The organism is Enterobacter sp. 120016 (genome assembly GCF_018383635.1).
Taxonomy (GTDB): domain Bacteria; phylum Pseudomonadota; class Gammaproteobacteria; order Enterobacterales; family Enterobacteriaceae; genus Enterobacter; species Enterobacter asburiae_D.
Window position 1 is genome coordinate 171,048 of record NZ_JAHAWC010000006.1, and the last position, 56,333, is coordinate 227,380.

Annotated in this window: 54 protein-coding genes, 1 other RNA gene and 1 other annotated feature (2 of these 56 cut by a window edge); of the genes, 22 read left to right on the forward strand and 33 right to left on the reverse strand. The window is 56.7% G+C overall.

What is annotated here, in order from left to right:
- From copA to ybaK, 3 genes are all read left to right on the forward strand, one after another.
- Positions 1 to 1,113: the 3' portion of a copper-exporting P-type ATPase CopA gene (gene copA / locus KIF87_RS11390; RefSeq protein ID WP_213328798.1), read on the forward strand. The gene continues 1,386 nt to the left of window position 1, outside the view; only the last 1,113 of its 2,499 coding nucleotides appear in the window; its start codon lies off the left edge, out of view; the stop codon is at positions 1,111 to 1,113.
- Between the two features lie 50 nt (positions 1,114 to 1,163).
- The gene (locus KIF87_RS11395; protein ID WP_213328799.1) at positions 1,164 to 1,958 is read left to right on the forward strand and encodes a TraB/GumN family protein; all 795 of its coding nucleotides are present in this window, start codon (positions 1,164 to 1,166) and stop codon (positions 1,956 to 1,958) included.
- A gap of 199 nt (positions 1,959 to 2,157) precedes the next feature.
- Positions 2,158 to 2,637, forward strand: coding sequence for a Cys-tRNA(Pro)/Cys-tRNA(Cys) deacylase YbaK (gene ybaK / locus KIF87_RS11400; RefSeq protein WP_045909742.1), 480 nt, complete (start codon positions 2,158 to 2,160; stop codon positions 2,635 to 2,637).
- A 122-nt stretch (positions 2,638 to 2,759) separates the two neighbouring features.
- Here ybaK and ushA read toward each other — a convergent pair whose 3' ends face one another.
- Positions 2,760 to 4,412 carry a bifunctional UDP-sugar hydrolase/5'-nucleotidase UshA gene (ushA, locus tag KIF87_RS11405; protein WP_213328800.1) on the reverse strand — a complete coding sequence of 551 codons (1,653 nt, stop codon included), beginning with the start codon at positions 4,410 to 4,412 and terminating at the stop codon, positions 2,760 to 2,762.
- Positions 4,413 to 4,581: 169 nt separating this feature from the next.
- On the opposite strand from ushA, the gene KIF87_RS11410 reads away from it, so the two are divergent.
- Positions 4,582 to 5,790: an MFS transporter gene (locus tag KIF87_RS11410; RefSeq protein ID WP_213328801.1), complete on the forward strand. Its 1,209-nt coding sequence runs from the start codon at positions 4,582 to 4,584 to the stop codon at positions 5,788 to 5,790.
- Between the two features lie 229 nt (positions 5,791 to 6,019).
- Complete coding sequence (ybaL, locus tag KIF87_RS11415; protein ID WP_121425566.1) at positions 6,020 to 7,696, forward strand: YbaL family putative K(+) efflux transporter; 1,677 nt, start codon at positions 6,020 to 6,022, stop codon at positions 7,694 to 7,696.
- Between the two features lie 92 nt (positions 7,697 to 7,788).
- On the opposite strand, the gene KIF87_RS11420 is transcribed toward ybaL, so the two are convergent.
- The 9 genes from KIF87_RS11420 to KIF87_RS11460 all read right to left on the reverse strand — a co-directional run bounded on the left by KIF87_RS11420 (position 7,789) and on the right by KIF87_RS11460 (position 17,154).
- On the reverse strand, positions 7,789 to 9,093 hold the full coding sequence (locus KIF87_RS11420; protein WP_213328802.1) for an inosine/guanosine kinase: 1,305 nt from the start codon (positions 9,091 to 9,093) through the stop codon (positions 7,789 to 7,791).
- A gap of 62 nt (positions 9,094 to 9,155) precedes the next feature.
- The gene (hemH, locus tag KIF87_RS11425; RefSeq protein ID WP_121425568.1) at positions 9,156 to 10,118 is read right to left on the reverse strand and encodes a ferrochelatase; all 963 of its coding nucleotides are present in this window, start codon (positions 10,116 to 10,118) and stop codon (positions 9,156 to 9,158) included.
- A gap of 124 nt (positions 10,119 to 10,242) precedes the next feature.
- Positions 10,243 to 10,887 (reverse strand): adenylate kinase, encoded by a 645-nt coding sequence (adk, locus tag KIF87_RS11430; RefSeq protein ID WP_006809841.1) that lies wholly within the window; start codon positions 10,885 to 10,887, stop codon positions 10,243 to 10,245.
- A 194-nt stretch (positions 10,888 to 11,081) separates the two neighbouring features.
- Positions 11,082 to 12,956 (reverse strand): molecular chaperone HtpG, encoded by a 1,875-nt coding sequence (htpG, locus tag KIF87_RS11435; RefSeq protein ID WP_213328803.1) that lies wholly within the window; start codon positions 12,954 to 12,956, stop codon positions 11,082 to 11,084.
- A 110-nt stretch (positions 12,957 to 13,066) separates the two neighbouring features.
- Positions 13,067 to 13,672 carry a recombination mediator RecR gene (gene recR / locus KIF87_RS11440; RefSeq protein ID WP_008499298.1) on the reverse strand — a complete coding sequence of 202 codons (606 nt, stop codon included), beginning with the start codon at positions 13,670 to 13,672 and terminating at the stop codon, positions 13,067 to 13,069.
- Positions 13,672 to 14,004, reverse strand: a complete 333-nt coding sequence (locus KIF87_RS11445) for a YbaB/EbfC family nucleoid-associated protein (protein ID WP_003858972.1) — start codon at positions 14,002 to 14,004, stop codon at positions 13,672 to 13,674. The genes recR and KIF87_RS11445 overlap by 1 nt, the downstream gene beginning before the upstream one ends.
- Positions 14,005 to 14,057: 53 nt before the next feature.
- On the reverse strand, positions 14,058 to 15,986 hold the full coding sequence (gene dnaX, locus KIF87_RS11450; RefSeq protein WP_048030118.1) for a DNA polymerase III subunit gamma/tau: 1,929 nt from the start codon (positions 15,984 to 15,986) through the stop codon (positions 14,058 to 14,060).
- Positions 14,664 to 14,728: a sequence feature (DnaX frameshifting element), on the reverse strand. (Overlaps the previous gene by 65 nt.)
- Before the next feature lie 88 nt (positions 15,987 to 16,074).
- Entirely contained in the window at positions 16,075 to 16,626 is a 552-nt protein-coding gene (apt, locus tag KIF87_RS11455; RefSeq protein WP_000127359.1) for an adenine phosphoribosyltransferase, read from the reverse strand.
- 150 nt (positions 16,627 to 16,776) lie between these two features.
- Positions 16,777 to 17,154, reverse strand: coding sequence for a DUF454 family protein (locus tag KIF87_RS11460; protein WP_024906851.1), 378 nt, complete (start codon positions 17,152 to 17,154; stop codon positions 16,777 to 16,779).
- 50 nt (positions 17,155 to 17,204) lie between these two features.
- On the opposite strand from KIF87_RS11460, the gene priC reads away from it, so the two are divergent.
- Positions 17,205 to 17,732 (forward strand): primosomal replication protein N'', encoded by a 528-nt coding sequence (priC, locus tag KIF87_RS11465; RefSeq protein ID WP_047648533.1) that lies wholly within the window; start codon positions 17,205 to 17,207, stop codon positions 17,730 to 17,732.
- Between the two features lie 14 nt (positions 17,733 to 17,746).
- Entirely contained in the window at positions 17,747 to 17,932 is a 186-nt protein-coding gene (gene rsmS, locus KIF87_RS11470; protein ID WP_058841189.1) for a pleiotropic regulatory protein RsmS, read from the forward strand.
- Between the two features lie 4 nt (positions 17,933 to 17,936).
- Here rsmS and mscK read toward each other — a convergent pair whose 3' ends face one another.
- Positions 17,937 to 21,284 carry a mechanosensitive channel MscK gene (gene mscK / locus KIF87_RS11475; RefSeq protein WP_213328804.1) on the reverse strand — a complete coding sequence of 1,116 codons (3,348 nt, stop codon included), beginning with the start codon at positions 21,282 to 21,284 and terminating at the stop codon, positions 17,937 to 17,939.
- Positions 21,285 to 21,397: 113 nt separating this feature from the next.
- Positions 21,398 to 22,051: a multidrug efflux transporter transcriptional repressor AcrR gene (gene acrR / locus KIF87_RS11480; protein WP_121425574.1), complete on the reverse strand. Its 654-nt coding sequence runs from the start codon at positions 22,049 to 22,051 to the stop codon at positions 21,398 to 21,400.
- Positions 22,052 to 22,191: 140 nt separating this feature from the next.
- Here acrR and acrA point away from each other — a divergent pair, with 140 nt between their 5' ends.
- The 6 genes from acrA (at position 22,192) to KIF87_RS11510 (ending at position 29,027) form a co-directional block, all read left to right on the forward strand.
- Positions 22,192 to 23,385, forward strand: a complete 1,194-nt coding sequence (acrA, locus tag KIF87_RS11485; RefSeq protein WP_213328805.1) for a multidrug efflux RND transporter periplasmic adaptor subunit AcrA — start codon at positions 22,192 to 22,194, stop codon at positions 23,383 to 23,385.
- A gap of 22 nt (positions 23,386 to 23,407) precedes the next feature.
- Complete coding sequence (acrB, locus tag KIF87_RS11490) at positions 23,408 to 26,554, forward strand: multidrug efflux RND transporter permease subunit AcrB (protein WP_029741964.1); 3,147 nt, start codon at positions 23,408 to 23,410, stop codon at positions 26,552 to 26,554.
- 510 nt (positions 26,555 to 27,064) lie between these two features.
- Positions 27,065 to 27,439: an Hha toxicity modulator TomB gene (gene tomB / locus KIF87_RS11495; RefSeq protein WP_008499288.1), complete on the forward strand. Its 375-nt coding sequence runs from the start codon at positions 27,065 to 27,067 to the stop codon at positions 27,437 to 27,439.
- Positions 27,440 to 27,466: 27 nt separating this feature from the next.
- Complete coding sequence (hha, locus tag KIF87_RS11500) at positions 27,467 to 27,685, forward strand: hemolysin expression-modulating protein Hha (protein WP_010428174.1); 219 nt, start codon at positions 27,467 to 27,469, stop codon at positions 27,683 to 27,685.
- Between the two features lie 205 nt (positions 27,686 to 27,890).
- Entirely contained in the window at positions 27,891 to 28,442 is a 552-nt protein-coding gene (maa, locus tag KIF87_RS11505; RefSeq protein ID WP_213328806.1) for a maltose O-acetyltransferase, read from the forward strand.
- Between the two features lie 117 nt (positions 28,443 to 28,559).
- Entirely contained in the window at positions 28,560 to 29,027 is a 468-nt protein-coding gene (locus tag KIF87_RS11510) for a YlaC family protein (protein ID WP_029741965.1), read from the forward strand.
- Here KIF87_RS11510 and pdxR read toward each other — a convergent pair.
- On the reverse strand, positions 28,999 to 30,459 hold the full coding sequence (gene pdxR / locus KIF87_RS11515) for a MocR-like pyridoxine biosynthesis transcription factor PdxR (protein WP_213328807.1): 1,461 nt from the start codon (positions 30,457 to 30,459) through the stop codon (positions 28,999 to 29,001). The genes KIF87_RS11510 and pdxR overlap by 29 nt on opposite strands.
- Before the next feature lie 101 nt (positions 30,460 to 30,560).
- Here pdxR and KIF87_RS11520 point away from each other — a divergent pair, with 101 nt between their 5' ends.
- Positions 30,561 to 31,271, forward strand: a complete 711-nt coding sequence (locus tag KIF87_RS11520; RefSeq protein WP_213328808.1) for a GNAT family N-acetyltransferase — start codon at positions 30,561 to 30,563, stop codon at positions 31,269 to 31,271.
- On the opposite strand, the gene ykgO is transcribed toward KIF87_RS11520, so the two are convergent.
- Both ykgO and KIF87_RS11530 read right to left on the reverse strand, forming a co-directional pair.
- Positions 31,268 to 31,408 carry a type B 50S ribosomal protein L36 gene (gene ykgO, locus KIF87_RS11525; protein ID WP_003859006.1) on the reverse strand — a complete coding sequence of 47 codons (141 nt, stop codon included), beginning with the start codon at positions 31,406 to 31,408 and terminating at the stop codon, positions 31,268 to 31,270. The two genes, KIF87_RS11520 and ykgO, sit on opposite strands and share 4 nt — an antisense overlap.
- A 2-nt stretch (positions 31,409 to 31,410) precedes the next feature.
- Complete coding sequence (locus KIF87_RS11530; protein WP_010428154.1) at positions 31,411 to 31,671, reverse strand: type B 50S ribosomal protein L31; 261 nt, start codon at positions 31,669 to 31,671, stop codon at positions 31,411 to 31,413.
- A gap of 219 nt (positions 31,672 to 31,890) precedes the next feature.
- Between KIF87_RS11530 and pdeB the strand changes: the two genes are divergently transcribed.
- Positions 31,891 to 33,456, forward strand: coding sequence for a cyclic di-3',5'-guanosine monophosphate phosphodiesterase PdeB (gene pdeB, locus KIF87_RS11535; protein ID WP_213328809.1), 1,566 nt, complete (start codon positions 31,891 to 31,893; stop codon positions 33,454 to 33,456).
- Here the strand turns inward: pdeB and KIF87_RS11540 are convergent.
- Positions 33,449 to 33,721, reverse strand: coding sequence for a metal-sensing transcriptional repressor (locus KIF87_RS11540; RefSeq protein ID WP_063144750.1), 273 nt, complete (start codon positions 33,719 to 33,721; stop codon positions 33,449 to 33,451). The genes pdeB and KIF87_RS11540 overlap by 8 nt on opposite strands.
- Before the next feature lie 133 nt (positions 33,722 to 33,854).
- Between KIF87_RS11540 and KIF87_RS11545 the strand changes: the two genes are divergently transcribed.
- Positions 33,855 to 34,670 carry a nickel/cobalt efflux protein RcnA gene (locus KIF87_RS11545; protein ID WP_213328810.1) on the forward strand — a complete coding sequence of 272 codons (816 nt, stop codon included), beginning with the start codon at positions 33,855 to 33,857 and terminating at the stop codon, positions 34,668 to 34,670.
- Between the two features lie 38 nt (positions 34,671 to 34,708).
- On the opposite strand, the gene KIF87_RS11550 is transcribed toward KIF87_RS11545, so the two are convergent.
- The 3 genes from KIF87_RS11550 to yczE form a co-directional block, all read right to left on the reverse strand.
- Positions 34,709 to 37,798: a beta-galactosidase gene (locus KIF87_RS11550; protein ID WP_213328811.1), complete on the reverse strand. Its 3,090-nt coding sequence runs from the start codon at positions 37,796 to 37,798 to the stop codon at positions 34,709 to 34,711.
- Positions 37,799 to 37,901: 103 nt separating this feature from the next.
- Complete coding sequence (locus KIF87_RS11555) at positions 37,902 to 38,972, reverse strand: LacI family DNA-binding transcriptional regulator (protein WP_213328812.1); 1,071 nt, start codon at positions 38,970 to 38,972, stop codon at positions 37,902 to 37,904.
- 76 nt (positions 38,973 to 39,048) lie between these two features.
- On the reverse strand, positions 39,049 to 39,660 hold the full coding sequence (gene yczE / locus KIF87_RS11560; RefSeq protein ID WP_213328813.1) for a membrane protein YczE: 612 nt from the start codon (positions 39,658 to 39,660) through the stop codon (positions 39,049 to 39,051).
- Positions 39,661 to 39,746: 86 nt separating this feature from the next.
- On the opposite strand from yczE, the gene yczR reads away from it, so the two are divergent.
- Positions 39,747 to 41,168, forward strand: coding sequence for a MocR-like transcription factor YczR (yczR, locus tag KIF87_RS11565; protein WP_213328814.1), 1,422 nt, complete (start codon positions 39,747 to 39,749; stop codon positions 41,166 to 41,168).
- A gap of 83 nt (positions 41,169 to 41,251) precedes the next feature.
- Here the strand turns inward: yczR and KIF87_RS11570 are convergent, their stop codons facing one another.
- The 3 genes from KIF87_RS11570 to ffs all read right to left on the reverse strand — a co-directional run bounded on the left by KIF87_RS11570 (position 41,252) and on the right by ffs (position 42,073).
- Positions 41,252 to 41,467, reverse strand: a complete 216-nt coding sequence (locus KIF87_RS11570) for a hypothetical protein (RefSeq protein WP_023334722.1) — start codon at positions 41,465 to 41,467, stop codon at positions 41,252 to 41,254.
- Positions 41,464 to 41,715, reverse strand: a complete 252-nt coding sequence (locus tag KIF87_RS11575) for a hypothetical protein (RefSeq protein ID WP_023310587.1) — start codon at positions 41,713 to 41,715, stop codon at positions 41,464 to 41,466. Before KIF87_RS11575 ends, KIF87_RS11570 begins: the two co-directional genes overlap by 4 nt.
- Before the next feature lie 261 nt (positions 41,716 to 41,976).
- An RNA gene (gene ffs / locus KIF87_RS11580) (signal recognition particle sRNA small type) lies at positions 41,977 to 42,073 on the reverse strand.
- A gap of 170 nt (positions 42,074 to 42,243) precedes the next feature.
- Here ffs and KIF87_RS11585 point away from each other — a divergent pair.
- Complete coding sequence (locus tag KIF87_RS11585) at positions 42,244 to 42,555, forward strand: MGMT family protein (RefSeq protein WP_213328815.1); 312 nt, start codon at positions 42,244 to 42,246, stop codon at positions 42,553 to 42,555.
- Positions 42,556 to 42,588: 33 nt separating this feature from the next.
- On the opposite strand, the gene KIF87_RS11590 is transcribed toward KIF87_RS11585, so the two are convergent.
- Complete coding sequence (locus KIF87_RS11590) at positions 42,589 to 43,116, reverse strand: YbaY family lipoprotein (RefSeq protein ID WP_029741632.1); 528 nt, start codon at positions 43,114 to 43,116, stop codon at positions 42,589 to 42,591.
- Positions 43,117 to 43,316: 200 nt separating this feature from the next.
- Here KIF87_RS11590 and tesB point away from each other — a divergent pair, with 200 nt between their 5' ends.
- Positions 43,317 to 44,177, forward strand: coding sequence for an acyl-CoA thioesterase II (gene tesB, locus KIF87_RS11595; RefSeq protein ID WP_121425586.1), 861 nt, complete (start codon positions 43,317 to 43,319; stop codon positions 44,175 to 44,177).
- A 286-nt stretch (positions 44,178 to 44,463) separates the two neighbouring features.
- Here the strand turns inward: tesB and amtB are convergent, their stop codons facing one another.
- The 5 genes from amtB to KIF87_RS11620 form a co-directional block, all read right to left on the reverse strand.
- The gene (amtB, locus tag KIF87_RS11600; protein ID WP_063144758.1) at positions 44,464 to 45,753 is read right to left on the reverse strand and encodes an ammonium transporter AmtB; all 1,290 of its coding nucleotides are present in this window, start codon (positions 45,751 to 45,753) and stop codon (positions 44,464 to 44,466) included.
- A 35-nt stretch (positions 45,754 to 45,788) separates the two neighbouring features.
- Positions 45,789 to 46,127 (reverse strand): P-II family nitrogen regulator, encoded by a 339-nt coding sequence (gene glnK, locus KIF87_RS11605; protein ID WP_008503304.1) that lies wholly within the window; start codon positions 46,125 to 46,127, stop codon positions 45,789 to 45,791.
- Positions 46,128 to 46,347: 220 nt separating this feature from the next.
- The gene (locus tag KIF87_RS11610) at positions 46,348 to 48,129 is read right to left on the reverse strand and encodes a SmdB family multidrug efflux ABC transporter permease/ATP-binding protein (protein WP_213328816.1); all 1,782 of its coding nucleotides are present in this window, start codon (positions 48,127 to 48,129) and stop codon (positions 46,348 to 46,350) included.
- The gene (locus KIF87_RS11615) at positions 48,122 to 49,894 is read right to left on the reverse strand and encodes a SmdA family multidrug ABC transporter permease/ATP-binding protein (protein WP_213328817.1); all 1,773 of its coding nucleotides are present in this window, start codon (positions 49,892 to 49,894) and stop codon (positions 48,122 to 48,124) included. Before KIF87_RS11615 ends, KIF87_RS11610 begins: the two co-directional genes overlap by 8 nt.
- Before the next feature lie 30 nt (positions 49,895 to 49,924).
- The gene (locus KIF87_RS11620; RefSeq protein ID WP_029739897.1) at positions 49,925 to 50,383 is read right to left on the reverse strand and encodes an Lrp/AsnC family transcriptional regulator; all 459 of its coding nucleotides are present in this window, start codon (positions 50,381 to 50,383) and stop codon (positions 49,925 to 49,927) included.
- A 115-nt stretch (positions 50,384 to 50,498) separates the two neighbouring features.
- Here KIF87_RS11620 and KIF87_RS11625 point away from each other — a divergent pair, with 115 nt between their 5' ends.
- Entirely contained in the window at positions 50,499 to 51,545 is a 1,047-nt protein-coding gene (locus tag KIF87_RS11625) for a PLP-dependent cysteine synthase family protein (RefSeq protein WP_213328818.1), read from the forward strand.
- A gap of 41 nt (positions 51,546 to 51,586) precedes the next feature.
- On the opposite strand, the gene cof is transcribed toward KIF87_RS11625, so the two are convergent.
- Positions 51,587 to 52,405, reverse strand: a complete 819-nt coding sequence (gene cof / locus KIF87_RS11630) for an HMP-PP phosphatase (RefSeq protein WP_063144762.1) — start codon at positions 52,403 to 52,405, stop codon at positions 51,587 to 51,589.
- 101 nt (positions 52,406 to 52,506) lie between these two features.
- Between cof and KIF87_RS11635 the strand changes: the two genes are divergently transcribed.
- Together KIF87_RS11635 and queC are read left to right on the forward strand one after the other, a co-directional pair.
- Positions 52,507 to 54,207, forward strand: a complete 1,701-nt coding sequence (locus tag KIF87_RS11635) for an SgrR family transcriptional regulator (protein ID WP_213328819.1) — start codon at positions 52,507 to 52,509, stop codon at positions 54,205 to 54,207.
- Positions 54,208 to 54,273: 66 nt separating this feature from the next.
- Complete coding sequence (gene queC / locus KIF87_RS11640; RefSeq protein WP_032646166.1) at positions 54,274 to 54,969, forward strand: 7-cyano-7-deazaguanine synthase QueC; 696 nt, start codon at positions 54,274 to 54,276, stop codon at positions 54,967 to 54,969.
- Between the two features lie 2 nt (positions 54,970 to 54,971).
- On the opposite strand, the gene KIF87_RS11645 is transcribed toward queC, so the two are convergent.
- The 4 genes from KIF87_RS11645 to KIF87_RS11660 form a co-directional block, all read right to left on the reverse strand.
- Complete coding sequence (locus KIF87_RS11645) at positions 54,972 to 55,301, reverse strand: addiction module antidote protein (RefSeq protein ID WP_050511259.1); 330 nt, start codon at positions 55,299 to 55,301, stop codon at positions 54,972 to 54,974.
- Positions 55,288 to 55,641: a type II toxin-antitoxin system RelE/ParE family toxin gene (locus KIF87_RS11650; RefSeq protein ID WP_213328820.1), complete on the reverse strand. Its 354-nt coding sequence runs from the start codon at positions 55,639 to 55,641 to the stop codon at positions 55,288 to 55,290. Before KIF87_RS11650 ends, KIF87_RS11645 begins: the two co-directional genes overlap by 14 nt.
- A gap of 48 nt (positions 55,642 to 55,689) precedes the next feature.
- Positions 55,690 to 56,088, reverse strand: a complete 399-nt coding sequence (locus KIF87_RS11655; RefSeq protein ID WP_024906822.1) for a YbgC/FadM family acyl-CoA thioesterase — start codon at positions 56,086 to 56,088, stop codon at positions 55,690 to 55,692.
- 99 nt (positions 56,089 to 56,187) lie between these two features.
- A protein-coding gene (locus KIF87_RS11660; protein ID WP_213328821.1) for a helix-hairpin-helix domain-containing protein crosses the window boundary here: on the reverse strand, positions 56,188 to 56,333 show its end. The gene runs 235 nt beyond the window's last position; the window shows 146 of its 381 coding nt (coding positions 236-381); the start codon falls outside the window, past its right edge — the gene reads right to left on this strand; its stop codon occupies positions 56,188 to 56,190.

Consider the following 56,333-nt stretch of genomic DNA (forward strand, 5'->3'; position numbering starts at 1 on the left):
ATTGTTTACACCCTGGTGATCGCCACCACGGTGCTGATCATCGCCTGTCCTTGCGCCCTTGGCCTGGCGACCCCAATGTCGATTATCTCCGGCGTAGGCCGCGCGGCCGAATTTGGCGTACTGGTACGGGATGCAGACGCGCTGCAGCGGGCCAGCACCCTCGACACGCTAGTGTTTGATAAAACCGGCACGCTGACCGAAGGCAAACCGCAGGTGGTGGCCGTCACTACCGCAGGCATTGCGCAAGAGGACGCGCTGCGTCTCGCCGCCGTGCTGGAGCAAGGTTCCAGCCATCCGCTGGCGCGCGCTATCCTCGATAAAGCAAATGCTTCTGCCCTGCCTCAGGTCAGCAATTTCCGCACCCTGCGCGGGCTCGGCGTCAGCGGTGAAGCAGAAGGCCACGCGCTGCTGCTGGGCAACCAGGCATTGCTCAATGAAAACGGTATTGATACCACCGCGCTGGAAAGCGAGCTAAAAGCGCAGGCGTCTCAGGGCGCCACGCCGGTTCTGCTGGCGGTGGATGGCAAAGCCGCCGCGCTGCTGGCCGTGCGCGATCCGCTTCGCCAGGACAGCGTGGACGCCCTGCTGCGCCTGCACCGCGCCGGCTACCGTCTGGTGATGCTGACCGGGGACAATCCGACAACGGCAAACGCCATCGCGAAAGAAGCCGGAATTGATGAGGTGATTGCAGGCGTACTGCCGGACGGTAAAGCGGACGCCATCAAGAAATTGCAAAGTCAGGGTCGCCAGGTGGCGATGGTCGGCGACGGCATCAACGATGCCCCGGCGCTGGCCCAGGCGGACGTGGGGATTGCCATGGGCGGCGGGAGCGATGTCGCCATTGAAACCGCTGCTATTACGCTGATGCGCCATAGCCTGATGGGGGTTGCCGACGCGCTGGCCATTTCAAAAGCCACGCTGCGCAACATGAAGCAGAACCTGCTGGGGGCATTTATCTATAACTCGCTCGGTATCCCGATCGCGGCCGGTATTTTGTGGCCGCTGACCGGCACGCTGCTTAATCCGGTGGTCGCGGGCGCGGCGATGGCGCTCTCCTCCATTACCGTGGTGAGCAACGCCAACCGGCTGCTGCGCTTTAAACCGAAGGATTGAACCTTGTACCCGTACGCGCTAGCATGAACTTTTCCATTCATGGAGCGCGTATGGGTCTGTTTAATCGTATAAAAGCATCGTTTCGCGCCCTCTTTCCTCGCCGTTACGCCTGGCCCGGTCTGGATATCTCTCTTCCCGGCGGGCAACACCTGCACCTGGTCGGCAGCATCCATATGGGTACGCAGGATATGTCTCCCCTGCCACCCGGCCTGATAAAACTGCTGAAACGCGCCGACGCGCTGGTCGTTGAGGCGGACATTTCGGGTCAGGAGTCACCGTTTGCCGGGCTCGAGAGCGATCTCACCCTGGCGGAACGTCTGGATGATGCCCAGCTTGCGGAACTGACGCGCGTCGCGGATGAAACCGGCGTGTCGCTCTCCATGATTGACACCCTGCCGCTCTGGCAAATTGCGATGGTGCTGCAGGCCACGCAGGCCCAGCGTCTGGGACTGCGCGGTGACTACGGCATTGATTACCAGTTGCTGAACGTGGCAAGGGCGCGCAGCCTGCCCATCATCGAGCTGGAAGGGACGGACAGCCAGATTGCGCTTCTGCGCCAGCTTCCCGACGACGGTCTGATGCTGCTGGATGATACGTTGACCCACTGGCACACCAACGCGCGCCTGCTGCAGACCATGATCGGCTGGTGGCTGGATACGCCGCCAGAGGACGGTAAGCTGGCCTTACCGTCGACGTTCAGCGAATCGCTGTACGACGTGCTGATGAACGCGCGCAACAAAGCCTGGCGGCAGACGCTGCATGCGTTACCTGCGGGGCATTACGTGGTGGCGGTTGGGGCGTTACATTTGTACGGAGAAGGGAATTTGCCGTCACTGTTAAAATAAAAAAATGGCCAATATTTCTATTGGCCCGTCAAAGAGGAATTTCATCGTTTTTATTATGCCGAAGGAGACCTTCGGTTGAGCCGATTGTCGCTCAAAGTGACCATCACTGCCAATACTATTGCGCAAGATGGTGCTATTTTTTAGACAAACGTCAGGCGTATGCTGTTGGCATGATTTGTCTGTCGTAAGAAGGATAGCTATGACTCCCGCCGTTAAATTACTCGAAAAAAACAACATTTCTTTCCGGATCCACACTTACGATCACGATCCGAATGAGACTAACTTTGGTGATGAAGTGGTGCGCAAGCTGGGGCTGAACGCGGACCAGGTTTACAAAACGCTGCTGGTTGCGGTAAACGGTGATATGAAACACCTCGCCGTCGCGGTTACCCCGGTGGCGGGACAGCTGGATCTGAAGAAAGTCGCCAAAGCGCTGGGGGCGAAGAAGGTGGATATGGCGGATCCGATGGTGGCGCAACGCACTACCGGATATCTGGTGGGCGGGATCAGTCCGCTCGGGCAGAAAAAACGCCTGCCGACGCTGATCGACGCGCCTTCACAGGAGTTTGACACCATCTTTATATCAGGCGGCAAACGCGGGCTGGATATCGAGCTGGCGGCGGGCGATCTGGCGAAAATGCTGGACGCGAAGTTTGCGGATATTGCGCGCCGGGAGTAAAAGAAAAAGCCGGGTGGCGGCTACGAGGTAAAAGCAAAACGGTAACAGGCGTTACCGTTTTTTGTGTTCGCGCCCTCTCCCGGTGGGAGAGGGTTGGGGTGAGGGCATCAGGCCGCACACCACTACTGCCAGCTCACCTCACCCTTCGGCTCATACGCATTCACGTCAATCGGCGAATTCTGCTCGATGAACTGCTTCAGCACTTCCGCATCGATAAAGCCGGTATTCACGTATCCCGGTTTGTTATCAATATGCGGATAGCCGTCGCCGCCGGTGGCGTTGAAACTTAAGGTCGCCAGACGGTACGTTTTAGCCGGATCAACCGGTTCGCCTTTGATCTTCAGATCGTTAAGCTTGCCGTCTTTCGCGACGAAGCTGACGTTAGCAAACTGCGGATAGGCCCCGGAATCCGGCTTCATCTGCGCCACGGCGGTCAGGTAGTCAATCACCTCTTTCCCGCTCATGTCCGCATAGACCACCACGTTGCCGAACGGCTGTACCTTCAGGACGTCTTTATAGGTAATGTTTCCACCTTCGATGGAATCACGAATACCGCCGCCGCTCATTACGCCAAAGTCCGCACCGGTACGCGCCATTTGCGCCGCCAGCACCAGGTGGCCCATGTTGGTCTGCACGAAGCGAACTTTACTGCGGTCCCCCTCCAGACGACCGTTCAGCGTGCCGATTTTCACGTCCAGCTGCGCCTTGCCTTTGTTCTGGAACGGCGTCAGCAGAGAGAGCATCTGCTGGTTTTCAGCGATCTCTGGCGTGTAAAGTACGCGCTCACTTTTCCCGTCCGGGTAGGTGACTTTCTTCTTCAGGTTGACCGGGATGAGCTGATAGTGAACCAGCTTCATCTCTCCGTTACGAAACTCGAAATCCGCCCGGCCCACGTATTTTCCCCACTCGTGCGCCTGCACTATCCAGATCCCGTTCTGACGGTCCGGCGCGCACGGCGTGCCCGGAACGTAGTCCACCTGCTTTTTGTTCTCCGAGGCCATGCACACCGGGTCCTGTGAGTGACCACCCACAATCATCGCCAGCGAGCCCGCGGGCAGGCTGCGCGCCATCTCCACGTCGCCGGGAGCATTGGAGCCGTGCTCGCCGTTGTCGTAGTGCCCCATGTGCGTGGTGGCGATAATCACGTCCGGCTTTTCGTTTTGCTGCAGCTCCTGAATCACCAGCTTCGCTTCGTCTGCCGGTTTGCGGAATTCGATATCGGTAAAGAACTCGGGGTTACCAATTTTCGCCGTATCGTCGGTGGTTAAGCCGATGACCGCGATCTTCAGATCCTGACGCTTAAACAGCGCCCACGGCTTAAACAGGCGTTCGCCGGTGCTTTTCTGGTAAATATTGGCGGAGAGGAAGGGGAATTTGGCCCATTTTTCCTGCTGACGCAGCACGGTCAGGGGATTATCAAACTCATGGTTACCCACGGCCATCGCGTCGTAGCCAATCAGGTTCATGCCGCGAAAATCAGGTTCCGCGTCCTGTAAATCGGATTCCGGCACGCCGGTATTGATATCGCCCCCCGACAGCAGCAGCACGCTGCCACCCTGGGCCGCCACCTCTTTGCGGATGCCGTCCACCAGCGTTTTTTGTGCCGACAGGCCATATTCGCCGTATTCACTGCGCCAGAAATGACCGTGGTGATCGTTGGTATGCAGAATGGTGATTCTATAGGTTTTATCTTTTTCATACGCCTGCGCGGGCAGGCTTACCAGGCCCCATGCGGCGATGAGCGCCAGCGCGACGCCCCGCTTCATTAACTTCATCTTCTCTCTCCCTGACCAATAGACAAAGGCAAAAATTACAGTGACTAACAAGAATAGACAAATAAGTTTTCAGAATTGCGACTTTCTTCAAATGTCCCGGGCGGGTATGTTAGTCGGATAATAATTACACCCTGCATCTCTAATAACTAAAGACGTGGTACTTCTCTCTATGGCAATCAGTGAATCAACCCAGCCCGTTCCGGGCGCACCGGCGTCGCGCACCTCCTTTAAAGTCTTAGGCGCAATCAGTCTCTCGCACCTGCTCAACGATATGATCCAGTCGTTGATTCTGGCCATTTATCCGCTGCTGCAGTCCGAGTTTTCGTTAACTTTTGTGCAGATAGGGATGATCACCCTGACCTTCCAGCTGGCTTCCTCACTGCTGCAGCCGGTGGTGGGCTACTGGACGGATAAATACCCGATGCCGTGGTCGCTGCCGATCGGCATGTGCTTTACCTTAAGCGGGCTGGTGCTGCTGGCCATGGCGGGGAGTTTTGAAGCGGTGTTGGTTGCCGCCGCGCTGGTGGGCACCGGGTCGTCCGTCTTCCATCCGGAGTCCTCGCGCGTGGCGCGTATGGCTTCAGGGGGGCGTCACGGGCTGGCGCAGTCCCTCTTCCAGGTGGGCGGCAACTTTGGTAGCTCTCTCGGCCCGCTGCTGGCCGCGGTGATTATTGCCCCTTACGGTAAAGGCAACGTGGCATGGTTTGTGCTGGCCGCGCTGCTGGCGATTATCGTGCTGGCGCAGATCAGCCGCTGGTATGCCGCTCAGCATCGCGTGAACAAAGGGAAACCTAAAGCGAAGGTTATCAATCCCCTGCCGCGAAATAAGGTTATCCTGGCCGTCTCTGTGCTGCTGGTGCTGATTTTCTCGAAATACTTCTATATGGCGAGCATCAGCAGCTATTACACCTTTTATCTGATGCAAAAATTCGGATTATCGGTACAGAATGCGCAGATCCACCTGTTTGCCTTCCTGTTCGCCGTTGCGGCCGGTACGGTCATTGGCGGGCCTGTGGGGGATAAGATTGGGCGTAAATATGTCATTTGGGGCTCTATCATCGGCGTGGCACCGTTTACCCTTATTTTGCCCTACGCGAGCCTTGAATGGACGGGGATTTTAACCGTGATTATTGGTTTTATCCTCGCTTCCGCCTTTTCCGCCATTCTGGTTTATGCCCAGGAGCTGCTGCCTGGCCGTATCGGTATGGTTTCCGGACTCTTTTTCGGTTTCGCCTTCGGCATGGGAGGGCTTGGCGCAGCGGTGTTGGGGATGGTTGCGGATCACACCAGCATCTTCCTGGTTTATAAAATCTGCGCTTTCCTGCCGCTTCTTGGGATGTTAACCATATTCCTGCCTGATAACCGTCATAAAGCCTGAATTACGGGTAGCCAAAGTTTGACTTTGGCTACCTGATACCCTGATGCCATAAGGGTTTCTTCTTCATCCCCTCGCTGAATTTATCAAAATGCGCTTTTTTACGTGCATATTGCTGTTTTATTCAAACTTCAACAATTATTCATAAACATAAGGGTAAAAATTGTCATAAACTATTACTCGGTTTTTTGGTTTTCGCCAAAAAGGAACACCCACAACGAAAGGAGACGGAATGCACCACGCCACACCGCTTATCACCACCATTGTTGGTGGACTTGTGCTCGCTTTTATCCTCGGCATGATTGCCAATAAACTGCGTATTTCTCCTCTTGTCGGCTATCTGTTAGCGGGTGTACTGGCGGGACCGTTTACGCCAGGCTTCGTGGCGGATACCAAACTGGCCCCTGAGCTGGCGGAATTGGGCGTGATTCTGCTGATGTTTGGCGTTGGCCTGCACTTCTCCCTGAAGGATTTGATGGCGGTAAAGTCGATTGCCATACCGGGAGCGATCGCCCAGATAGGGGTGGCGACGCTGCTGGGGATGGCGCTTTCGGCGGTGCTGGGCTGGTCGTTAATGACCGGTATCGTTTTTGGGCTGTGTCTCTCAACCGCCAGTACCGTGGTGCTGCTGCGCGCGCTTGAAGAGAGACAGCTAATAGACAGCCAGCGCGGACAAATCGCGATCGGCTGGCTGATTGTGGAAGATCTGGTGATGGTACTGACGCTGGTGCTGCTGCCTGCCGTCGCCGGGATGATGGAAAAAGACAACGTCGGCTTTGCCTCGCTGGCGCTGGATATGGGCATCACCATCGGTAAGGTGGTGGCGTTTATCGCCATCATGATGCTGGTGGGCCGCCGTCTGGTACCGTGGATCATGTCCCGCAGCGCGGCAACCGGCTCGCGCGAGCTGTTTACCCTCTCCGTGCTGGCGCTGGCGCTGGGTATCGCGTTTGGTGCCGTTGAGCTGTTTGATGTCTCCTTTGCCCTGGGCGCGTTCTTCGCCGGTATGGTGCTGAACGAGTCCGAGCTGAGCCACCGCGCGGCGCACGATACTCTGCCGCTGCGCGACGCCTTCGCCGTGCTGTTCTTCGTCTCCGTCGGGATGCTGTTTGATCCGATGGTTCTGATTCACCAGCCGCTGGCCGTGCTGGGCACGCTGGCGATCATCATCTTTGGCAAGTCGCTCGCCGCCTTCTTCCTGGTGCGGATGTTTGGCCACTCCCCGCGTACGGCGCTAACCATCGCCGCCAGCCTGGCGCAGATCGGTGAGTTCGCCTTTATTCTGGCCGGTCTGGGCATGGCCCTGAACCTTCTGCCGCAGGCGGGGCAAAACCTGGTGCTGGCGGGGGCGATCCTGTCGATTATGCTGAACCCGGTGCTGTTTGCCCTGCTGGAAAAATACCTCGATAAAACCGAAACGCTGGAAGAACAGACGCTCGAAGAGGCCATCGAAGAAGAGAAGCAGATCCCGGTGGATATTTGCAATCACGCCCTGCTGGTCGGCTTTGGCCGCGTGGGCAGCCTGCTCGGTGAGAAGCTGATGGCGCAGGGGATTCCGCTGGTGGTGATTGAGACCTCACGCACCCGCGTCGACGAGCTGCGCGAGCGCGGTATTCGTGCGGTGCTGGGCAATGCGGCAAACGAAGAGATCATGAATCTGGCGCATCTGGACTGCGCGCGCTGGCTGCTGCTGACCATCCCTAACGGCTATGAAGCTGGTGAGATTGTAGCTTCGGCGCGCGAGAAGTGCCCAACGATTGAGATTATCGCCCGGGCGCATTATGACGACGAGGTGGAGTACATTACCGAGCGCGGTGCGAATAAGGTGGTAATGGGCGAACGCGAGATTGCGAATACCATGCTGACGCTGCTGGAGAAACCGCCGGTTGAAGAGGCTGTGACGGGTTAATTTGGTGCGGCCTGATGCCCTCACCCTAACCCTCTCCCACAGGGAGAGGGAACAAACACTAAAAACGGCAACCACAGGTTGCCGTTTTGCTTTTACCTGTCCCAGTACGCCTCTTCGAGGCTGTCTTCCCGTTCCGGCAGCCCACGCGTTAAGCGCGGAGAGTGCTGGTTCAGCACCTGATAGCTCACGCGGTTGGCATATTTACACACCTGCGCCAGCGACGAATAGGTCAGCCAGCTGAACTTGTGCTTGCTGGAGTTCGGCACGTTGGTTTTGTGGTAGGCGTTAGCGGTGATGTCGTGCAGCAGCGCGGCCAGCGCGCCGTCGCCCGCACCGTTGGTGTTCATGATCTTCTCCGGCCCGCCCATATAAGGCGCGATGTGGGAGTAGATACGCAGCGGGTTGGTGCAGTCTTTATGGCGCATGCCGCGGCTGAACTCGTACTGGTTGAACTCGGCAATCGCACCGGGCAGCAGCGGGTGCTGGGTTTTGCGCTTGCTCTCTTCTTCCGTGAAGCCCGCCATGTACAGTCCCACCGGGCCGGCGGTGCAGAGCACCAGATCTACCCAGTCCAGCGCTTTATCGGACGCCAGCAGCGGATCGCTTTCGCCGGTCAGCGCTTCAGCCTCTTCTTCGTTCATCGCCAGAATCGAGACGTGCTCTTTCAGGAAGGCCTGCCACCACTCCGGGTTATCGGCGATAACGAATTTGGTCCCCAGCGTCAGAACGACCGGCACATCGTACTTCTTCGCGTACTCAATCGCCTTCATGGTGGCGTCCGGCATAGGCTCGCCCGGCTTACAGCGCACCAGATACGACGTCAGCACTAGCGCCGAGGCGCCCGCGATCACCTCTTCAGGAATACTCTCGGCGCGCAGCTTGTTCATGTGGCCAGGGCTGATGGCAAAGGTACGCTCGCCGGACTCACCGATCAGCGTAAAGCAGCGGCCAATCGGCCCGTCAACGCCCTGCAGGTAGTTCAGATCGGTACGGCTGGAAGTGTTGCAGAGATAGCGGTAGGCATAGCCACCGATTTCGATATTGCTGCACATCACGCCGAGCAGCACCGAGCGGTCGTCTGCCAGGACGGAGTAGTTGTGCATGGTATTGCCGATGGTGCCACCGGCAAACTGATGGGTAATCAGGTTTTCGCGCACCAGCTCCTGATACAGCGCTTCGGCAACGTCGTCTTCAATGACCAGCGAATGCCCGGCGCTCAGACCGTAACGCGCAACAAACGCATCATCCACTTTGGCTTCAATATCCACCAGCGTCTGATCGATACCCACCACCCATGCGGCACTGGTTTCATTTTCAGGCTGGATTTGCTGCAGGAGCGGATCGCGAGCGTTAACGGGGAAGTAGTGTTTTGATTTACGTTTACCGGGAAATTTCATGGTCTGAACTGTGCAAGGAATCGAAGCCGGGAATGGTAGCACAAACCCGGCCTCAAGCGCGATCAGCGGCTTTTCGTCACCAGCGAGACCATCATGTCGATATGCTCAGGGGAGTCGTTAAGCGCCGGAATGTACTCGTACTTTTCGCCGCCAGCTTCCAGGAAAAATTCCCGGTTTTGTACCGCGATCTCCTCCAGCGTTTCCAGACAGTCGGCCGAGAAGCCCGGCGACATCACCTGAATGTGCTTCACGCCCTTCTCGCCCAGCATTTTGAGGGTTTCATCGGTGTACGGCGTCAGCCACGGCTCGCGGCCGAAGCGCGACTGGAAGGTCATCATCACCTTCTCCGGCGGCAGGCCAAGAGCGGAGACCAGCTCGCGCGTGGTATCGCGGCAGCGCTGCGGGTAATCATCCCCTTCGTTGGCGAAACGCTGCGGGATCCCGTGATAGGAGAGCAGCAGCAGATCCGGCTCGCCGTGCTTTTCAAACGATGCGCGCGCGCTGTTGGCAAGCGCCTGGATGTAGAGATCGTTATCCGCGTAGTCGCGAATAAAGGTGACGCCCGGAATGCGTCGGCGGGTCGCCAGAATGCGGGCCAGCTCGTCCCAGACGGCGGCCACCGTCGAGCAGGAATACTGTGGGTAGAGCGCCAGCACAACGATGTGGTCCACGCCCTGCGCCAGCAGTGATTCCACCGCGCTTTTCAGGGACGGTTTTCCGTAGCTCATGCCGAGCGCGACGGGCATATCCGGCAGGCGGGCGGCCAGCGCTTTTTCCTGGCGACGGCTGTAAACCATCAGCGGCGAGCCCTCTTCCATCCAGACGGACTGATAGAGTTTGGCGACGCGCGGAGAACGAATCGGCAGAATGACGCCACGCAGCAGCGGCCACCACAGCAGTCTCGGGAAATCCACGACGCGCGTGTCGCTTAAAAATTGTCGCAGGTAGCGTTTTACCGCGTCTGATGTAGGTGCTTCTGGAGTGCCCAGATTGGCAAGCAGGATGCCGGTTTTCGCCTGACTCATTCACGCCTCTTAACCATTTGATAGGTTGTCAATTGTAGCGGAAATGCGTTTAAACGAAACCCATTGCTGTAATAGGTAAGATGAGAATATTTCTCACCCGGGAGCCCGGGTGAGAGGCGCGCGATTAGCCGAGGATTTTTTCCAGCTCTGCACGTACGTCAGCCACGGCTTTGGTGCCGTCAACTTTCGCGTATTTGGTGTTACCCGCCTGCGCTTCTTTGGTGTAGTAGCCGATCAGCGGCGCGGTCATCTGATGGTATTCCACCAGGCGTTTACGCACGGTCTCTTCCTGATCGTCTTTACGGGTGGTCAGCTCTTCGCCGGTCACGTCGTCTTTACCTTCAACCTTAGGTGGGTTGAATTTAATGTGGTAAACGCGGCCAGAAGCAGCGTGTACGCGACGACCAACGATACGGTCAACGATCAGCTCGTCCGGCACGTCGAACTCCAGAACGTAGTCCACGTTGATGCCCGCTTCTTTCATGGCGTCAGCCTGAGGAATGGTGCGTGGGAAGCCGTCCAGCAGGAAACCGTTACGGCAGTCTTCCTGAGCAATGCGCTCTTTGACCAGAGCAATAACCAGCTCGTCGGTCACCAGCTTGCCTGCGTCCATGATGTCTTTCGCTTGTTTACCCAGCTCGGAGCCAGATTTAACAGCGGCGCGCAGCATGTCACCGGTGGAGATTTGCGGAATACCGTATTTCTCCATGATGAACTGAGCCTGAGTTCCTTTACCCGCGCCCGGAGCGCCAAGCAGAATAATACGCATTGCGAAAATCCCCTCAAAAGTCGTTTCAATTTTTCAAAAGCGCTAAACAATACCACCAGAACGGGCATCGCTCAAGGAAGGCGGGAAGGCTGAAACGGTTAACGGGGGGAGATTATTTGGGAGGGTGCGGTCTGGTGCCCTCACCCCGGCCCTCTCCCACGGGAGAGGGAGAAGACCAGGGGAGGCGCGGTCAATTACGCCAGCAGCAGCGCATTCACACGTTTAATGAACAGGTTAGGATCTTCCAGCGTGCCGCGCTCGGCCAGCAGGGACTGATCCAGCAGCAGTTCAACCCACTCGGCAAAGCGAGCGTCGTCCTGGGTATCCGCCGCGCGTTTCACCAGCGGATGATCCGGATTAAGCTCAAAGATATATTTCACTTCCGGCATCGCCTGGCCCGCCGCCGCGAACAGTTTCGCCATCTGGGTGCCCATTTCGTCGGCATCGGTGGTGACAATAGCCGGAGTATCGGTCAGACGGTGCGTGAAGCGCACCTCTTTCACGCGCTCGCCCAGCAGGGTTTTCACGCGCTCAACGAACGGCTCCAGCGCCTTCTCGGCTTCTTTCGCGCTTTCGTCCACTTCATCCGCAAGCTTGTCGATGGACTCGTCGGCTTTGGCGACAGACTGGAAGGATTTACCGTCGAACTCGGTCAGGTAGTTCATCATCCACTCGTCGATGCGGTCAGAAAGCAGCAGCACTTCGATGCCTTTCTTACGCAGCAGCTCCAGGTGCGGGCTGCTCTTCGCCGCCGCGTAGCTGTCGGCGGTGATGTAGTAGATCTTCTCCTGCCCTTCCTTCATGCGGGAGACGTACTCTTCCAGCGACACGGTCTGCGCGGAGGAGTCGGTATGCGTAGAGGCGAAGCGCAGCAGCTTGGCGATGGTTTCGACGTTCGCGGTGTCTTCTGCCGGGCCTTCTTTCAGCACCAGGCCGAACTGTTTCCAGAAGGTCTGATATTTTTCCGCATCGTCTTTCGCCAGTTTTTCCAGCATCTGCAGCGCACGTTTGGTCAGGGCGTTGCGCAGGTTACGGGTGACGGTGCTGTCCTGCAGAATTTCACGCGAGACGTTGAGCGGCAGATCGTTGGAATCTATCAGACCGCGCACAAAGCGCAGGTAGTTCGGCATGAACTGCTCGGCGTCGTCCATGATGAACACGCGCTGCACGTACAGCTTCAGGCCGTGCTTGTGATCGCGGTTCCACATGTCCCACGGCGCCTGTGCCGGGATGTACAGCAGGCTGGTGTACTCCTGCTTCCCTTCCACACGGTTGTGGCTCCAGGTCAGCGGGTCGGTAAAGTCGTGGGCGATATGCTTGTAGAACTCGTTGTACTCGTCGTCTTTAATTTCAGACTTGTTGCGCGTCCACAGCGCCTGCGCCTTGTTGATCTTCTCCCAGGAAACCACGGTTTCGCCGTCTTTCTCTTCCTGTTTTTCAATCTCTACCGGCAGGGCGATGTGATCGGAATATTTACTGATGATGGAGCGCACGCGCCAGTCATTCAGGAAATCGTCTTCGCCTTCGCGCAGGTGCAGGGTGATTTCGGTCCCGCGATCCGCCTTGGTGATGTCACCAACGGTGTATTCGCCTTCCCCTTTGGATTCCCACAGCACGCCGTTCTCGGCGCTGTCGCCTGCCGCACGGGTACGGACGGTAACTTTGTCGGCCACGATGAACGCCGAGTAGAAACCGACGCCGAACTGGCCGATGAGCTGGCTGTCTTTCGCCTGGTCAGAGCCCATGGACTCGAGGAACGCTTTGGTGCCGGATTTGGCGATGGTGCCGAGGTGGTCGATCACCTCGTCGCGGTTCATCCCGATGCCGTTATCGGCGATGGTCAGGGTGCGGTTCTCTTTATTGAACGAGACGCGCACGCGCAGCTCGCCGTCGCCTTCGTACAGGTCCGGGTTGGACAGCGCGCGGAAGCGCAGCTTGTCCGCCGCGTCCGAGGCGTTGGAAATCAGCTCACGCAGGAAAATTTCTTTGTTGGAATACAGGGAATGGATCATCAGGTGCAGAAGCTGTTTTACTTCTGACTGGAAACCACGGGTTTCTTGTCCTTTCATCTAAGTCGACCTCAACAATGCCATTTAATGGGGTTGTAAAACGTTGAGTGAGAGATGGGGATAAGGGAGGAAATTTTCAAGCGGAGGCCGCGCGTGCAGCCTCCGTTTGGTCAGAAAATAATCTTGTGACGCCCGGCCAGAGAGTGTGACAGCGTGGTGCCATCCACCATTTCCAGCTCGCCGCCAACCGGCACGCCGTGGGCGATGCGGCTGGCGTCAACGCCGTACTGCGAGCACAGTTCGGCGATGTAGTTGGCGGTTGCCTCCCCTTCCACCGTCGGGTTGGTGGCGAGGATCACCTCTTTGATGGTTTCGGACTCAAGACGCTGTTCAAGGCGGTCAAGACCGATATCATCCGGGCCAATGCCGTCCAGCGGGGAGAGATGCCCCATCAGCACGAAGTAGCGGCCGGAAAACTGCCCGGTTTGCTCAATGGCGTAGATGTCTGCAGGACTCTCCACCACGCAAATCTGACCGTTTTCCTGACGACGCGGGTTCGTACAGATGTTACACACGTCCTGCTCGGTAAACGTGCGGCAATCCGCGCAGTGACCAATTTCTGACATGGCGCGGGTTAAAGCCTGCGCCAGGCGCATCCCGCCGCTGCGGTCGCGCTGCAATAGCGTAAACGCCATGCGCTGCGCCGACTTCGGGCCAACGCCCGGCAGGCAGCGCAGTGCTTCCATTAACTGCGTGAGCAGCGGACTGGTTTGCATCAGAATGGCATCTTGAAGCCAGGCGGCAGCTGCATACCGCTGGAAACAGAGGCCATTTTCTCTTTCTGAGTTTCGTCGATACGGCGAGCGGCATCGTTAAACGCGGCTGCAACCAGATCTTCCAGCATCTCTTTGTCGTCTTCGAGCAGGCTCGGGTCGATTTCCACGCGACGGCAGTTGTGCGCACCGTTGATGGTCACTTTGACCAGACCGGCACCGGACTCACCCGTGACTTCCAGCTGAGCGATCTCTTCCTGCATCTTCTGCATTTTTTCCTGCATCTGCTGAGCCTGCTTCATCAGGCCACCCAGACCGCCTTTTCCACCAAACATAGGCTTCTCTCTTTTTCACGTTTAAGGATTACAACCGTAAGTCAGACTCACGATCAAATGGGGCGAATACTCTCTTCATCCAGATCGGCGTCGAAGAACCGGCGCAGGGTCTGAATGTTGTTATCCGCAATAATCGCCTCGCGCGCCTGCGCGAGCTTTTCTTCATAAATGGCCTGGCGCCACTCGAGCGGCGTTTTCACTGCCGGATTATCATCTTCAATGATAGTCAATTCAACCGGCGCACCCTGTAATGCGGCGAGCGCCTCTGCCAGCGCCTTTTGCGCGCCAGGGGAATTGAGGTGCCGCTGACCCGGACGCAGGTGTAAACGCACCTGGTTGCCGTCCTGCTCTTTCCAGGCGTTCAGCGCGACCTGCTCGACCAGCTTCGGCAGCTGGAGTTTGCTGACCTCGGCGGCCCAGGCGTCGCGCGCAATGGACTCTTCGGCAAGCTTCGCGGAAAGCTCCGGCGTTTTCTCATGCTCCAGCGCCTTTTTCAGCGCTTTCGGCGTGGCGACCTCTTCCTTCACCGTTTCAGTGATGGTGGTTGCCTTCCAGCGGTAAGCCTCTTCTTTCACCGGGGCTTTCTGCTCGAGCGCGGACGGTGCCGGACGCGACTGTACGCGCTCCGTTACCGAGGCCAGTCGTTCAAGCGCGGCGTTGTTCACCGGCCGCGCTCTTCCTGGCGCTGCCGGTTCACTCTTTTTTGGTTTGGTTACTCCCTGCGCACGCTGCAGCTGGCTGCGCGCGGCAAGCACCGAACTGGTGGCATCCGACAGCGGCACGTTTTGCTGCGGCGGCGGTGTCGGCTGCGGTGGCACCTGCTGCGGCGACATCACCGCCGTAGGGGCGACCGGCGCGAAAGACTGCCGCGGCACTTCCGGCTCCGGCAATGGCATGCGCGGGTGGAACGCCAGCGCGCGCAGCAGAGTCATTTCAACGCCCATCCTGGGGTCCGGCGCGAACGGTAGCTCTTTGCGGCCAATCAGCAGCGTCTGGTAATACAGCTGCACGTCGGCAGGCGGCACGGTGCGGGCAAGTTCACGCATCCGCTGTTCGATAGCGGCCATATCCGCGCCGATGGCGGACGGAGAAAGCTGCAGCATCGCCACGCGGTGCAGCAGGCTGAGCATCTCAACCAGCAGCCCTTCCCATTCAATACCCCGGGCCGCGGCGGCATTCACCTGCGACATTACGCGTTCGCCGTTGGCGGCAATCATCGCTTCGATAAGCGACAGCGCCTGATCGTCATCCAGCGTGCCGAGCATGGTGCTGACCGCCTCGGTGGAGAGCTTGCCGTCACCGCTGGCAATCGCCTGGTCGGTCAGGCTGAGCGCATCACGCAGGCTGCCGTCCGCCGCGCGGGCCAGCAGCTGCAGGGCGCGCGGCTCGTGAACGATCTTCTCTTCATCAAGAATGTGCTCAAGCTGCGCGCGGATCTGCTCAACGTCCAGCGCCTTCAGATGGAACTGCAGGCAGCGCGACAGGATGGTGACCGGCAGCTTTTGCGGATCGGTGGTCGCCAGCAGGAACTTCACGTGCGCGGGCGGCTCTTCCAGCGTTTTCAGCAGGGCGTTGAAGCTGTGGCGCGACAGCATGTGCACTTCATCGATCAGGTAGACCTTGAAGCGGCCGCGCGCCGGGGCGTACTGCACGTTATCGAGCAGATCGCGGGTATCTTCCACTTTGGTGCGCGAGGCGGCGTCGATCTCGATCAGATCGACAAAACGCCCCTGCTCGATCTCCCGGCAGTTATCACACACGCCGCACGGCGTGGCGGTGATCCCGGTTTCGCAGTTAAGACCTTTTGCCAGCAAACGGGCAATAGAGGTCTTACCGACGCCGCGGGTGCCGGAGAAAAGATAGGCGTGATGGATGCGACCTAGCGACAAGCCGTTCGCCAGGGCCGTCAGCACATGTTCCTGACCGACAACGTCAGCAAAGGTTTGTGGTCGCCATTTACGGGCTAACACCTGATAACTCATGGGCAGGCTCTGCAACGCTGGAAGGTGAATTTATGGAGGGGAATGCTATCACAACCTCACCCATTGAGCGAGGTTGTGAAAACCGGGATTAATGACCCGGGAAAGGCACCAGGCTGTAGCTGGTAATACCCTGTTTTTCCAGGCGCTGTTCACCGCCGAGATCGAACAGGTTGATGATGAATGCCGCGTCGGTCACTTCACCACCCAGACGACGGATCAGCTTCACGGTCGCTTCAATGGTACCGCCGGTTGCCAGCAGGTCGTCGACCACCAGCACTTTGTCGCCAGGCTTGATCGCATCAACGTGGATCTCCAGCTGATCGGTGCCGTACTCCAGCTCGTAGCTCTCAGCTATGGTTTCACGCGGCAGTTTGCGCGGCTTACGCACCGGCACAAAACCCACGCCCATTGCCAGCGCAACCGGTGCGCCAAACAGGAAGCCACGGGCTTCGGTACCTACTACTTTGGTGATCCCGGCGTTTTTATAACGCTCGACCAGCAGTTCAATGCTGAGCGCGTACGCTTTCGGGTCTTCCAGCAAGCTGGTGACATCACGGAAAAGAATGCCAGGCTTTGGATAGTCCTGGATGCTTTTGATGCTGTTTTTCAGATATTCAAGCTGCTGTGCAGTTGCGGTCATCGGTTTTGCCTAAATGAAACAGTGTTACTCACAGCGCGCAACGAGTCGGTCAAGGCAACAATTGTTTAACCTTTGACCAGGCGCACCTGTGCTCGAAAACGGTCGAATTTACTGGCTGTACGCGATAATTGCAACAGCCATGATGAGGCTTCAGTGCTTTTGTTGCTTTTCATCAACCACGGGGATCCGCCACATAAAGAAAAGCAGGCAGGTCAGGATCGCCAGCAGCAGAATGCGTACCCACATCATTTTCACCAGCCATAATGAAATAGCGAAGGTGATGAGGATCACTGCGATCGCGCGCGGCTTCGCGCCGGGCGGCATGGCTCGGTGTTTTTGCCAGTGCCGCAGATAGCCGCCAAACCATGAGCGGTAGAGCAGCCAGTGGTGAAAACGCGGCGATGAGCGGGCGAAGCACCAGGCCGCCAGCAGGATAAACGGCGTGGTCGGCAGTAAGGGTAAAAACACACCCAGCGTGCCAAGCACTACCGCGAGCCAGCCAATGATGATTAAAATAGTACGCTTCATAATGCGAATCGTTATCAAACTGAACGGCTACTTTACCACTGGAGAGCGCCTTGAAAACAGCACTGCTTCTTGAGAGGCTGCAAAATCAGCTGATTGCTCTGCGGGAGCAGGCTACACCGCTAATGGGGCACGCCACGCTGAAGCCGCGCTTTGACCGACAGCTTTTTCGTACCCGCAGCACCGTCATTCAGGATTACCTGGCGGAAGCGCAGACGAACCTCGACGAGCTTCGCCATGCGGTTGAGAGTGAACAGCAGGAACAGGTGGCGTGGCTTGCGGAGCATCTCACTGAGCAGATCACCGCTCTGCATCGCGAAATCGCCGCCTGGCCGCTGCGCGCCTGGGACAGCGCCTCGCCGGGGCTCGGTAAATGGCAGCGCAAGCGGCTGGAGAACCAGGAGTTTGAGCGCCGGCTGTTTGAGATGAAGCGCGAACGCGAAGTGCGGCTGAACAACAGCGAAACGCTGGAAGAGCAGCAGCTATTGATGCGCGAGATTAGCGCGCTTGAAGGACGCATCGTCCGCTGCCGTCAGGCGCGGGACGAGATTGAGCGCGTCATTGAACGTTTGACCCGTTAACAGGAGCCACACCCATGTCACTGGAAAATGCACCCGATGAGGTCAAGCTGGCCGTCGATTTGATTATGCTGCTGGAGAATCATGAGATCCCCGCCGAAACGGTGCTTAAGGCGCTGGAGATTGTGCGGCGGGATTTTGAGGGAAAGGTGAAGGCCTGTTGCCCTCACCCTAACCCTCTCCCACAGGGAGAGGGAAAATAGCAGATTACGCCGGAGTCGGATCGTCACCCTTAATGTCGCGCTTCACTTCCGTATGCTCATCACCTTTCTCGTTACGCAGGTGAACCTCAAGCTGGTTGAAGGCGATATTAATATCGTTTTCACGACACAGACGATCGATAGACCGGTTAAGTTCATCCACCGTGTAGCTGCGGTCGCGCAGCTCGCGCACGTATAAACGCAGCTCGTGATCCAGCGTGCTCGGCCCAAAGGTGGTGAAGAAGACCGCTGGAGCCGGATCGTGCATCACTTTCGGATGTTCTGACGCCGCCTTCAGAAGCACCTCTTTCACCTTCTCCAGATCCGATCCATAGGCTACGCCCAGGCGGATCACCACGCGCGTCACCGTATCGGAAAGCGACCAGTTGATCAGACGCTCGGTCACGAACGCCTTGTTCGGGATGATCACCTCTTTGCGATCGAAGTCGGTAATGGTGGTGGCACGAATACGGATCTTGCTGACCGTCCCAGAGAAGGTGCCGATGGTGACGGTATCGCCGATTCGTACCGGGCGTTCGAACAGGATAATCAGGCCGGACACAAAGTTACCGAAGATCTCCTGCAGGCCAAAACCAAGACCGACCGAGAGGGCGGCCGCCAGCCACTGCAGTTTATCCCACGAGACGCCAAGCGAGCCAAAGACCGTCATCGCCCCAACAATAATAATTACGTAGTTGAGGATCGTGGTAATGGCGTAGGAAGCCCCCTGGCGAAGATTCAGACGTGACAGGAGCAGCACTTCCAGCAGGCCTGGCAGGTTGCGAATCAACGCCCAGGCCACCACCGACGACACCAGCGCAAACAGCAGGCTGCCCATGGTCACGCTTTTCATGACCGCAGCGCCCGCTTCGGTACCGTTGTATTGCCAGAGAGTAATACTGTCGAGATAGGCGAAAACGGTAATAAGATCGGACCAGATAGCCCAGAACATCACCGCAAACAGGGCGATCATCACCAGCATGGTAATACGCAGCGTCTGCTGGTTAACCTGCTCCAGCGCGATGGTCGGCTCTTCCTGCGGCTCCGCGCCTTCGGCCCCCTCTTTCACCTGATGCTGACGACGCGCAATGGCACGGCGATAGGCGATGCGGCGGGCCGCTACGCTCAGGCCGCGCAGCACGGTCTGATAGAGTAGGTTCCAGACGATCACCAGATAGACCGTTTCAATCCAGCGCCCTGACAGGCGCAGCGTGGTATAGAAGTAGCCCGTTGCCGTCAGCACCATCAGCGCCAGCGGAATGATCGCCAGCACCGTCACGGTGGCCAGACGAATATTGTGGGACTCTTTATCACGCCAGCTGTCGCGGCACATTGGCCACATCAGGATCGCAATCAGCAGCAGGTTCAGCAGGATGACCAGCTGGCCCAGCACGTCATCCATCAGATGCAGCGGGGAAAGCTCAGAGACAACCGACCAGAAGTGCAGCGGCAGAAGCGCCAGGCTGATGCGCACAATCTGACGACGCCAGTGGCTGGTCAGCTGCGCAGGCATGTTGAAATGACGCACCGCCACGCCGTCTTTTTCCAGCACCTTCCAGCACACGCCAAACACCAGCCAGAACAGCGCCAGTTTTTTACTGAACGCCCACAGCAGATCGCTGACGTTGAGCTGCATGGTGAGCAGAATCAGGCCCACGGCCAGAATAATCAGGCACACCGGCAGGGCGCGGATGAGATCGATCAGAATCGCTTTTGGCGTATGGAGCTGGCTATCGTTGCGCAGCTGCCCCACTTCGGACGCCAGCTTCGCCTGGTATTTTTTCAGCCAGCCCAGACGCCAGCGGATCAGGCCTGCAATCAGCAGCAGCGGTAATCCCGCCAGCAAGGCAATCGTCACCGCAGGCCAGGCTTTCTCCCAGTTTACGGTGATCTTCATGCTCTTGATCTGCGTTTTCAGCGTCTCAGGGAAGGATTTAATCCAATCCCAGTCCATCGGCTTGTTGCTGTTCACCCAGAAAATCTGCTGGGTCAGGATCTCCTGCAGACTTTTCGAAACGCTCACCAGCTGCTGCTGGTTGATTTGCAGGTTAATCGCCATCATCAGCTGATTACCCAGCTGTTTGTTGAGCTGGTCCAGCAGCTCGCGACGCATATCGACGACCTGGAGCAGCGCGTCGTGCACTTCCGGGTTCACGTCGCTGGAATGCCCCTCTTCAATTTTGGCGACAAAGGTATCGCTCTGGAAAAGGGCATCGCGCTGCTGGTTGACGTCAAACTGTTCCAGACGTAAATCCGCGATGCGGTTGGTCATGTCCTCCAGCTCATCGGCGGACGGAAGCGTCTGCTGCTGCTGGTAGAGAATACGCGACAGCAGGAGGCTGCCCTTCAGGACCGCAATCTGCTCTTTGATGTTGCGCTCAGCCTGCAGCGCGCGATCCAGCCAGTTCTTCACTTTGATATTTTGCTGAACCAGCGAGTTACCGTTTTCCGTCGCCAGTATCAGGCGCTGGCTAAGCTGGTGGTTGGCCTCGAGCTCCTGTTTCACCAGCGGATTCGCCTGAATGCGGGCGGTCTCGTCTGGGGATACGGCCTCCTGGGCGGTTTTTTCCGTCAGGGTCAGGCGCTTGCTGTTTACCGCCTCCTGCAACAGCTGAAGCTGGTGTTCCAGGCGATTAATGTTCGCGGTGACGTAATCACGCTGTTTCTGAAGCGTGTCCTGCAGCACCGTATTCCCTTCCAGGCTTTTACGCTGCTGTTCAATCTGCGCGTTGAGCAAGGTCTGCTGAACCAGCAGCAGGGTTTGCTGCGTCGGGCGCAGCGTGCCCTCACCCACCGTTGTGCCGTTCAGGCGGTTGCGGATCTGCTGCAGCTGCTGAGACGCGGAGTACATCGCGTTTTGCACGCGCTCCGGCTGAGTCTGCAGGGAGACAAGCTGGCTGTTATAGGTCGCGAGGTCGGACTGCGCGGTTTGCAGGTCGTCGAGCAGTTGCGCGACGCGCGACTCCAGCTGGCGTAAAGAGAGCGTGGAGAGCGTCTTGCGCGTTTCGGTATCGTTATCGACGTCGCTCAGGGCGTTCAGCGATTCCGTCGCTTTGCGCATATTTTCAGGGGCCTGCGCCACCTTTTGACGAAGCTGGGCGGTTTCTGCTTTGACGCGTTCAATTTTATCCAGCGTTTCCAGCGTTTCCGTCAGATCCTGCTGGATGAGCTTATCCTGAGGAGAGAGCTCTTTTTGTTTGTTCAGCGCGTCGAGCTGCGACTGAACATCGCCGCGCGAGGGAATATCGTTGCTGTTATCGGCGCGGGCCCAGGTCAGCGGCGCCGTGGCGAAGAAAAACAGCATCGCAAAGAGCAATGCAAAAACAGGATGTTGCGAGCGATTGATGGGCAGCATAGTTGTGAATGATGTCAGAAGATGACCGAAAATAGTCCGGCGTGAAGAATATCACGCTCGCCGGAAGCAGAATAGCGCGAACGTTATCCTCTGAGAGAAATCCTGGTAAGGGATCAGGCCGTTAGCGAAGGCGCGTCGCTGCGCAGCGTGGGGCAGAGCTGTAGCATTTCCAGTAAAATCGCCACGTAGCTGCGGGCTTCCTCTTTGAGGTCAAAGGATTGCGGCGCAAAAAGCCAGTTTTCCATCAGACCGGAGATGTAGCCGCGCATCAGGATAGCCGCCCGGCGAGTTAAGAGGTTGGCCGGTAACAGCTTTGCCTGCATACACAGGTTCAGGTTCTGCTCAATACGGTCATAGCTCTCGAGGCTGAGGCTGCGTTGCGCCTGCTGCACCACCGCCATTTCGCCGACAAACTCGCATTTATGATAAATTATTTCCATCATTAATCTGCGACGTTCTTCAACTACCGTCGCTTCAAGGATATATACTAATATTTCTCTCAATACTGAGAGTGGATCGTCGGGGAATTTTGCCCGATACTCACTCTCGAGATCGCTAATGCTGGACTCTGAAAGCTCCCAGATTTCACCGAACAGATCTGACTTATCTTTAAAATGCCAGTAAATCGCTCCTCGCGTCACACCGGCAGCCTGAGCAATTTGTGCCAGCGAGGTGGATGAAACGCCCCGCTGAGAGAACAAACGTATTGCCACATCCAGTATGTGTTGTCGGGTTTCCAGCGCTTGTTGTTTAGTTTTTCGTGCCATAGGTGGGTGAATTTACAGGAGTCAGATTTACATACATTTGTGAATGTATGTACCATAGCATGACGATAATATAAACGCAGCAACGGGTTTTAGACTCAGGACCCTTGATCAATTTGAAATCGGACACTCGAGGTTTACATATGAACAAAAACAGAGGGTTAACGCCTCTGGCGGTCGTTCTGATGCTCTCAGGCAGCTTAGCGCTTACAGGATGTGACGACAAACCAGCTCAACAAGGAGCTCAGCAGGCGCCAGAAGTAGGCGTCGTGACGCTCAAATCTGAACCTCTACAAATCACCACCGAATTACCAGGCCGTACAAATGCTTACCGCATTGCGGAAGTGCGTCCTCAGGTTAGCGGCATTATCCTGAAGCGTAACTTCACCGAAGGTGGTGATGTGAAAGCCGGTGAGTCTCTGTATCAGATTGATCCAGCAACCTATCAGGCATCGTATGAAAGCGCGAAAGGCGACCTGGCAAAAGCGCAAGCCGCAGCCAAAATCGCCCAGCTGACGCTGAACCGCTACCAAAAACTGCTCGGCACTAAGTACATCAGCCAACAGGATTACGATACCGCCCTGGCAGATGCACAGCAGGCTAACGCGGCCGTGGTGGCAGCCAAAGCGGCTGTCGAAACCGCGCGCATTAACCTGGCCTATACCAAAGTGACCTCCCCTATCAGCGGTCGTATTGGTAAGTCTTCCGTCACGGAAGGGGCACTGGTGCAGAACGGTCAGACCACCGCGCTGGCGACCGTGCAGCAGCTCGATCCGATCTACGTTGACGTGACGCAGTCCAGCAACGATTTCCTGCGCCTGAAACAGGAGCTGGCTAACGGCACCCTGAAACAGGAAAACGGCAAAGCCAAAGTGGAGCTGATTACCAACGACGGTATCAAGTTCCCGCAGGAAGGTTCGCTGGAATTCTCTGACGTGACGGTCGACCAGACCACCGGTTCCATCACCTTACGTGCGATTTTCCCGAACCCTGACAAAAATCTGCTGCCAGGTATGTTCGTTCGCGCACGTCTGGAAGAAGGAACGAATCCAACCGCACTTCTGGTTCCACAGCAGGGTGTGACCCGTACGCCACGCGGCGATGCGAGCGCGCTGGTTGTTGGGGCTGATGACAAAGTCGAAACGCGCAATATCACCGCCACCCAGGCGATTGGCGATAAATGGCTGGTGACGGAAGGTCTGAAAGATGGCGATCGCGTGATTGTTACTGGTTTGCAAAAAGTTCGTCCTGGCGCGCAGGTTAAAGCACAGGAAGTGAAATCTGACGATAAACAACAAGCTTCGGCCGCTGGCCAGTCAGAACAAACCAAGTCTTAACTTAAACAGGAGCCGTTAAGACATGCCTAATTTCTTTATCGATCGCCCCATATTTGCGTGGGTGATCGCCATTATCATCATGCTGGCCGGGGGACTTGCGATCCTGAAGCTGCCTGTCGCGCAATATCCAACGATTGCGCCACCGGCGGTAACAATTTCCGCAACCTACCCGGGGGCTGATGCGAAAACGGTGCAGGACACCGTTACCCAGGTTATCGAACAGAACATGAACGGTATCGATAACCTGATGTACATGTCCTCAAACAGTGACTCCACCGGTACAGTGCAGATCACCCTGACCTTCCAGTCAGGTACGGATGCTGACATTGCGCAGGTTCAGGTGCAGAACAAACTGCAGCTGGCAATGCCATTGCTGCCGCAGGAAGTACAACAGCAGGGTGTGAGCGTCGAGAAATCGTCAAGTAGCTTCCTGATGGTTGTCGGCGTTATCAACACCAACGGCACCATGACGCAGGAGGATATTTCCGACTACGTGGGCGCCAACATGAAGGACGCCATCAGCCGTACTTCCGGTGTGGGTGACGTGCAGCTGTTCGGTTCCCAGTACGCGATGCGTATCTGGATGGATCCGAACAAGCTGAACAACTTCCAGCTGACGCCGGTTGACGTGATCAGCGCGATTAAAGCGCAGAACGCCCAGGTAGCGGCCGGTCAGCTCGGCGGTACACCGCCGGTGAAAGGCCAGCAGCTTAACGCCTCGATCATCGCGCAGACCCGTCTGACCTCTGCCGATGAGTTCAGCAAAATTCTGCTGAAAGTGAATCAGGACGGTTCGCAGGTTCGCCTGCGCGACGTGGCGAAAGTGGAGCTGGGCGGTGAGAACTACGACATCATCGCGAAGTTCAACGGTAAACCGGCTTCCGGTCTGGGTATCAAACTGGCGACAGGCGCTAACGCCCTGGACACCGCCACGGCGATCCGCGCAGAGCTGAAGAAGATGGAACCGTTCTTCCCGTCAGGTCTGAAAATCGTTTACCCGTACGACACCACGCCGTTCGTAAAAATCTCGATTCACGAAGTGGTTAAGACGCTGGTTGAGGCGATCATCCTGGTCTTCCTGGTGATGTACCTGTTCCTGCAAAACTTCCGCGCGACGCTTATCCCAACGATTGCCGTGCCGGTTGTTCTGCTCGGGACCTTTGCGATCCTGTCGATATTTGGCTATTCGATAAACACCCTGACGATGTTCGGGATGGTGCTCGCCATCGGCCTGCTGGTGGATGACGCCATCGTGGTCGTGGAGAACGTCGAGCGCGTCATGGCGGAAGAAGGACTGCCGCCGAAGGAAGCGACCCGTAAATCAATGGGTCAGATCCAGGGCGCGCTGGTCGGTATCGCGATGGTGCTGTCTGCGGTATTTATCCCGATGGCCTTCTTCGGGGGCTCTACCGGTGCGATCTACCGTCAGTTCTCTATTACCATCGTTTCCGCGATGGCGCTGTCGGTGCTGGTGGCGTTGATCCTGACCCCTGCCCTGTGTGCCACCATGCTGAAGCCCATTCAGAAAGGCGGTCACGGCGAGCATAAAGGGTTCTTCGGCTGGTTTAACCGCATGTTCGATAAGAGCACGCACCACTACACCGACAGCGTGGGTAACATCCTGCGCAGCACCGGTCGTTACCTGCTGCTCTATATCATCATCGTGGTGGGCATGGCTTTCCTGTTCGTTCGTCTGCCAAGCTCGTTCCTGCCAGATGAAGACCAGGGCGTGTTCCTGACGATGGCACAGCTTCCGGCAGGTGCCTCGCAAGAGCGTACCCAGAAAGTGCTGGATGAAGTGACGGATTACTACCTCACCAAAGAGAAAGACAACGTTGAATCCGTGTTTGCGGTTAACGGCTTTGGCTTTGCGGGTCGTGGTCAGAACACCGGTATTGCCTTCGTTTCTCTGAAAGACTGGTCTGAACGTCCGGGCGAAAAGAACAAGGTTGAAGCCATCACCGGCCGTGCAATGGGTACCTTCTCGCAGATTAAAGATGCGATGGTCTTCGCCTTTAACCTGCCAGCGATTGTTGAACTGGGTACCGCGACCGGCTTCGACTTCCAGCTGATTGACCAGGGCGGCCTGGGCCACGAAAAACTGACGCAGGCGCGTAACCAGCTGTTTGGTGAAGTCGCTAAACACCCTGACCTGCTGGTCGGCGTGCGTCCAAACGGCCTGGAAGATACGCCGCAGTACAAGATCGATATCGACCAGGAGAAAGCCCAGGCGCTGGGCGTATCCATCAGTGACATCAACACCACGCTGGGCGCAGCCTGGGGCGGTAGCTACGTTAACGACTTCATCGACCGCGGTCGCGTGAAGAAAGTGTACGTGATGTCAGAGGCGCAGTACCGTATGTTGCCGAACGATATCAACAGCTGGTTCGTACGCGGCAGCAATGGTCAGATGGTTCCGTTCTCGGCGTTCTCAACGTCACGCTGGGAATACGGTTCACCGCGTCTGGAACGCTATAACGGTCTGCCGTCTATGGAGATCCTGGGTCAGGCTGCGCCGGGCCGAAGCACCGGTGAAGCCATGAACCTGATGGAAGAGCTGGCGAGCAAACTGCCTGCGGGTATCGGCTATGACTGGACCGGTATGTCCTATCAGGAACGTCTGTCCGGTAACCAGGCTCCTGCTCTGTACGCCATTTCACTGATTGTGGTCTTCCTGTGCCTGGCGGCACTGTACGAGAGCTGGTCGATTCCGTTCTCCGTTATGCTGGTGGTTCCACTCGGGGTTATCGGTGCGCTGCTTGCGGCAACGTTCCGTGGACTGACCAACGACGTTTACTTCCAGGTAGGCCTGCTGACAACCATTGGCTTGTCGGCGAAGAACGCGATACTTATCGTTGAATTCGCCAAAGATCTGATGGAGAAAGAAGGCAAAGGCCTTATTGAGGCGACGCTTGAGGCGGTTCGTATGCGTCTGCGCCCAATCCTGATGACGTCACTGGCGTTTATCCTCGGCGTACTGCCGCTGGTTATCAGCTCCGGTGCGGGCTCCGGCGCGCAAAACGCAGTAGGTACAGGCGTGATGGGCGGTATGGTTACCGCGACCGTACTGGCTATCTTCTTCGTACCGGTGTTCTTCGTGGTGGTTCGCCGCCGCTTTAGCCGAAAGAATGAAGATGTTGAACACAGTCATTCGGTAGAACCTCACTGATACCGGTTTCACATGATAAAAAGGCCGCATTAGCGGCCTTTTTCATTTTCAGAAAAAATCATAAATTACGCTTATTGTGGTTCTATTTATTTTCTGCCATCTTAAATAGACATATCATAATTAACTGATAACTTAATCGGTGAATTCAGGATTTTTTTAATTTCATTTCTCCGCTTAAGTTATTAGGAATATTCCTAATAAGAAGTTCTTACAAAGATAAGTCTGAATCTGAACTTTTCTCATCATTTTTGCTAAACCAATGAAACGTAAGGAAGCGATAAAACACCTTTGTTAATTTGGATAAAAAAGTTGAGTCCAGGACGCCCCTTTGCGTAGATGCTCGCAGTCTGCGGTTTTATTTGTAATTTTTCGTAATAGCGCGATGAAATCCAGCAAGGAGTGGCTTATAGTTAGGTTATCAGGAACACAGCACTCATGTAGCTAAGTCAGTTGTATCCATCCCGACAATGATGTTCGGTGAGTAAGAAATCACTCAGAAGGGGATGCGCTATGGACGAGTACTCGCCAAAAAGGCATGATATCGCGCAGTTGAAATTTCTCTGCGAATCCTTGTACCATGACTGCCTTGCCAACCTTGATGAAAGCAACCATGGCTGGGTAAACGACCCAACGTCTGCCATCAATTTACAGTTGAATGAGCTGATAGAACATATCGCAACCTTCGCACTTAATTATAAAATTAAGTACAATGAAGATAATAAGCTCATTGAGCAAATTGATGAATACCTGGACGACACCTTTATGTTGTTCAGCAGTTACGGCATTAACGCCCAGGATTTGCAAAAATGGCGTAAATCGGGAAACCGGCTATTCCGCTGTTTCGTCAACGTGAGCAGAGCTAACCCGGTTAGTCTTTCCTGTTAAAATTATTACAATTACTAAGGTGAATTTATGTCTGATAAACCACTCACAAAGGTCGATTATTTGATGCGCTTACGTCGCTGTCAGTCAATTGACACCCTTGAGCGCGTCATTGAAAAGAATAAATACGAGCTTTCGGATAATGAACTGGCGGTATTTTATTCAGCCGCTGACCATCGTCTTGCCGAGCTGACGATGAATAAGCTGTATGACAAAATCCCTACTTCTGTGTGGAAATTTGTCCGTTAATCTTTGAAGGGTGTCTGTAGAGTTCTACGCCTCGTTCTCAGTATTTACCTATCCCGTTATGCTCCCTGTGCGTAAGCCAGGTCTCCGTGTAAAACGTGTTCAGCAGCAACAATGTTGTGACGACAGTCACATCGGCTTTTCGGGAACGTTCCCCTCCTGGCCTGTACCGATTACCCTGCGGTAATCACATCCAGCGAGGTTTCCAATGAGCTTAGAAAAACAGAAAATGATTGCCGGTGAACATTACCGCCCCGGCGATGAGACGTTACGGGCCGACCGACTGCGCGCCCGCCATCTGGTATATCGCTATAACCACACCACGCCTGATGATAAAACAGAACGCCAGAACATTCTGGCGGAACTTCTGGGACAAAGCGAAGGATCATATATAGAACCGAGCTTCCGCTGCGACTATGGATATAACATTTATCTGGGCAAAAACTTTTACGCTAACTTCGACTGCGTAATGCTGGATGTCTGCCCTGTTCATATTGGCGATAACTGCATGCTCGCGCCGGGTGTTCATATTTATACGGCCACCCACCCACTTGACGCAGAAGAACGGAATAGCGGCGTGGAGTTTGGAAAACCCGTCAGCATTGGCAATAACGTCTGGATTGGCGGCCGGGCGGTCATTAACCCTGGCGTCACCATTGGTGATAATGTCGTGGTGGCCTCCGGCGCCGTCGTGACGAAAGACGTCCCGGCTAACGTCGTCGTTGGCGGCAACCCGGCAAAGATCATCAAAACGCTGTGAGGTTCCGGGGAGCCAACTGTTATGGTCTTTTAGCGCCAGACTGTTACTTTTTTCAGCCTGATGGCTCCCCTAAAATTGGCAGACACCCTGTATTGTCAACTCTCATGAAGGCAAATAATGACCGAGATACAGCGCCTGCTTACCGCCACCATCGACGATCTTAACCTCCGCGAAAAGCGCGACAATCGCCCGCGCTTTAGCATTAGCTTTATTCGCAAGCATCCTGGACTGTTTGTCGCGATGTATGCCGCCTGGCTGGCGACGCTTGTTGTGATGCTGACATCTGAAACGCTGGTGGACTCCGTCTGGCTGCTGGTTGTACTGTTTGTCGTCTTTAACGCCTTTTTCTTTTTCGACGTGAATCCGCGCTACCGTTACGAAGATATCGACGTGCTCGATTTCCGGGTCTGCTACAACGGCGAATGGTACAACACGCGTTACGTGCCAGAAGAGCTGATCGAAAACATCATGCACTCTCCGGCGGTTGAAGCCGGGCAAAAAGAGAAGCTGCAGAAAATGGTCTCCACCAAAGGGCAGCTCTCTTTCTATGATGTCTTTACCCTTTCCCGCCCTGCTGCTGCGTAATTAACGCCTGCAGGCGCCGGATCCCCGGCGTAAACTGAGAAGCAGAGGTATTGCCGTAACCTAAAACCAGACCGGTTTGCCCCTGCTTCGCCTCCAGGTAGTACCCGCTCAGTGCAGCGGGTGCCAGCTGAAACGCCCTCGCCTGCTCCACCAGCCTCTGGTCGTCAATATCGTCTATCGCCAGCGTCAGATGCATTCCCCCTTCGCCTGCCAGAATGCGGTGCGGAGTATGAAGCTCTGCGCTCAGCACCTCCCGCAGCTGGCGGTAGCGTTTACGGTAGAGCCGACGCATGGCGGCAAGATGGCGGGCGTAATGACCTTCCTCAATGAACAGCGCCAGGGTACGCTGCTCCGCACGATGCCCGCCGCGCAACAGCGAACCGATGGCCGGGCGAGCCGCTTTCGCCAGCGCTGGCGGTAATACCATGAACCCCATTCTGAGCGACGGAAACAGTGTTTTACTGAACGTTCCCAGATACACAACGGGCGCATTGTTGACCATTCCCAGCATCGCCGGTACGGGCTCACCGGCATAGCGGAACTCGCTGTCGTAATCATCTTCAATGATCCACGCGTTGTGCTGCCGGGCCAGTTCCAGCAGCGCCAGCCGCCGCCGCGCGCTGAGCACGCTCCCGTAAGGGAACTGATGCGAAGGTGAGGTAAAAATCAGTGAGGGAGCAGGCGCATCCAGCCCTTCCCAGCACATTCCCTCGTCATCAACCGGTATTCCCGTCATTGCCAGGCCGGTTTTAACAAACGCACTCTTTGCCCCGCTATAGCCGGGGTTTTCCACCCAGGCGACATCGCCAGGCTCGCTTAACAGCATCGTGCAGAGATTGACGCCCTCGAGCGCGCCTTCCGTGATTACAATCTGGCTGGCGTCGCAGTCAATACCGCGGGACAGGGCGAGATGCCGGGCAATCGCCGCCCGCAGCGACGGCTCGCCGGCCGGGTCGCCGTACCCTAGCAGAGCATTTCCCTCCTCCCGCATCACGCGGTCGTACAATCGCCGCCACAGCGGCAGAGGAAAATAGTTAATGGCCGGGGTGCCTGGGGTAAATGCCAGAACCGGCGTGTCCCGGGGCACTGGCGCAGGCAGCAGCCCGACCCGTTTTGCGAGCGTGATGGCAGGGTCCGGCATTGTCCGGGTGACGGAACGGTGAGCTAACTGCGCCACCCGCGTTCCCTGGCGATTACGCTGCAAATACCCTTCGAGGGTGAGCTGGTCCAGCGCCGCATTGACGGTATTCCGGGAAAGGGAGAGCTGCTGAGCCAGCGTTCGCGAACCGGAAAGCTGGCTGCCGGATCGTAGCCTTCCGCACAGTACGGCCTCCCGCAAAGCAAGGTAGAGCGCGCGCTGGAGCGTCTCTTCCCCGCGTGTTTTCAGGGCTGCATGGAGCAAGGTATAAAATTCATCACCCGGTATATTCATCTCGCCTCCTCGTGGCACCATCAAAACATAGCGCAGTGGTTCTTTTTAAGGAACCAGCAATTCACTAGTCTGAAGCTCTTTTCAACGTCACGGAAATTAAGATGAAGACATTCAATCAGTTCGGACAGCCGGTGGGCGAAGCGCTTACCGACTGGCAACCCCGTCAGCACCCGTCCCGGGTGGTCCTTCAGGGTCACTATTGTCGGCTTGAGCCGCTGCGCGTGGAGCATGCCCACGCGCTGTTCTCTGCGTATTCCCTGGCCGAAGATACCCGCAGCTGGACGTGGCTGCTGCGTGAACCCGATGCCACCGCAGAGGAGTTTGCCGAATGGGTGGCGAGCGTAAGTGAATTATCCGATCCCATTCACTTTACCGTTATGGATAACCGGACCCGGTCCCCCGTCGGGACGCTGTCCCTGATGCGGATCGATCCTAAAAACGGGGTCGTGGAAGTGGGGCACGTTCACTTCTCTCCTCTTTTAAGCCGCACGCCCATGTCGACAGAAGCGCAGTATCTGCTGATGCGGTACGTGTTCGATACCCTGGGCTATCGGCGTTATGAATGGAAGTGCAATAGCCTGAACGAACCTTCCCGCAAGGCGGCACTGCGTCTGGGCTTTCAGTTTGAGGGGCGCTTTCGCCAGGCGCTGGTCATAAAAGGCCACAACCGGGATACCGACTGGTTTTCGATACTCGACAAAGAGTGGCCTGCGCTGGCGAGCGCCTTTGAAAGCTGGCTTGCCACCGACAATTTTACTGCCGATGGCAAACAGAAAAGATCCCTGGAAAGCTGGCGAGAAACACGCGTCTAGCGCCTTTTTTTACGTCCCTGAACCGCCTTAAAGCGCGGATTGGATTTGCAAATCACGTATAAGCGTCCCTTGCGTTTGACTATCTGGCAATCCGGGTGACGCTGCTTTGCACTGCGTAATGAGTTAAGAACCTGCATGGTTAGCCCCGCTTCGCATTGAGAAAGCCGCCAAAACGCTTGCGGAAGCGCGCTGCGCTGCCGTCCGTGGAGAACGTTTTCTGCTTACCGGTATAAAACGGGTGCGATTTTGAGGAAACCTCGATGGTGATGTACGGATATGTTTCACCGTCGAGTTCAATTTCGCGGTCGGTCTTAATGGTTGAGCCGACCTTGAAGTATTCGTTCGCGCTGGTGTCGTGGAATACCACGGTGCGATAGGCTGGGTGGATATCGGGTTTCATCGTAAATCCTTTATGTTTTGTTATAACATAACAAAATAATATCCAGGCCAGGTGGAAAAAACAACCCCTCTCTTCTGACGTAATTTTCTGGTTTACCTTAGATAAAATGAAAAGCATGCCACCCACGTGCTATAACTATATCATTTCGCGGTAAAATCTTTCTCTTCAGGCAGGGAACTCAGCGCCCAGGAACGGGTATACGAGGAAGGACACGACAGCATGAAAACCCGACATCTGGTCAGTCTGGTGACTGGCGTACTTATCTTTTCTGTACTGGTCCCCATTTGCCTCAGCATCTGGCTGGCACATCGCCAGGCGGAAGATAAATTTGTCGATGCGCTGGAAAACTATGCCTCACGCGTGCTGGTACGAACCGACCGGGTTGTGGATCAGGCAAAGGAAGCGCTCGATCACCTGCAGGCCTTTGAGGGCGTGCCGTGTAGCCCTTTGCAATTAAGGGAGATGCGCCGGGTTGCTTTCTCGTGGCGATATGTCCAGGAAGTGATTTATATCGATAACCTTCGCCCGCTCTGCTCCTCCCTGGAGCAAACCAGTCATTCGGCCCCTTTCCCCCCTCCGATGCGTATTACCGAAGATGGTTACAGCGCCTGGCTGACCACGCAGAACGATCTTGGGTTTAACCGCTACATGGCGGTGCTGGGTAAAGGCCACTACCTTGTGATGGTCGATCCTGCCTCGCTGGTGGACGTGATCCCTTTCGGTGAGATAGCGATTGATGCAGCCCTGGTAGGAAGCACAACGCACCGCATATTCGCCAGCAGCAATAAGCTCGATTCCCACATCCGCGACATGATTCAGGAGCGGGGTGTGACCAGCGTTCAGTACAACGGGTCAATGTACGTCATGAAGTCTGTGCCTGAACTGGGGTTTACCGTCGTCGCATGGGCAACGCTTAAACCGCTGGCTGAAACCTGGCACCGGCAGCTTCTTTTCTGGTTACCGTTCGGCATGTTGATGAGCCTGCTTGCCGCGCTCTTTGTCCTGAGGATACTGCGCCGTATCCAGTCGCCGCGCAATCGCCTGCTTGACGCCATTAACAGCCGCGATTTTGTGGTTCACTATCAGCCCATCGTGGCGCTGTGCAGCGGAAAAATCGTGGGTGCAGAAGCGCTGACGCGCTGGCCCCAGCCGGACGGAAGCAGTCTGTCGCCAGATATTTTTGTTCCTCTTGCCGAGCAAACGGGGCTCATCTCGCAGCTCACGCAGCTCGTCATCGAAAAGGTGTTTGAAGATATGGGCCACTGGCTACAGCGCCATCCGGATCAGCATATCTCCATCAACCTCGCGCCTGCCGACTTAACCTCCGGCATCCTGCCGCCTCTGCTGAGTCAGCTACTGAATAAATGGCAAATCCATCCCCGACAGATCGCCCTTGAGCTCACCGAGCGCGGTTTTGCCGATCCCAAAATTAGCGCACCGGCTATCGCCGCTTTCCGTCGTTCGGGTCACCCTGTCTATATTGATGATTTTGGCACGGGCTATTCCAGCCTGAGCTATCTGCAGGATCTGGACGTCGACACGCTAAAAATCGATAAGTCGTTCGTGGATGCGCTGGAATATAAAAACGTGACGCCACACATCATTGAAATAGCGAAGTCGCTGAAGCTGGCGATGGTGGCGGAGGGTGTCGAAACCGCAGGGCAGCTCGCCTGGCTGCACCAACACGGCGTGCAGTACGGGCAGGGGTGGTACTACAGCAAAGCGCTGCCAAAAACGGAATTTATTCTCTGGGCAGAAAATAACCTCGGCACGCACGCTACTTGAGATAGGATTTCATCACCCGCAATACCACGCCAAGATCGGCTTCACGCTGCGCTTCTTCAGGCTCTTTCACCACATGATCGGTTAAATGCCCTTCGATCACTTGCATCATCATGCCATTGACCGCTCCACGGATCGCCGCCAGCTGCTGTAACACCTCGGCGCATTCGTGATCGCTGTTGAGCATTTTTTCCAGAGCATTACTCTGCCCCTGAATTTTCTTCAGGCGAGTCAGTAACATTTTCTTGTCGCGAACGGTATGTGACATCTCTGTATCCCTTGTTTTTAGCTTTTAAAGCATATCACGCTCTACTCCCCCTGAGTATTTTTCTACTGGGGGGTAGTATTAAACTACTGGGGGGGAGTAGTATCTTCGCACGCTTTCCACTCCGGAATTTCCCATGACCGATTTTGCTTCACTCCTTCAGCAGGGCAATGCCTGGCTGTTTGTTCCCAGCGCTATCCTGCTCGGTGCGCTACATGGCCTGGAGCCGGGCCACTCAAAAACAATGATGGCCGCCTTTATCGTGGCCATCCGAGGCACGCTGAAACAGGCAGTACTGCTCGGCCTGGCGGCCACGCTCTCCCATACGGCGGTGGTCTGGCTCGTTGCCATGGCGGGATTATGGTTTGGTCGGGGCTGGGATGCGCATACGTCCGAACCCTGGTTCCAGCTGATCTCCGGGGTGTTGATCGTTGCGATCGCCCTGTGGATGGCGTGGCGAACCTGGAAAGAGAGCCAGCCGCACGATCATCATCACGACCATGATCACCACCATGACCATGACCACCATCATGATCATCATCACCACGAGCACACGCTGATTGACGAAGAGTGGCAGGATGCCCACCAGCGCGCGCACGCGCAGGATATTAACCGCTGCTTCAGCGGTCAAAACGTCACCACCGGACAGATCGTGATGTTTGGCCTGACCGGCGGGCTTATCCCCTGCCCGGCCTCCATCACCGTTCTGCTGATCTGCCTGCAGCTAAAGCATTTTGCCCTCGGCGCGACGCTGGTATTTAGCTTCAGCATCGGTCTGGCGTTAACGCTGGTCGCTTCCGGCGCGATTGCCGCCTTAAGCCTCAAACATGCGACAAAACGCTGGCCCGGGTTTAGCGAATTTTCCCGTAAAGCGCCGTGGATCTCCGCAGCGCTGATTACCGTGGTGGGAATTTACATGAGCCTGCATGGCCTGAACGGCATTCTGGGGTAGGCATGCGGCCACGCCCGGTGGCCGCATCTCCTGGGCGGTTAAGGGTTCTGCTGCCAGCTGAAGGTATAGCGAAGCTGACGTGTCTGCAGGATGAATTCCGGCGAGACGCTGGGGCTCCAGGAGTCGTCGCCGCCCACGCCCATATGGAATGCATCGAGGTTGAGCCAGCATCCCGGCTCTTCCCGCAGCAGGTGATGATGGGTTGTCTCTCGCAGCTGCTGCTGGCTATAGCGGCTCACCGAGAAATGGAAATGGCCGTTCAGCTGATGCGCACCCAGCATCAGTTTGCGGGTATTGCAGCGCAAACCATTTTCCGTCGGGAAGATATACGGCGTGTGCATGGCCTCGAGAGGTAACGTCCAGCGCCCCTGCTGCGCCGCCAGCTTTCTGTCCGGGTAGTTTTCATGCGGCCCCAGCCCCAGCCAGTGAACGTTTTCCGGCGTTTCGGCGAGATGAACGCTCAGGCCAATCCGCGCAGGCTCAGGGATATCAGACGCGATGTTGACCTGAATATCGCCATGCAGAGCGCCCCGATCGTCTACGCGCCAGACTTTACGACTCAGGAACAGCGCCTTGCCGCGATACTCAAGGACATGCTGGGTTGTGACCACCACTTCGCCTGCGTGCTGCTCAGCCTCACAGTGCAGCACGCGCGGGTTGAGATCGTACATGCCCGCCGCTTTCCAGCGTTCAACCCAGGCATTCGGATCGATCTGCGTCGCTTCGCTCACGCCAATGTCGTTGTCCAGCGGCGCGCGGCTGACGTTATCCGTCAGAGGTGAAAGCAGCGTTTCAACGCCATTTCGCCACCATTGGGTCAGGTTTCCGGATGCGCGATCGAACTGCCAGCGCTGTTGGCGATGGTTGACCTCCAGGATGCGATCGCTTTGCGTTAACACCGGCGGCTCGCCCGCCGCGGCTGGCGGAGCAATAAAGAGCGGAGCCGGAAGCGGCCACTGCTCCCACGCGCAGCGATGGCCTGCCGGTGACCACGGCGTTGCCCGCGGCTGACGTACTTCAACGTTCAGCCAGACCTCACCCGGCCCGGCGTTCAGCTCCGGCAGGGCGATCTCCAGACGCTGAGTGCCTTCAGGCGTCATCGCCAGCGTCACCTCGCCTGCAGCGAGCACGTCCCCGTCGCGGGCAACCGTCCAGTTCAGCACTTCGTTATCGGTGTGGCGGAACAGGTAGCCGCTTTGCACCTCAATCACCAGCGGCGAGGTGCCGATCCGCGTAAAGGTAAAGAACTGCTGGGCGCGCTGCGCCTCGTACAGCGCCGGGTGCGGCGTGCGATCGGGGAACACCAGCCCGTTAAGACAGAACTGCCGGTCGTTCGGCTTATCGCCAAAATCTCCGCCGTACGCCCAGAACGTATTGCCATCGTCGTCCCGTTTCGTCAGGGCCTGATCGACCCAGTCCCAGACAAACCCACCCTGCAGGCGAGGATGGCTGCGAAACGCCTGCCAGTATTTTGCAAACCCACCGAAGCTATTTCCCATCGCGTGGGCGTATTCACAGAGGATCAGCGGACGCGTTTCGTCCGGCATGCCGATCCATTTCTTGATTGACCATTTAGGCACTGCCGGGAACGGCTGATCCCGATCGACCCGGGCGTACATAGGACAAACAATATCGGTCGCCGCCGTGTTCGCGCCGCCGCCTTCATACTGCACAGGCCGCGTCGGATCGGTGGTTTTCAGCCAGCGGTACAGCGCATCGTGATTCGCGCCGTGGCCCGACTCATTGCCCAGGGACCAGATGATAATTGAGGGGTGATTACGATCGCGCTGCACCATGCGGGTCACGCGCTCGCTCATGGCGGGCAGCCAGCGCGGATCGTCAGCAAGACGGCTCATCGGTACCATGCCGTGCGTTTCGATATTGGCTTCGTCAACGACGTACAGCCCGTAGCGATCGCAAAGCCGGTACCACAGCGGATGGTTCGGGTAGTGCGAGCAGCGCACGGCGTTGAAATTGTGCTGCTTCATGATTTCGATATCGCGACGCATCGTCGCTTCGTCCATTACCTGGCCGTTTTCCGGGTGATGCTCGTGCCGGTTAACCCCGCGGATCAGCAGCGGTTTACCGTTGAGCTTCAGCAGGCCATTGCTGATGTCAACGCGGCGGAAGCCCACGTCGCACGCCTCTATCTCCAGCACCTCACCCTGCGGGTTAAGAAGCGCCATCGTCAGGCGATACAGCTCCGGCGTTTCAGCGCTCCAGAGTGCGGGCTGATCGACGGGGATCGTTGCGGTTAGCCGCTCGGCCCAGCTGCCGCGCTCGTCAACAATGGCAGAGCCTGGCCGTTGGGTGGTACTGGCACAGCGCTCACCGTTGCGCCACAGCGTTATCGCCACGTCGCACTCCGCGTAGTCAGCGCCTGCCAGCGTGACATCCACCTTCAGCACCGCGCGGTCCAGCTCCGCATTCAGATCCGTCACGACGTGATAATCGGCAATCTGCGTCTTGGGTTTATGCAGCAAGGTCACATCGCGGAAGATGCCGCTCATGCGCCACATGTCCTGATCTTCCAGATAGCTGCCGTCGCACCAGCGCAATACCATAACCGCCAGGCGGTTCTGCCCGGGGCGTAATGCCGCCGAGAGGTCAAATTCCGCGGGCAACCGGCTGTCCTGGGAATAGCCTATCCACTGCCCGTTGCACCACAGATGAAACGCCGAGTTAATGCCGTCAAAGATGATGCGGGTCTGCCCGCTCTGAAGCCAGGCGTCATTCACCTCAAATGTGAGCGAGTAACAGCCGGTCGGGTTTTCCTGCGGCACAAAAGGTGGGTTAACGGGGATGGGATAAGTGACATTGGTATAGATGGGCGTGTCGAACCCCTGCATCTGCCAGTTAGACGGCACGGGCATCGCAACGGCATCCGCGCAATCTTCGGTTACCCATGACTGAGGAACCTGCTCCGGCGCGGTAAAATAGCTAAACCGCCATAGCCCGTTGAGAGTTTGCCTGCTGGCGGATCCGGCGTCATCTCTGGCCGAAGGCTCATTGCGCCAGCTGTGCAACGGCGCGTGTGCGGCCAGACGGTTCCACTGGGTAACTACGGGGTTTTCCCAGTCCCGACGGGCCAGGAGGGCGCTGAGGGTCAGCGAGGGAGTGTCAGACATGTTAACCTCTTTGCGAAGCGCTCACAATTTTGGTTAACATGCCCTGGCACCCTGCGACGGTAAAGCACTCAATCGCAGGGTAGCGAGTCAGATCACAAAAGTCTTATTTGCGGGCAAGCTGCTCGGCCAGGAGTGCCAGGCTTCTGAGCTGCTGCGCCAGATCCTCGCGTTCGGCCTGCTGCGGCGCGCGGCGGGCGCTGGAATGACGGGTAACCAGCGTCACCGGCTGCTGAACCTGCCAGCACGCCTCGTCCCCGGAGGGCTCAAGCAGCCACTCCACGCTGCGTTCGCCCGCCTCGCGAAACGCCTGCCGAATGGTCGTCAGCGGCGGAGAAAACCAGGCGCTGTCAGCCGTATCGTCGAACCCAACCACCGATATCTGGCCCGGAACCGCTACCCCTTTTTCCGCGCAGGCGCGCATCACCCCGAGCGCCATTTGATCGTTCGCCACCAGAATCGCGTCCGGTAATGTCGCCGCAGACAACAGCAGATGTCCCTTCTCATATCCGCTGGCCGCGCTCCAGTCACCGCAGGCCACCGCAGCGGCTTCAAGCCCCGCGAATGCCAGAGCGGCTTTCCATCCCGCCAGGCGTGCCCGTGCAGAGACCGAGCTTTCCGGCCCGCTCAGCAGAGCAATGCGCTGATGTCCCAGCGACAGCAGATGCTCAACGCCCAGATGCGCCCCCTGCTCTGCGTTAAACACGAGGCTGTGTACCTGCGCTGAGGGTGATACATCGAGAAACAGCACCGGAACAGGCGACGCCAGCGCCCTGAGCTCTTCGGCGTGCGGATCGTCCAGCGGCACATTCACCAGCAGCGCCTCCACCCGCTGTGCCAGCAGCGCCTGAAGCGCGGCCTGACACTGCCGGGGTTGCTCCACCATGGAGATAAGGACGCTCGCCCCCTGTTCCGCCGCGCGCGATTTTACCGCCGACACAATTTGTGAAGGCGCGTGCAGGGCCAGGTCGGTAGTGATGAGGCCCAGCGTACGGGTGCGTTTACCCGCCAGCTGCTGTGCCCGAAGGTTTGGAACGTAGTGCAGCTCCGCCATCGCCAGCTGCACCTTTTCTCGCGTGCGGGCAGACACATGTTCCGCGTTGTTAATGACGCGGGAAACGGTTTGATAAGAAACCCCCGCAAGGAGGGCGACATCATAGAGAGTGATAGCTTTCATGCATTCTGGCATCGCGTTTATCGTGCCCCTATTCTGGCACAGCGACGCCGTTAAAACATGTGAGCGCTTCGCAAAATTAAACAACCCGCTCCGGCTGGGGTATTTCCTCAATGCGCGGCTTCTGGCGGAACCAGGGCAGACAGAGCTGAATAAGCGGGCCAATGGTCAGGGCATACAGTACGGTTCCCACCCCAAACGTGCCGCCAAGCACGCACCCAATCAGCAGGACGGAGACTTCAATTGAGGTGCGCACGCTGCGAATGGACCACCCCAGACGGGCATGAATGCCGGTCATCAGGCCGTCGCGCGGGCCGGGCCCGAAACCGGCACCGATGTACATGCTGGTCGCAATCGCGTTCATCACGATGCCCGACACCAGGAAAGCGATTCGAACGGGTAACGAATCCAGTTCCGGGATAAGCGCCATGCTGGCGTCCGCGGCCAGACCGATACAAATCACGTTACTGATCGTGCCAAGGCCCGGCATCTGACGCAGCGGGATCCACAGCAGCAGCACCGCAGCACCGACTAAAATAATTACCGTCCCGATAGTCATCCCCAGCTGCATCCCCACCCCAAGGTGAAAAACATCCCAGGGATCGACACCCAAATCGGAACGAATAAACATCGCGGTGGAAAGGCCATACAGTCCTAAACCGACATAGAGTTGTAGCAGACGACGTACCATTTTTATCTTCTCCAGTGAACCAGGCTTTCATCCTGACCTAAAATGGCACTATGATTAATGTCCAGTTTTCAAATAGTGGACTGCATATGTCATCACGTCGCTTCGGAAGCCAGTCTCTGGTACGCCTTTTAGGCCACTGGCAGCAAGCCTCATCCCGCACCCCGCTCTGGCGACAGCTGGCCGACGCGCTGCGTCTGTTAATCCTTGATGGGCGTCTGGCTTTGAATACGCGTCTCCCGGGCGAGCGTGAGCTGGCCTCCGCGCTGGACGTGAGCCGGACCACCATCAGCAGCGCCCTCGCCCACCTGCGAGAAGAGGGTTATCTTGAAAGCCGCCACGGCAGCGGGTCACGCGTGCTCCTTCCGGATACGCGCGCCGTTCCCACCCTTTCAGCGGCAAGTGCCGCACTGGATCTCTCCACTGCCGCTCTCAATGCCGGGCCGGAGATCCATCAGGCCTATGCCCATGCGCTCACGGCCATTACGCAGCATCTCTCGCTGACGGGCTACGATCAGCTAGGGCTGCCGACGCTGCGGGAGGCCATCGCTGCGCGCTATACCGCGCGGGGTCTTCCCACCCGCGCAGACGAAGTGATGGTGGTCAATGGCGCCGTCAGCGGCTTTGCGCTGGTCCTGCGGATGATGACCGGGCCGGGGGACCGCGTCGTGGTCGATCACCCCACCTATCCGCTGGCGATTGCCGCTATTCAGGGCGCGCAGTGTCGGCCCGTGGGGGTATCGCTGCCGGAAACCGGCTGGGATACGGATGGCTTCGCGGCAACGCTTGCCCAGACGGCGCCGCGCCTGGCGTATCTGATGCCTGATTTTCATAACCCCACCGGGCGCTGTATGGATATCGCCACCCGTCGGGCCATCACGGATATCGCGGCCCAAACCCGCACGGCGCTGGTGGTGGATGAAACGATGGTGGATCTCTGGTTTGATGCGCCTCCCCCGCCTCCGCTGGCCGCCTTTAACCCGCAGGCCACCGTCATCACCTTAGGCTCTGCCGGAAAAAGCTTCTGGGGAGGGCTGCGCCTCGGCTGGATCCGCGCCTCCTCGCGCACTATCGCCACGCTTGCCCAGACGCGGGATACCCTGGATTTAGGCTCGCCGCTGCTGGAACAGCTGGCGATGGAGTGGCTCATTAACAACAGCGAGACGTTTCTGCCCTCGCGCCGGAAGATGCTGGCGGAACGACGCGATCGATGCGGTGAACTGTTGCGCGAACATTTCCCGGACTGGAAATTTCATGAAGCGGAAGGCGGGCTCTCTTACTGGATAGAGCTCCCGGGCATGCTGGCGACACAGCTTGCCGCGCGGGCGGAGATTCTGGGAATCAACCTGGGGACCGGTACGCGGTTTGGTTTATCTGGCGCGTTTGACCGCTATTTACGGATGCCCTTCTCGCTCGAATCGACAGAGCTTGAGCAGGCGTTGCTGAGGATCAAACCGCTATGGCTCGCCCTGAATAAAAACGTGCCATCGTTAAAACGCAGCGTGATCTAATATTAAAATTTTTGAAGCAGATCATAAAAAATAAAAACTGCTGACTGTCACGAAGGCAGTCAGCAGTTTTCACCGGTCAGAATTTAATGCTGAGCAGGAATAGGAAAACCTTTCAGTGAAATAACGAAGCTTTCACCGTCTTTCTTTATTTTTGCGCCGGTATCACACCAGTCAGACGCAATACGAAAGAACTCATCACTTCCGACATTCCAGCCAAGACGTACATGCTTCACGTAGCCTGAACGCAACAGATCGCAGGCCTCTTTGTAGTCACTGGCAGTTGACAGTTGTTGTTTCATTTTCTCTTCTTCAGAAGTTTACGTAGAGCTTTGATTTCTTTAGGAGTAAAAGGAGAAACACTCTCTTCTTCCGTATGCTGATTATCAATATCCTCTTCCGATACTCCCGCCTCTTCTACTGCTTCGAACGCCAGCAGCAGCAGTTTCTCTGTCGTCACGCTTAAATTCTCGTTATTGACTTCCGCATAGTGGCGAAGCCTTTCTTTTAGCGCGTCATCAATCTTAACGTTTAATACCGCTGTAGCCATGTTTGTCACTTCCCTTCGGAACAAGTACTTTATTTAATACACGAAGTTAACAATGTTATCCAGATATATATTTTTTTGAGTTATGGAAGAAAATAACCGTCCAATTATAAAATGACAGTCTATTATTACAGGTTTATGACAATAATATTTCAGTACAATGAAATATATATTACACGATATAGGCACAATCTTATTGTGGAATAGCGATTCAAGTGGAGAGGTGAAGCTGGAAGATTCTATGAGGGCAGAAATGGGTGGGGGCCCTGCCAGCTACATCCCGGCACACACGTCGTCTGCCCTGGCTGCTTCCTTCCGGACCTGACCTGGTGAACAGAGTAGCGTTGCGGGAGAACCAACAGAGCCCCCATTGAGAGCGTTGATAACCAACGCGCTGGCGCATTATCCCTGTGCTAAGGCCCAATTGCAAGCGACCAGGAACCGGATGCTGGTTTCTTGCGCAAACAGGCGCAGCAATCATGAAGATCTTCGTTTACCATAGCTTTCCAGAAACTCCCCACAGGTGAAGGTATGGACGAACACGACTCCTTTCCACAGCGCGTATGGCAAATCGTGGCCTCAATCCCGGAAGGCTACGTCACCACCTATGGTGATATCGCACGTCTGGCGGGTTCCCCGCGCGCGGCGCGACAGGTTGGCGGCGTCCTGAAACGGCTTCCGGAAGGAAGTACGTTGCCCTGGCATCGGGTGGTGAATCGTCATGGCGTCATTTCGCTCACCGGGCCGGATCTCCAGCGTCAGCGTCAGGCGTTACTTTCAGAAGGGGTGCAGGTGTCAGGGTCGGGTCAGATCGATTTGCAGAAATTTCGCTGGGTATATTGACCCCTCTCCCGGAGGAGAGGGGCAATGCAAACATTACATCTGAGTCGGTGGGGTTGGCAGGGACGGCTGATTGGTCTGCGGTGCGACCGGTACTTCGGTCTGCTGCACCGGCACCAGGTTCAGGTCGACTTTAGTCCCGCCGTTGTTAATCGCTTCCTGGACCGTATCGGTGATAAAGACCAGCTTACCGTTGATGGTTACCGCTGCGCTCAGCAGGATACGGGCGTTAGGCTGCACGTCCGACGGGTTATACGGCAACACGAAGCTAAACGGCGCCTGCTTGCCTTCAGTACGAACGGCGCGCTGAGCCACGACTTTCGACGGCGCGTCGGCCAGAGAAGCATCAGACAGCGTCACGGTTAATACCGCATCCGGCGGCAGCGCAACTTTCTGTTTAATCCAGATGGTACCGGAAACGTTAGGCTGCTGAATGGATTGCTGCGAAAGGGTATTAATCCCGTTCGGGTCTGCTGCTGGCACTGGCACCTGGGCGCTCTTACCGGCACAGGCGGACAACGCCACCGCAATAGCTACACCACTTAGCATGGGCACGAGTTTCATCGAAGTCTCCTTATCAATGCACCAGCGGGATCGATCCCATCCGATGTCGTTTCAATCACATAACGTATTTAAGTGTGGCACAGATCACCGATTTATGCCTGAAAACGTGCCGATATTCAGATTATTCTACCCATCGGACCACTTTCATTTCTGCGTTATACTCTGCCTATCTTTCGCTACGGCGTTTATTGAGGACAACTATGAGTCAGGCACTGAACAATCTGCTGACATTACTGAATCTGGAAAAAATTGAGGAAGGACTCTTTCGCGGACAGAGCGAAGATCTCGGCTTACGCCAGGTCTTCGGGGGGCAAGTCGTTGGACAAGCGCTGTACGCTGCAAAGGAGACTGTCCCGGCAGACCGTCTGGTGCATTCGTTCCACAGCTATTTCTTACGCCCTGGCGATAGCGCGAAACCAATCGTGTATGACGTTGAGGTCCTGAGAGACGGCAACAGCTTCAGCGCTCGCCGCGTAGCGGCCATTCAGAACGGCAAGCCGATCTTTTACATGACCGCCTCTTTCCAGGCGCCGGAACCCGGCTACGAGCATCAAAAAGTGATGCCGCCGGCACCCGCGCCAGACGATCTCAAATCAGAGACCGACATTGCCCGTGCGCTGGCGCATCTGCTTCCGCCGCAGGTCAAAGAGAAGTTTCTCTGCGATAAACCGCTGGAGATCCGCCCGGTAGAGTTCCATAACCCGATGAAAGGTCACCCCGCCGAGCCGAAGCGCCAGGTCTGGATCCGAGCTAACGGCACCGTGGCTGAGGACTTCCGCGTTCATCAGTATCTGCTGGGCTATGCGTCAGATTTCAACTTCCTGCCGGTGGCGCTGCAGCCGCACGGCGTCGGGTTCCTTGAAAAAGGGATGCAGGTCGCGACGATCGATCACTCCATGTGGTTCCACCGTCCCTTCAACATGAATGAGTGGCTGCTCTACAGCGTGGAGAGTACGTCAGCGTCAAGCGCTCGCGGGTTTGTGCGCGGGGAGTTTTATACCCAGGACGGCGTGCTGGTGGCTTCTACGGTGCAGGAAGGGGTGATGCGTAACAGAGGTTGATGTTGTGCGGCCTGATGCCCTCACCCTGACCCTCTCCCACGGGGAGAGGGAATACACATTAAAAACGGCAACCATAGGTTGCCGTTTTGCTTTTACCTTGTGCGGCCTGATGCCCTCACCCTGACCCTCTCCCACAGGGAGAGGGAATACACATTAAAAACGGCAACCTAAGGTTGCCGTTTTGCTTTTACCTTGTGCGGCCTGATGCCCTCACCCTGACCCTCTCCCACGGGGAGAGGGAATACACACTAAAAACGGCAACCTAAGGTTGCCGTTTTGCTGTTTATTACGCGTTATACGCATTCTCGCCGTGGCTGTTGACGTCCAGACCTTCGCGTTCCTGCTCTTCAGGGACACGCAGACCGACCGTCATGTCCGCCAGTTTGTAGCCAATGAAAGCGACAACGGCAGACCATACAACGGTGAGAGCAATACTTTCCAGCTGTACCAGCAGCTGATGAACCATGGTGACGCCTTCAGCGTAACCTACACCGCCCAGCGATTTGGCAGCGAAGATACCGGTCATGATACAGCCGACGATGCCGCACACGCCGTGCACGCCAAACACATCGCATGGGTCGTCAACGCGCAGCACGCGTTTCAGTGCGGTAACGCCCCACAGACCCGCCAGACCTGACACCAGGCCGACCAGCAGCGCGCCGCCTACGCCGACATAACCACACGCCGGGGTGATGCCAACCAGACCGGCAATGGCACCCGAACAGGCCCCCAGCAGAGAAGGTTTACCGCGTACCGCCCACTCGCCAAACACCCAGGAGAGGATTGCACCCGCCGTGGCCACAACGGTGTTCACGAAGGCCAGCGCGGCGATTTCGTTTGCTGCACTCGCTGAGCCGGCGTTGAAGCCAAACCAGCCAAAGTAGAGGATAGCCGTACCGGTAAAGACCATCGGCAGGTTGTGCGGTTTAAACGCTTCTTTACCAAAGCCCACGCGTTTTCCAATCAGGTATGCGCCAACCAGACCCGCTACCGCGGCGTTGATGTGTACAACGGTACCGCCCGCGAAGTCCAGCGCACCGTGCGTTGCCAGCAGACCACCACCCCAGACCATGTGCGCAATCGGCACATAGGAGAGCGTCAGCCAGACCACCACGAAGATCAGGACGGCAGAGAAACGAATACGCTCGGCGAGCGCGCCCACAATCAGCCCGACGGTAATACAGGCGAAGGAGCCCTGGAACGCAACGTGGATATACTGATAGAAACTGCCCATCAGCGCGGTCAGCTCAATATTTTTCAGCATCACCCAGTCGAAGTTACCAAAGAACGCGTTGCCCGTGCCGAACGCCAGCGAGTAACCGTAAACCACCCACAGCACGCAGACCAGTGCGAACGTCACGGCAACCTGCGTCAGCATGGAGAGAACGTTTTTGCCACGGATCAGGCCGCCGTAGAACAGCGCAATGCCCGGAATGGACATGAACAGCACCAGCGCGGTGCTGATCATCATAAAGGCGTTATCGGCTTTGTCGACCACCGCAGGGGTAGCAGCCAGCGCCAGGCCCGGCAGCAGTGCCAGCGAACCCAGACCCGTTTTGAGTGTTGCTATCTTCATTTTCTCGATCCCTATCACTGTGTGCCAGGAGTTACTTACAGAGCCGCTTCGTCAGATTCGCCGGTACGAATGCGAATGACGCGCTGCAGTTCGGCAACGAAAATTTTGCCGTCGCCAATTTTGCCGGTATAGGCCGCTTTGCTAATGACATCAATAACTTCATCAAGCTGATCGTCAGCAATTGCGACATCAATTTTTACTTTTGGCAGGAAGTTAACGCTGTATTCCGCCCCGCGATAAAGCTCGGCATGACCCTTCTGACGACCAAAGCCTTTCACTTCGGTGACAGTCAGTCCCTGAATACCCATTGAAGACAACGCTTCACGCACGTCTTCGAGTTTGAATGGTTTGATTACAACCGTAACCAGCTTCATAGATCCCCTCCAGTCAGAATTCGGTAATGGCCGTAGCTTACGCAGAAGGTATTGCAAGGGGTGTGCCAGAAATGAAAACGAGGGGGAACAGCGGCGCGATGAGCGTTACACGGTTCTGTTAAACGCGCAGGTGAAAAAAAACGCACCATGCCGGTGCAGGGTGCGTTTCAGTTTTGCACCAACAGGAATGACTGTTAGAGCAACGCCTCATTTTAGTGCATCAGGCGCTAAGCGACTCTTCATCGCGCACGCTGGCCGCCAGCTCTTCGCCCGCCAGCTGCAGCTGGTACATCTGCCAGTAGCGCCCTTTTGCTTCCAGCAGTTCACGGTGCGTACCGCGTTCAACGGCCTGTCCGCGATGTAGCACCAGAATGGTATCGGCATCGACGATGGTGGAAAGACGGTGGGCAATCACCACCAGCGTCGTATGGTCGCGTACCGCGTCCAGCGCCTGCTGGATGGCCTGCTCGGTGCCGGAGTCAATACTGGCGGTCGCTTCATCCAGAATCAGTATCTGCGGCGTTTCAATCAGCACCCGCGCCAGCGCCAGGAGCTGCTTTTGCCCGACGGAGAGATTGTTCCCCTGCTCGCCCAGTTTGGTATTGATCCCCTCGCTAAACCCGCGCGCCAGCTCTGCCAGCTGCACTTTTTCCAGCACGTCCCAGACCTGCTCCTGGGTGTAGTCTCGCCCCAGGGTCACGTTGGCGTAGAAGGTATCGGCCAGCACGACCGGATCCTGCTGCACCATCGCAACGCCTTTGCGTAACACCGTATGGCTAAGAGACGCGAGCGGGCGTCCGTCGAGGCGGATTTCACCTTGCGTGACCGGATAATAGCCCATCAACAGGCTGGCAAGCGTGCTCTTACCGCTGCCGGTATGCCCCACCAGCGCCACGAAACCGCGTGATGGAACGTCAAGCGTGATGTCCTGCAACACCAGCCGGTCTTCGCGATAGGCAAACGAGACGTTATCAAAGGCGATAGTCCCGCTTTGCAGAGGTCGCTCGTCATTGCCGTAGGCCTGGCGCGGCCTGTCCATCAGCTCAAACACGCGTTCACCGGCAACTACCGCCTGTTGCAGCATCGATTGCTGGGTGGTGAGCTCGATCAGCGGCTCGTTAAGGCGTCCCAGATAGCTAATAAAGGCGTACAGCACGCCCACTTCAATCGTACCGTTTGAGCTCAGGCCAAAGAGCATCAGCAGCCCGCAAAGCACCAGCGCAGAGAAAAGGCTCAGCAGCGGACGCAGCAGGAAACCGTCGAGGCGCAGCGTCTGCATACGCGCCATATAGTGCGAACGGCTGGCTTCGCCCATACGCTCGCCAAAGCGCGCCTGCTGGCGGAACTGCTGAATGACGCTCATGCCGTTGATCACTTCGTTGAAGCCATCGTTGATGTCGGCCAGGTAAGCGCGCACCCGACGCACAATCGGCGTGCTGTAGCGCTGATAGATCACCATCACGATCAGCACCGCCGGGAAGATAGCGATCGCCACCAGCGCCATCCGCCAGTTGAGGCTGAACATCGCGACCAGCATCGCGCCAATCAGCGCTGCGCTGCGCAGTACGGTTGCCACCACGGTGACGTACAGATCGCGGATCACCTCGGTATCGTTGGTCACGCGCGAAATCACCTGCCCGACCGGCTGGATATCAAACTCGCTGAGCGGCTGGCGAAGCGCCGCGTCCATCACATCCGTACGCAGCTGCTGAACAACGCCCACGGCTGCACGGTTAAACAGCAGCGACTGAGCATAGTGCAACCCTGCTGCCGTCAGCTGTAAGCCAACGTAGGCCACGCCTAAGCCCGCCACCAGCCCCAGCGGCAGATAGCTTTTGGCGACCATGTTGTCGATAAAATAGCTGATGAGGAGCGGACCGCTCACCTCAGCAATCGCCGCAATCCAGAGTAAAAGCACGGCCACGGAGAGCGGTTTACGCCACGGCGAGCCGTAGGCCAGCAGACGTTTGAGCGTCGGCCACATCGTTCCAAGCTTACGCATTGGCGGCCTCCTCATTCTGCTCCGGCGCATCGTCCAGCGCCGCCTCAAGCTGTTGATAGCGGTACATATCTCGATACCAGCCCGGCTGCTCGGCAAGCGTTTCATGCTGTCCACGCTGGGCAATGTGCCCGTGCTGCAATACCAGAATTTCGCTGGCCTCAGTGAGCGCTGACAAACGGTGGGCGCTGATAATGACCGTGCGTCCGTCGCCCCACTGGCGCAGGTTATGCAGAATTTGATGCTCGGTACGGCCGTCCACGGCGGAAAGCGCATCATCCAGGATCAGGATTTCAGCATTCAGCAGCAGGGCGCGGGCAATGGAGATACGCTGCTTTTGCCCCCCGGACAGCATGACGCCGCGTTCCCCGACTTCCGTTTCGTAACCCTGCGGCAGACGCAAAATGTCATCATGTACGCTGGCCAAACGCGCCACATGTTCAATCTCTTCCTGCGTCGCCGCAGGGCGTCCCAGGGCAATGTTGTTCGCCACCGTGTCCGAAAATAAGAACGGCGTCTGGCTGACGACCGCCAGGCGACCGCGCCACTCATCCAGCAGCAGTCTGGTCAGGGGAATATTGTGGAAGCGGATATCGCCCTCGGTGACGTCAAAGTGGCGCTGAAGCAGAGAGAGCACGGTACTTTTGCCGGATCCCGTCGGGCCGCAGATGCCCAGCATCTGCCCTGGCTGCAGGGTAAAGCTGACGTTTTCCAGTACCGGATGCTCCGTATGCGGATAGATAAACTGCCGGACGTCGACGGTCATGACGCCGCGCCCTTCCGGTACGGCTTCGCTACCGTCAATGACCACCGGCGCTTCGGCCAGCATGGCGCGAATGCGGCTATAGGCGGCGCTGCCGCGCTCAACGATGTTAAACATCCAGGCCAGCGCCAGCATCGGCCAGATCATGAGCCCCAGATACATCGCAAAGCTGGTCAATTGCCCCAGGGTCAACGAGCCCTGCACCACCATCCAGCTTCCGCCGCCAATCGCCAGCAGGTTTGCCATGCCAATCGCGATATAAATCGTCGGGTCAAACCGGGCGTCGATACGCGCGACGCGCATGTTCTTCGCTCCCGTGTCTGCCGCATCGGCGGCAAACAGCGCAGACTGTCGGTCTTCCAGGCCAAACGCTTTGATCATGCGGATGCTGGTCATGCTCTCCTGGGTGCGATCGTTCAGAGACGAAAACGCCGCCTGCGCCAGCTTAAAGCGCTCGTGCAGCTGTTCGCCATAGCGATTGATCGCCAGCGCCATGATCGGCATCGGCAGCAGGGCGAGCAGGGTCAACTGCCAGCTGATCTGCGTGGACATCACGATCAGCACCGCACAGCCCATCACCAGCGAGTCCACCAGCGTCAGCACCCCTTCCCCGGCGGCAAAGACCACGCGATCGACGTCGTTAGTCGCACGGGCGATGAGATCCCCGGTGCGATGGCGCAGATAAAATTCGGGATGCTGTCGGCTCAGCTGGCGGTAAAAATCTTCACGCAGCTCAACGGCCAGCTGATAGGACGCACCGAACAGCAGCACGCGCCAGACGTAGCGCAGCAGATAAACAATGACGGCCGTCAGCACCAGCGTGCCGACCCACATCAACACCCGTGCGGTGGTGTAATGCTGTTCGGTGACGCCATCCACGACGTATCCCACCACTTTCGGCGGGATCAGCTGCAGGATGGCAATGATAATAAGCAGGAATACTGCGCCGAGGTAGCGTTGCCACTCCCGACGAAAGTACCAGCTTAGTTGGGCAAATAATCGCACGCGGTTTGTTCCTGAAGGTATTTTACGAAGTTATTCAATAGGTAATGCTGTGGTGTATTTAATCTGTTCCATGGCGAAGCTTGAGGTGACGTCCGACAAACCCGGTACGCTGTTCACCAGCCGCTTGTAGAAATCATCATAGCGCTTCATGTCGGCCACCTGGACGCGCATCAGGTAATCGTACTCTCCGGCCATTCGCCAGAAACCGAGCACCTCGGGCATCTCCGACACCTGGGTGACGAAGCGGCAATACCAGTCGCTGCTGTGATGCTGGGTTTTTATCAGCACAAATGCCGTCAGCCCGAGCCCCAGCTTTTCGGGATCTAACAGCGCGACGCGCCCCAGAAGAATGCCGTCATCTTCCAGCTTCTTAAGGCGCTTCCAGCACGGGGTGGTGGTCAGATTAACGGCATCTGCCAGCGCCTGCAAAGAGAGGGTACAGTCATTTTGCAGCAATGAAAGGAGCTTGCGGTCAATTTTATCTAGCATACCCACCTCGCAGAGAAAAATTTTCTCCCTTCATTCTATTTTAAAGGCCAGATAGCAACAATTTTTTCTGTGCTTTTCGCTATGCTAGGCACAAAATGACAAACGGATAACGACGATGAATAGCACCTGGGTTAAACATGCGATCAGCGAAATCAATGCCGACTATCAGCGCTCGGCGGATACGCACCTGATTCGCCTTTCCCTGCCGGGATTTGACGGCATTCAGCTCTATCTGAAAGACGAAAGCACCCATCCTACCGGTAGCCTGAAGCATCGCCTGGCGCGCTCGCTGTTTTTATACGGTTTATGTAACGGCTGGATCAAAGAAGGCACCACCATCATAGAATCCTCATCCGGTTCAACGGCGGTGTCCGAAGCCTATTTTGCCCGCCTGCTGGGCCTGCCGTTTATCGCGGTGATGCCGTCCTGCACCGCAAAACGCAAAATCGAGCAGATCGAATTTTACGGCGGTCGCTGCCACTTTGTGGAAAGCGCCTGCGAAATCTACGCCGCCTCCGAAATGCTGGCCCGCGAGCTGAACGGCCACTATATGGACCAGTTCACCTTCGCCGAGCGCGCGACGGACTGGCGCGGCAATAACAACATTGCCGACAGTATTTTCCGCCAGATGACCCACGAACCGCATCCGGTTCCATCGTACATCGTCATGAGCGCCGGTACCGGCGGCACGTCAGCCACGATTGGGCGCTACATCCGCTGTCAGGGCTACGATACCCAACTGATGGTGGTTGACCCGCAGAACTCCGTGTTTCTCGACTACTGGCAAAACCGCGATGCCGGTCTGCGCAGCCCGGTGGGCAGTAAAATTGAAGGGATTGGCCGCCCGCGCGTGGAGCCCTCTTTCATCCCCGACGTTGTGGATGAGATGATGCGCGTGCCGGATGCCGCCAGCGTGGCAACGGCGCACTGGCTGGAGACGCAACTGGGCCGCAAAGTGGGCGCATCGACGGGTACCAACATGTGGGGCGCACTGCAGCTTGCCGCACGTATACGCGAAGAGGGCCGCACCGGCTCCATCGTCACGCTGCTGTGCGACAGCGGCGAGCGTTATCTTGATACCTACTACAACGCGGAGTGGGTACAGGCCAACATCGGCGATATCGCCCCGTGGAAAGCGCAGATTGCACAGCTTGTGAAATAAAAAAAAGCCAGACCGAAGTCTGGCTTGCTGGAAGGGTCTCACTATTCGGGGGAATACGGGAGGTTGTTGTTGTCCAGCCAATGCGTCAAAAAATGGGACACTGCTTCATTGCGGCAGTGGCCAATAACCGGCAGATGGGGAAGTTCTGCTTTCAGCTGCGCCATCGCATTCCCCATGATCAGACCGCGACCCACGCTACCCAGCATTTCGCGGTCGTTCATGGCGTCACCAAACGCCATGCACTCCTGCAGCGTTAAGCCCAGGTGGTCGCTCAGTACCGCCAGAGCGGAACCTTTGTTACAGCCCACCGGCAGCACTTCCAGACAATCCACCGCCGAGAAGGTCAGGTGCGCCCGGTCGCCCAGCGCCTCATTCAGTTGAATCCTTAAGCGGCACAGATCGTCATGATCGCCGCAGAAGCAGATCTTAGTTACCGCATGGGCGGGGATCCGACGCAGATCGATAAGCTGGTATTTAAAGCCGCTGTAAACATGCGCGTGCAATAATTCCGGGATTTCGCTTCCGGTAAACCAGCCCCGATCGTTAAAGACGTGGACGCTGGCCTGCGTGTCCCAGGTGCTGTGCAGCACGATATCCGCCACTTCCGGGTTAAGATCCTGTCGGTGTAGCACATCGCCTTCTACGGAGTGAATGCGCGTCCCGTTGCCGGTGATCAGAAAAGCGTCGAGTGAAAACGCCCCCAGCAAATGGCGCATTTCCAGCACATGACGCCCGGTGGCAAACGTCAGGGTGACATTACGCTCGTGCAGGCGCTTCAGCGTGTTCAGGGTTTTCTCCCCTAAACGGTGATCCGGCATTAACAGCGTACCGTCCATATCAAATGCAGCGAGCCGAGCCATGATTACTCCCGAAATGTGATGCGGTTAACTTGTGCATCAGTATCGTGTGAGATATACGGAAGTAATAGTGAATAGATGATAATTATTGTTCCGGGTTTCTTATGCGCCAGCTCAATCGACTCAACCAGTATCACCGCCTGTGGCAGCCTTCCCTGGGTGCAACGCAGCAGGTCACCATCGGCGAGCTTGCCGCCCGCTGTTTTTGCAGCGAGCGGCATGTCCGAACGCTGCTGCGTCAGGCCCAGGAGGCGGGCTGGCTGAGCTGGCGAGCGCAGTCTGGCCGCGGTAAGCGGGGTGAGCTGACGTTCCATGTCGCGCCGGAGTCACTGCGCAATGCGATGATGGAGGAGGCGCTAAAGAGCGGGCAGCAGCATAACGCGCTGGAACTGGCCCAGCTTGCCCCCGCAGAATTACGATCGTTGCTGCATCCGTTTTTGGGCGGGCAGTGGCAAAACGACACGCCGACGCTGCGCATCCCCTATTACCGCTCGCTGGATCCGCTTCAGCCCGGTTTTTTACCTGGCCGGGCGGAGCAGCATCTGGCGGGACAGGTTTTCTCAGGTTTAACGCGTTTTCACGGCAACAGCAGTGAACCCACGGGCGATCTCGCTCATCACTGGGAAGTGTCGAAGGACGGTTTGCGCTGGCATTTCTACATTCGCTCCACTCTGCACTGGCATAACGGCGATAAAATCGAAACCGGACAGCTTCAGCAAAGCCTGGATGCGCTTTTCGCCTTGCCTGCCCTGCGTAAACTGTTCCAGAGCGTTCTTCGCGTTGACGTTACCCATCCTCAGTGTCTGACCTTTACGCTGCACCAGCCGGATTACTGGCTGGCGCACCGCCTGGCCACCTACTGTAGTCGGCTCGCACATCCCGAACAGCCCATGACGGGCAGCGGCCCCTTCAGAGTCAGCGTGTATGAGCCGGATCTGGTTCGTCTGGAAAGCCACGAACAGTACCATCTCAGCCATCCGCTGCTTAAGGCTATTGAGTACTGGATCACACCGTCGCTGTTTGACTATGGGTTAGGGACCAGCTGTCGCCATCCGGTGCAGATCGCCATTGGCGAGCCGGATGAACTGGAGAGTCTGCGCCTGGTGACGAACAGCACCAGCCTGGGCTTTTGTTATCTCACCCTGAAGCAAAGCCCGCGCCTGAGCGAAATGCAGGCTCGGCGACTCATCAACATCATTCATCTCTCGACGCTTCTGCATACGCTTCCGCTCAATGAAGGGCTGATTACCCCGACAGAGGAGTTGCTCCCCGGCTGGGCGATCCCTCAGTGGTCGGATTTAACACATGTCCCTCTGCCGAAGAAATTAACCCTGATTTATCATTTACCGGTTGAGTTACACACGATGGCGCGCCAGCTAAAAGAGTACCTTGCAAAACACGACTGCGAGCTTACGGCGATCTTTTACGATGCGAAAACCTGGGACGGGTGCCACCAACTGGCGGAAGCGGACATCATGATGGGCGACAGGCTGATTGGCGAAGCGCCGGAATATACGCTTGAACAGTGGCTGCGCTGTGATGCCCTCTGGCCACACGTGCTTAGCGCACCGCAATATGCTCATCTGCAGGCCACCCTGGATGCGGTACAGACCCAGGCCGACGAACAGGCCAGACGTGCCGGGCTAAGGGCCATTTTCTCCCGGCTCATGGAAAAGGCGGTGATAACGCCGCTGTTCAATTATCAATACCAGGTCAGCGCCCCGCCGGGGGTCAACGGTATAAGTCTCAACACCCGCGGCTGGTTTGACTTTACCGAAGCCTGGCTGCCCGCCCCTAAATCGTGAAGAAGCTGGTCGCCGTCGTGGTCAAACGGTAACATAACGCTTTTACCGTAACAGTCGAGATGATTTATGAAACGTGCCGTCGTCGTGTTCAGCGGAGGACAAGACTCTACTACCTGCCTGGTCCAGGCCCTTCATCAGTACGATGAAGTTCACTGTGTCACTTTCGATTATGGTCAGCGTCACCGCGCTGAAATCGACGTTGCCCGTGAACTTGCCCTGAAACTGGGCGCACGCGCGCACAAGGTGCTGGACGTTACGCTGTTAAATGAACTGGCCGTGAGCAGCCTCACCCGGGACAGTATCCCGGTACCTGACTACGAACCCGATGCCAGCGGCATTCCGAATACCTTCGTGCCGGGCCGTAATATCCTCTTCCTGACCCTGACGGCGATCTACGCCTACCAGGTAAAGGCCGAAGCGGTGATCACGGGCGTGTGCGAGACCGACTTCTCCGGCTACCCGGACTGTCGCGATGAGTTCGTGAAAGCGTTAAACCACGCCGTCAATCTGGGAATGGCGAAAGAGACGCGCTTTGAAACCCCGCTCATGTGGCTGGATAAAGCCGAAACCTGGGCGCTGGCGGACTACTGGGGCAAGCTGGACCTTGTTCGCAGCGAAACGCTCACCTGCTATAACGGTATCAAAGGCGACGGTTGCGGCCAGTGCGCGGCCTGTAATCTTCGCGCTAACGGGCTGAACCATTATCTCGCCGATAAAGTTGGCGTGATGGCCGCAATGCAGAAAAAGACCGGGCTTAAATAAGGCTACTTGACCGTGCTGTCGAACAGTTTCACACCGGCAGCACGGGTGACTTTCATCAGCGTTGTCAGCGTTGGGTTGCCGTTGTCTGATAAGGTTCGGTATAGCTGCTGACGGGACAGACCTGCTTTGGTAGAAATTTCTCCGATACCGCCTCGCGCTTCGATGACCTGACGGAGTGCAATGAGATAGGCAGGGATCCCCTGGTCTTCATAGATCTCTTCCAGGGCTGTCTGGAGATAACGCTGAGCGTAGGAAGGATTCTCTCGCAGCATTTTCACAACAGCATCATGGTGGCTAACGGAGCTCGAATATTTTCGTTCAGCGGCGCTCATTGGAATGTCCTTTTGTTTGATGATCTTTCCAGTAATCTATTGCCAGTTTGATATCTGCTTTTTGGCTCTTTTTGTCACCACCTATCAGTAACAATAAAACCTGCCGATTCTCTACTGAAAAATAGATTCTGTAGCCGGGGCCACTGTCGACTCGCATCTCCCAAACACCTTCCCTGAGATACCTGTAATCGCCAAAATTAAGTTTTATCGCACGGTTAATCCGCATAAGGATCCGGAAAACCATATCCGGATCCTTTCGATTCATTCTGGCAACCCACTCCTCAAACGGTACTTTCCCGTCACGGGTCCGGTAACGTTCAACAACGTAGTCCCTGTCCATAATTCTATCCCTGAAAAATCCTTTTGTCTTTTATAAAAGACAAACTTTCTAAGCGATCATCAACTCCAGCTTTTCCCGCAGCTCCCCTTCCAGCGGCAGCGCTTTCTGCGTTTTCAGATCGATACAGACAAAGGTGATCAGCGCATCAGCCACTACCTGCCCTTCTGGATCAAGCGTCACCACCTGGCTTAACACCCCGCTTTTGCCATTGATCTGTTGCACCTGGCTGGTCACCGTGAGTACATCGCCCAGCACGGCCGGACGGCGGTAGTTGATGTTGATATTGACGACCACGAACGCGATGTTGTGCGCGGTCAGCCACTGAAAGCTTTCGCTGTTTTCCAGCCCGTCCCAGCGCGCTTCTTCAAGAAACTCAAGATAGCGAGCGTTATTCACATGCTGGTAAACGTCGAGATGAAAACCGCGTACTTTGATTTTTGTCTGCATAGCGCAATAGCCTTTACTGTTATTTTAGGATGAGAGGTCATAACTGGTATGACCTCTTTATCCTGGCAAAATTTTGCCGCAGTGCAAGAAATTGCGTAATTACAACGTCAGGTGTGAGAGGTTGCGCTCAACCAGCGCGCTGCCCATGCCCGGCACCTGTTTGAGATCGTCGACTGTCTTGAAAGGACCATACTCTTCGCGATAGCTGACGATGGCCTGCGCTTTTTTCAAGCCGACACCATTCA

Coding starts and splice junctions, on each gene's coding strand:
- KIF87_RS11585 (WP_213328815.1), top strand. CDS start 42,244: ATGGACGAACACGACTCCTTTCCACAGCGCGTATGGCAAATCGTGGCC.
- KIF87_RS11635 (WP_213328819.1), top strand. CDS start 52,507: ATGCGCCAGCTCAATCGACTCAACCAGTATCACCGCCTGTGGCAGCCT.
- KIF87_RS11520 (WP_213328808.1), top strand. CDS start 30,561: ATGAAGACATTCAATCAGTTCGGACAGCCGGTGGGCGAAGCGCTTACC.
- maa (WP_213328806.1), top strand. CDS start 27,891: ATGAGCTTAGAAAAACAGAAAATGATTGCCGGTGAACATTACCGCCCC.
- KIF87_RS11590 (WP_029741632.1), bottom strand. CDS start 43,116: ATGAAACTCGTGCCCATGCTAAGTGGTGTAGCTATTGCGGTGGCGTTG.
- KIF87_RS11510 (WP_029741965.1), top strand. CDS start 28,560: ATGACCGAGATACAGCGCCTGCTTACCGCCACCATCGACGATCTTAAC.
- KIF87_RS11655 (WP_024906822.1), bottom strand. CDS start 56,088: ATGCAGACAAAAATCAAAGTACGCGGTTTTCATCTCGACGTTTACCAG.
- KIF87_RS11610 (WP_213328816.1), bottom strand. CDS start 48,129: ATGCGTAAGCTTGGAACGATGTGGCCGACGCTCAAACGTCTGCTGGCC.
- KIF87_RS11550 (WP_213328811.1), bottom strand. CDS start 37,798: ATGTCTGACACTCCCTCGCTGACCCTCAGCGCCCTCCTGGCCCGTCGG.
- cof (WP_063144762.1), bottom strand. CDS start 52,405: ATGGCTCGGCTCGCTGCATTTGATATGGACGGTACGCTGTTAATGCCG.
- KIF87_RS11545 (WP_213328810.1), top strand. CDS start 33,855: ATGACCGATTTTGCTTCACTCCTTCAGCAGGGCAATGCCTGGCTGTTT.
- yczR (WP_213328814.1), top strand. CDS start 39,747: ATGTCATCACGTCGCTTCGGAAGCCAGTCTCTGGTACGCCTTTTAGGC.
- ushA (WP_213328800.1), bottom strand. CDS start 4,412: ATGAAGTTAATGAAGCGGGGCGTCGCGCTGGCGCTCATCGCCGCATGG.
- KIF87_RS11570 (WP_023334722.1), bottom strand. CDS start 41,467: ATGAAACAACAACTGTCAACTGCCAGTGACTACAAAGAGGCCTGCGAT.
- ykgO (WP_003859006.1), bottom strand. CDS start 31,408: ATGCAGGTTCTTAACTCATTACGCAGTGCAAAGCAGCGTCACCCGGAT.
- mscK (WP_213328804.1), bottom strand. CDS start 21,284: ATGCTGCCCATCAATCGCTCGCAACATCCTGTTTTTGCATTGCTCTTT.
- amtB (WP_063144758.1), bottom strand. CDS start 45,753: ATGAAGATAGCAACACTCAAAACGGGTCTGGGTTCGCTGGCACTGCTG.
- adk (WP_006809841.1), bottom strand. CDS start 10,887: ATGCGTATTATTCTGCTTGGCGCTCCGGGCGCGGGTAAAGGAACTCAG.
- hha (WP_010428174.1), top strand. CDS start 27,467: ATGTCTGATAAACCACTCACAAAGGTCGATTATTTGATGCGCTTACGT.
- glnK (WP_008503304.1), bottom strand. CDS start 46,127: ATGAAGCTGGTTACGGTTGTAATCAAACCATTCAAACTCGAAGACGTG.
- recR (WP_008499298.1), bottom strand. CDS start 13,672: ATGCAAACCAGTCCGCTGCTCACGCAGTTAATGGAAGCACTGCGCTGC.
- KIF87_RS11555 (WP_213328812.1), bottom strand. CDS start 38,972: ATGAAAGCTATCACTCTCTATGATGTCGCCCTCCTTGCGGGGGTTTCT.
- KIF87_RS11650 (WP_213328820.1), bottom strand. CDS start 55,641: ATGGACAGGGACTACGTTGTTGAACGTTACCGGACCCGTGACGGGAAA.
- KIF87_RS11395 (WP_213328799.1), top strand. CDS start 1,164: ATGGGTCTGTTTAATCGTATAAAAGCATCGTTTCGCGCCCTCTTTCCT.
- pdeB (WP_213328809.1), top strand. CDS start 31,891: ATGAAAACCCGACATCTGGTCAGTCTGGTGACTGGCGTACTTATCTTT.
- acrA (WP_213328805.1), top strand. CDS start 22,192: ATGAACAAAAACAGAGGGTTAACGCCTCTGGCGGTCGTTCTGATGCTC.
- KIF87_RS11445 (WP_003858972.1), bottom strand. CDS start 14,004: ATGTTTGGTGGAAAAGGCGGTCTGGGTGGCCTGATGAAGCAGGCTCAG.
- yczE (WP_213328813.1), bottom strand. CDS start 39,660: ATGGTACGTCGTCTGCTACAACTCTATGTCGGTTTAGGACTGTATGGC.
- acrB (WP_029741964.1), top strand. CDS start 23,408: ATGCCTAATTTCTTTATCGATCGCCCCATATTTGCGTGGGTGATCGCC.
- pdxR (WP_213328807.1), bottom strand. CDS start 30,459: ATGAATATACCGGGTGATGAATTTTATACCTTGCTCCATGCAGCCCTG.
- hemH (WP_121425568.1), bottom strand. CDS start 10,118: ATGAGTCAGGCGAAAACCGGCATCCTGCTTGCCAATCTGGGCACTCCA.
- KIF87_RS11575 (WP_023310587.1), bottom strand. CDS start 41,715: ATGGCTACAGCGGTATTAAACGTTAAGATTGATGACGCGCTAAAAGAA.
- KIF87_RS11620 (WP_029739897.1), bottom strand. CDS start 50,383: ATGCTAGATAAAATTGACCGCAAGCTCCTTTCATTGCTGCAAAATGAC.
- queC (WP_032646166.1), top strand. CDS start 54,274: ATGAAACGTGCCGTCGTCGTGTTCAGCGGAGGACAAGACTCTACTACC.
- dnaX (WP_048030118.1), bottom strand. CDS start 15,986: ATGAGTTATCAGGTGTTAGCCCGTAAATGGCGACCACAAACCTTTGCT.
- KIF87_RS11530 (WP_010428154.1), bottom strand. CDS start 31,671: ATGAAACCCGATATCCACCCAGCCTATCGCACCGTGGTATTCCACGAC.
- KIF87_RS11645 (WP_050511259.1), bottom strand. CDS start 55,301: ATGAGCGCCGCTGAACGAAAATATTCGAGCTCCGTTAGCCACCATGAT.
- tomB (WP_008499288.1), top strand. CDS start 27,065: ATGGACGAGTACTCGCCAAAAAGGCATGATATCGCGCAGTTGAAATTT.
- rsmS (WP_058841189.1), top strand. CDS start 17,747: ATGTCACTGGAAAATGCACCCGATGAGGTCAAGCTGGCCGTCGATTTG.
- htpG (WP_213328803.1), bottom strand. CDS start 12,956: ATGAAAGGACAAGAAACCCGTGGTTTCCAGTCAGAAGTAAAACAGCTT.
- ybaL (WP_121425566.1), top strand. CDS start 6,020: ATGCACCACGCCACACCGCTTATCACCACCATTGTTGGTGGACTTGTG.
- KIF87_RS11540 (WP_063144750.1), bottom strand. CDS start 33,721: ATGTCACATACCGTTCGCGACAAGAAAATGTTACTGACTCGCCTGAAG.
- KIF87_RS11410 (WP_213328801.1), top strand. CDS start 4,582: ATGGCAATCAGTGAATCAACCCAGCCCGTTCCGGGCGCACCGGCGTCG.
- tesB (WP_121425586.1), top strand. CDS start 43,317: ATGAGTCAGGCACTGAACAATCTGCTGACATTACTGAATCTGGAAAAA.
- KIF87_RS11420 (WP_213328802.1), bottom strand. CDS start 9,093: ATGAAATTTCCCGGTAAACGTAAATCAAAACACTACTTCCCCGTTAAC.
- ybaK (WP_045909742.1), top strand. CDS start 2,158: ATGACTCCCGCCGTTAAATTACTCGAAAAAAACAACATTTCTTTCCGG.
- apt (WP_000127359.1), bottom strand. CDS start 16,626: ATGACCGCAACTGCACAGCAGCTTGAATATCTGAAAAACAGCATCAAA.
- KIF87_RS11625 (WP_213328818.1), top strand. CDS start 50,499: ATGAATAGCACCTGGGTTAAACATGCGATCAGCGAAATCAATGCCGAC.
- acrR (WP_121425574.1), bottom strand. CDS start 22,051: ATGGCACGAAAAACTAAACAACAAGCGCTGGAAACCCGACAACACATA.
- KIF87_RS11460 (WP_024906851.1), bottom strand. CDS start 17,154: ATGAAGCGTACTATTTTAATCATCATTGGCTGGCTCGCGGTAGTGCTT.